This is a genomic window from Vibrio sp. QJM3NY_15, from assembly GCF_057785995.1.
Window position 1 is genome coordinate 1,441,467 of sequence record NZ_CM173518.1, and the last position, 57,671, is coordinate 1,499,137.

Annotated in this window: 54 protein-coding genes and 3 pseudogenes (2 of these 57 cut by a window edge); 30 read left to right on the forward strand and 27 right to left on the reverse strand. The window is 43.6% G+C overall.

The genetic code is table 11. The features are described 5' to 3' along the window. The 3 genes from AC3CKG_RS22645 to AC3CKG_RS22655 form a co-directional block, all read left to right on the forward strand. Window positions 1–125, forward strand: the 3' portion of a protein-coding gene (locus tag AC3CKG_RS22645) for a hypothetical protein (RefSeq protein WP_162929982.1). 25 nt of this gene lie to the left of the window's left edge; the window shows 125 of its 150 coding nt (coding positions 26–150); its start codon lies off the left edge, out of view; it ends in the stop codon at window positions 123–125. A 113-nt stretch (window positions 126–238) separates the two neighbouring features. Further along, window positions 239–703 carry an acyltransferase gene (locus tag AC3CKG_RS22650; RefSeq protein ID WP_488529420.1) on the forward strand — a complete coding sequence of 155 codons (465 nt, stop codon included), beginning with the start codon at window positions 239–241 and terminating at the stop codon, window positions 701–703. Between the two features lie 70 nt (window positions 704–773). Next, entirely contained in the window at window positions 774–1,292 is a 519-nt protein-coding gene (locus AC3CKG_RS22655; protein WP_488529421.1) for a GNAT family N-acetyltransferase, read from the forward strand. A gap of 113 nt (window positions 1,293–1,405) precedes the next feature. On the opposite strand, the gene AC3CKG_RS22660 is transcribed toward AC3CKG_RS22655, so the two are convergent. Then, the gene (locus tag AC3CKG_RS22660) at window positions 1,406–1,852 is read right to left on the reverse strand and encodes a DUF417 family protein (RefSeq protein ID WP_102361708.1); all 447 of its coding nucleotides are present in this window, start codon (window positions 1,850–1,852) and stop codon (window positions 1,406–1,408) included. A gap of 196 nt (window positions 1,853–2,048) precedes the next feature. On the opposite strand from AC3CKG_RS22660, the gene AC3CKG_RS22665 reads away from it, so the two are divergent. Both AC3CKG_RS22665 and AC3CKG_RS22670 read left to right on the forward strand, forming a co-directional pair. Continuing rightward, on the forward strand, window positions 2,049–2,813 hold the full coding sequence (locus AC3CKG_RS22665) for a PhzF family phenazine biosynthesis protein (RefSeq protein WP_488529972.1): 765 nt from the start codon (window positions 2,049–2,051) through the stop codon (window positions 2,811–2,813). A 111-nt stretch (window positions 2,814–2,924) separates the two neighbouring features. Then, window positions 2,925–3,287 (forward strand): RidA family protein, encoded by a 363-nt coding sequence (locus AC3CKG_RS22670; protein WP_488529422.1) that lies wholly within the window; start codon window positions 2,925–2,927, stop codon window positions 3,285–3,287. Between the two features lie 129 nt (window positions 3,288–3,416). On the opposite strand, the gene AC3CKG_RS22675 is transcribed toward AC3CKG_RS22670, so the two are convergent. Further along, on the reverse strand, window positions 3,417–5,003 hold the full coding sequence (locus AC3CKG_RS22675) for a BCCT family transporter (RefSeq protein ID WP_488529423.1): 1,587 nt from the start codon (window positions 5,001–5,003) through the stop codon (window positions 3,417–3,419). 450 nt (window positions 5,004–5,453) lie between these two features. Between AC3CKG_RS22675 and AC3CKG_RS22680 the strand changes: the two genes are divergently transcribed. Together AC3CKG_RS22680 and AC3CKG_RS22685 are read left to right on the forward strand one after the other, a co-directional pair. Beyond that, entirely contained in the window at window positions 5,454–8,621 is a 3,168-nt protein-coding gene (locus AC3CKG_RS22680) for a chitinase C-terminal domain-containing protein (protein ID WP_488529424.1), read from the forward strand. A 273-nt stretch (window positions 8,622–8,894) separates the two neighbouring features. Further along, on the forward strand, window positions 8,895–10,358 hold the full coding sequence (locus tag AC3CKG_RS22685; RefSeq protein WP_488529425.1) for a diguanylate cyclase domain-containing protein: 1,464 nt from the start codon (window positions 8,895–8,897) through the stop codon (window positions 10,356–10,358). Between the two features lie 144 nt (window positions 10,359–10,502). Here AC3CKG_RS22685 and AC3CKG_RS22690 read toward each other — a convergent pair whose 3' ends face one another. Continuing rightward, window positions 10,503–10,757, reverse strand: a complete 255-nt coding sequence (locus AC3CKG_RS22690) for a YgjV family protein (protein WP_017068159.1) — start codon at window positions 10,755–10,757, stop codon at window positions 10,503–10,505. Window positions 10,758–11,025: 268 nt separating this feature from the next. Between AC3CKG_RS22690 and AC3CKG_RS22695 the strand changes: the two genes are divergently transcribed. The 3 genes from AC3CKG_RS22695 to AC3CKG_RS22705 all read left to right on the forward strand — a co-directional run bounded on the left by AC3CKG_RS22695 (window position 11,026) and on the right by AC3CKG_RS22705 (window position 13,440). Further along, window positions 11,026–11,622 carry a hypothetical protein gene (locus AC3CKG_RS22695; protein WP_488529426.1) on the forward strand — a complete coding sequence of 199 codons (597 nt, stop codon included), beginning with the start codon at window positions 11,026–11,028 and terminating at the stop codon, window positions 11,620–11,622. A 172-nt stretch (window positions 11,623–11,794) separates the two neighbouring features. Continuing rightward, window positions 11,795–12,979, forward strand: a complete 1,185-nt coding sequence (locus AC3CKG_RS22700) for a D-alanyl-D-alanine carboxypeptidase family protein (protein ID WP_017108079.1) — start codon at window positions 11,795–11,797, stop codon at window positions 12,977–12,979. A gap of 167 nt (window positions 12,980–13,146) precedes the next feature. Further along, window positions 13,147–13,440 carry a YkgJ family cysteine cluster protein gene (locus AC3CKG_RS22705; RefSeq protein ID WP_017085602.1) on the forward strand — a complete coding sequence of 98 codons (294 nt, stop codon included), beginning with the start codon at window positions 13,147–13,149 and terminating at the stop codon, window positions 13,438–13,440. A 151-nt stretch (window positions 13,441–13,591) separates the two neighbouring features. Here AC3CKG_RS22705 and AC3CKG_RS22710 read toward each other — a convergent pair whose 3' ends face one another. The 6 genes and pseudogenes from AC3CKG_RS22710 to AC3CKG_RS22735 form a co-directional block, all read right to left on the reverse strand. Next, window positions 13,592–15,274, reverse strand: a complete 1,683-nt coding sequence (locus tag AC3CKG_RS22710; protein ID WP_488529427.1) for a pseudouridine synthase — start codon at window positions 15,272–15,274, stop codon at window positions 13,592–13,594. Between the two features lie 150 nt (window positions 15,275–15,424). Then, a complete protein-coding gene (locus AC3CKG_RS22715) occupies window positions 15,425–16,045 on the reverse strand; it encodes a glutathione S-transferase family protein (protein WP_488529428.1) in 621 nt (206 codons plus the stop codon). Between the two features lie 34 nt (window positions 16,046–16,079). Beyond that, on the reverse strand, window positions 16,080–17,111 hold the full coding sequence (locus tag AC3CKG_RS22720) for an NADP-dependent oxidoreductase (RefSeq protein ID WP_488529429.1): 1,032 nt from the start codon (window positions 17,109–17,111) through the stop codon (window positions 16,080–16,082). Between the two features lie 138 nt (window positions 17,112–17,249). Next, window positions 17,250–17,840, reverse strand: coding sequence for a TetR/AcrR family transcriptional regulator (locus tag AC3CKG_RS22725; protein ID WP_102558627.1), 591 nt, complete (start codon window positions 17,838–17,840; stop codon window positions 17,250–17,252). Window positions 17,841–17,987: 147 nt separating this feature from the next. Next, window positions 17,988–18,462 (reverse strand): annotated as a pseudogene (bamJ, locus tag AC3CKG_RS22730) (BamJ family beta-barrel-assembly machinery protein). A 42-nt stretch (window positions 18,463–18,504) separates the two neighbouring features. Continuing rightward, window positions 18,505–19,131 (reverse strand): thioredoxin domain-containing protein, encoded by a 627-nt coding sequence (locus AC3CKG_RS22735; protein WP_488529430.1) that lies wholly within the window; start codon window positions 19,129–19,131, stop codon window positions 18,505–18,507. Window positions 19,132–19,400: 269 nt separating this feature from the next. Between AC3CKG_RS22735 and AC3CKG_RS22740 the strand changes: the two genes are divergently transcribed. Continuing rightward, window positions 19,401–20,036: an OmpA family protein gene (locus tag AC3CKG_RS22740; protein WP_032501053.1), complete on the forward strand. Its 636-nt coding sequence runs from the start codon at window positions 19,401–19,403 to the stop codon at window positions 20,034–20,036. 131 nt (window positions 20,037–20,167) lie between these two features. Here AC3CKG_RS22740 and AC3CKG_RS22745 read toward each other — a convergent pair whose 3' ends face one another. Both AC3CKG_RS22745 and norR read right to left on the reverse strand, forming a co-directional pair. Beyond that, the gene (locus AC3CKG_RS22745) at window positions 20,168–20,527 is read right to left on the reverse strand and encodes a glutaredoxin family protein (protein WP_029223355.1); all 360 of its coding nucleotides are present in this window, start codon (window positions 20,525–20,527) and stop codon (window positions 20,168–20,170) included. 89 nt (window positions 20,528–20,616) lie between these two features. Continuing rightward, window positions 20,617–22,209, reverse strand: coding sequence for a nitric oxide reductase transcriptional regulator NorR (gene norR, locus AC3CKG_RS22750; protein ID WP_017108071.1), 1,593 nt, complete (start codon window positions 22,207–22,209; stop codon window positions 20,617–20,619). A gap of 350 nt (window positions 22,210–22,559) precedes the next feature. On the opposite strand from norR, the gene hmpA reads away from it, so the two are divergent. Next, window positions 22,560–23,756: an NO-inducible flavohemoprotein gene (hmpA, locus tag AC3CKG_RS22755; RefSeq protein ID WP_017109510.1), complete on the forward strand. Its 1,197-nt coding sequence runs from the start codon at window positions 22,560–22,562 to the stop codon at window positions 23,754–23,756. A gap of 150 nt (window positions 23,757–23,906) precedes the next feature. Here the strand turns inward: hmpA and AC3CKG_RS22760 are convergent, their stop codons facing one another. Together AC3CKG_RS22760 and clcA are read right to left on the reverse strand one after the other, a co-directional pair. Beyond that, the gene (locus AC3CKG_RS22760) at window positions 23,907–24,887 is read right to left on the reverse strand and encodes a TDT family transporter (RefSeq protein ID WP_488529431.1); all 981 of its coding nucleotides are present in this window, start codon (window positions 24,885–24,887) and stop codon (window positions 23,907–23,909) included. Between the two features lie 233 nt (window positions 24,888–25,120). Next, window positions 25,121–26,527, reverse strand: a complete 1,407-nt coding sequence (gene clcA / locus AC3CKG_RS22765) for a H(+)/Cl(-) exchange transporter ClcA (RefSeq protein ID WP_065104725.1) — start codon at window positions 26,525–26,527, stop codon at window positions 25,121–25,123. Window positions 26,528–27,066: 539 nt separating this feature from the next. On the opposite strand from clcA, the gene AC3CKG_RS22770 reads away from it, so the two are divergent. From AC3CKG_RS22770 to AC3CKG_RS22785, 4 genes and pseudogenes are all read left to right on the forward strand, one after another. Continuing rightward, window positions 27,067–28,050: a CobW family GTP-binding protein gene (locus AC3CKG_RS22770; protein ID WP_017105859.1), complete on the forward strand. Its 984-nt coding sequence runs from the start codon at window positions 27,067–27,069 to the stop codon at window positions 28,048–28,050. Between the two features lie 1,004 nt (window positions 28,051–29,054). Beyond that, window positions 29,055–29,167: pseudogene (locus tag AC3CKG_RS22775) on the forward strand (GTP-binding protein); the annotation flags it as partial. Window positions 29,168–29,349: 182 nt separating this feature from the next. Next, a complete protein-coding gene (locus tag AC3CKG_RS22780) occupies window positions 29,350–30,636 on the forward strand; it encodes a DEAD/DEAH box helicase (RefSeq protein WP_017109515.1) in 1,287 nt (428 codons plus the stop codon). 164 nt (window positions 30,637–30,800) lie between these two features. Then, window positions 30,801–31,421, forward strand: a complete 621-nt coding sequence (locus AC3CKG_RS22785) for a LysE family translocator (RefSeq protein WP_017105861.1) — start codon at window positions 30,801–30,803, stop codon at window positions 31,419–31,421. A 255-nt stretch (window positions 31,422–31,676) separates the two neighbouring features. Here AC3CKG_RS22785 and AC3CKG_RS22790 read toward each other — a convergent pair whose 3' ends face one another. Next, window positions 31,677–33,713 carry a PhoX family protein gene (locus tag AC3CKG_RS22790; RefSeq protein WP_488529432.1) on the reverse strand — a complete coding sequence of 679 codons (2,037 nt, stop codon included), beginning with the start codon at window positions 33,711–33,713 and terminating at the stop codon, window positions 31,677–31,679. 254 nt (window positions 33,714–33,967) lie between these two features. Here AC3CKG_RS22790 and AC3CKG_RS22795 point away from each other — a divergent pair, with 254 nt between their 5' ends. The 6 genes from AC3CKG_RS22795 (at window position 33,968) to AC3CKG_RS22820 (ending at window position 38,323) form a co-directional block, all read left to right on the forward strand. Continuing rightward, on the forward strand, window positions 33,968–34,309 hold the full coding sequence (locus tag AC3CKG_RS22795) for a YggL 50S ribosome-binding family protein (protein ID WP_017062629.1): 342 nt from the start codon (window positions 33,968–33,970) through the stop codon (window positions 34,307–34,309). 264 nt (window positions 34,310–34,573) lie between these two features. Then, window positions 34,574–34,714, forward strand: a complete 141-nt coding sequence (locus AC3CKG_RS22800) for a hypothetical protein (protein ID WP_162929959.1) — start codon at window positions 34,574–34,576, stop codon at window positions 34,712–34,714. Beyond that, window positions 34,707–35,390 carry a spondin domain-containing protein gene (locus tag AC3CKG_RS22805; RefSeq protein WP_017109520.1) on the forward strand — a complete coding sequence of 228 codons (684 nt, stop codon included), beginning with the start codon at window positions 34,707–34,709 and terminating at the stop codon, window positions 35,388–35,390. Before AC3CKG_RS22800 ends, AC3CKG_RS22805 begins: the two co-directional genes overlap by 8 nt. Window positions 35,391–35,399: 9 nt before the next feature. Continuing rightward, window positions 35,400–36,080 carry a spondin domain-containing protein gene (locus AC3CKG_RS22810; RefSeq protein ID WP_488529433.1) on the forward strand — a complete coding sequence of 227 codons (681 nt, stop codon included), beginning with the start codon at window positions 35,400–35,402 and terminating at the stop codon, window positions 36,078–36,080. 82 nt (window positions 36,081–36,162) lie between these two features. After that, a complete protein-coding gene (locus AC3CKG_RS22815; protein ID WP_488529434.1) occupies window positions 36,163–36,894 on the forward strand; it encodes a response regulator transcription factor in 732 nt (243 codons plus the stop codon). 55 nt (window positions 36,895–36,949) lie between these two features. Next, a complete protein-coding gene (locus AC3CKG_RS22820) occupies window positions 36,950–38,323 on the forward strand; it encodes a sensor histidine kinase (RefSeq protein WP_488529435.1) in 1,374 nt (457 codons plus the stop codon). 128 nt (window positions 38,324–38,451) lie between these two features. Here the strand turns inward: AC3CKG_RS22820 and AC3CKG_RS22825 are convergent, their stop codons facing one another. Both AC3CKG_RS22825 and AC3CKG_RS22830 read right to left on the reverse strand, forming a co-directional pair. After that, a complete protein-coding gene (locus tag AC3CKG_RS22825) occupies window positions 38,452–38,919 on the reverse strand; it encodes an exoribonuclease R (RefSeq protein ID WP_102311884.1) in 468 nt (155 codons plus the stop codon). Window positions 38,920–39,094: 175 nt separating this feature from the next. Continuing rightward, window positions 39,095–40,024: a DMT family transporter gene (locus AC3CKG_RS22830; RefSeq protein ID WP_488529436.1), complete on the reverse strand. Its 930-nt coding sequence runs from the start codon at window positions 40,022–40,024 to the stop codon at window positions 39,095–39,097. A 149-nt stretch (window positions 40,025–40,173) separates the two neighbouring features. Between AC3CKG_RS22830 and AC3CKG_RS22835 the strand changes: the two genes are divergently transcribed. Continuing rightward, window positions 40,174–40,632, forward strand: a complete 459-nt coding sequence (locus AC3CKG_RS22835) for an Lrp/AsnC family transcriptional regulator (RefSeq protein ID WP_099165573.1) — start codon at window positions 40,174–40,176, stop codon at window positions 40,630–40,632. 239 nt (window positions 40,633–40,871) lie between these two features. Here AC3CKG_RS22835 and AC3CKG_RS22840 read toward each other — a convergent pair whose 3' ends face one another. Next, window positions 40,872–41,114, reverse strand: a complete 243-nt coding sequence (locus AC3CKG_RS22840) for a hypothetical protein (RefSeq protein WP_017105871.1) — start codon at window positions 41,112–41,114, stop codon at window positions 40,872–40,874. Window positions 41,115–41,383: 269 nt separating this feature from the next. Further along, a pseudogene (locus AC3CKG_RS22845) lies at window positions 41,384–41,958 on the reverse strand (hypothetical protein). A 96-nt stretch (window positions 41,959–42,054) separates the two neighbouring features. Here AC3CKG_RS22845 and AC3CKG_RS22850 point away from each other — a divergent pair. From AC3CKG_RS22850 to phaC, 5 genes are all read left to right on the forward strand, one after another. Further along, complete coding sequence (locus tag AC3CKG_RS22850; RefSeq protein ID WP_488529973.1) at window positions 42,055–42,732, forward strand: SH3 domain-containing protein; 678 nt, start codon at window positions 42,055–42,057, stop codon at window positions 42,730–42,732. 580 nt (window positions 42,733–43,312) lie between these two features. Beyond that, a complete protein-coding gene (locus AC3CKG_RS22855) occupies window positions 43,313–44,053 on the forward strand; it encodes an SDR family oxidoreductase (RefSeq protein WP_017109528.1) in 741 nt (246 codons plus the stop codon). 26 nt (window positions 44,054–44,079) lie between these two features. Continuing rightward, window positions 44,080–45,291: an acetyl-CoA C-acetyltransferase gene (locus tag AC3CKG_RS22860; protein WP_488529437.1), complete on the forward strand. Its 1,212-nt coding sequence runs from the start codon at window positions 44,080–44,082 to the stop codon at window positions 45,289–45,291. A gap of 111 nt (window positions 45,292–45,402) precedes the next feature. Further along, on the forward strand, window positions 45,403–45,750 hold the full coding sequence (locus tag AC3CKG_RS22865; protein ID WP_488529438.1) for a phasin family protein: 348 nt from the start codon (window positions 45,403–45,405) through the stop codon (window positions 45,748–45,750). A gap of 75 nt (window positions 45,751–45,825) precedes the next feature. Then, on the forward strand, window positions 45,826–47,652 hold the full coding sequence (phaC, locus tag AC3CKG_RS22870) for a class I poly(R)-hydroxyalkanoic acid synthase (protein ID WP_488529439.1): 1,827 nt from the start codon (window positions 45,826–45,828) through the stop codon (window positions 47,650–47,652). 128 nt (window positions 47,653–47,780) lie between these two features. On the opposite strand, the gene AC3CKG_RS22875 is transcribed toward phaC, so the two are convergent. From AC3CKG_RS22875 to napF, 6 genes are all read right to left on the reverse strand, one after another. Then, on the reverse strand, window positions 47,781–47,918 hold the full coding sequence (locus AC3CKG_RS22875; protein ID WP_004731329.1) for a TIGR02808 family protein: 138 nt from the start codon (window positions 47,916–47,918) through the stop codon (window positions 47,781–47,783). An 11-nt stretch (window positions 47,919–47,929) separates the two neighbouring features. Continuing rightward, entirely contained in the window at window positions 47,930–48,511 is a 582-nt protein-coding gene (locus tag AC3CKG_RS22880) for a NapC/NirT family cytochrome c (RefSeq protein ID WP_004731326.1), read from the reverse strand. A gap of 29 nt (window positions 48,512–48,540) precedes the next feature. Further along, a complete protein-coding gene (locus tag AC3CKG_RS22885; RefSeq protein WP_004731324.1) occupies window positions 48,541–49,002 on the reverse strand; it encodes a nitrate reductase cytochrome c-type subunit in 462 nt (153 codons plus the stop codon). 125 nt (window positions 49,003–49,127) lie between these two features. Next, window positions 49,128–51,617, reverse strand: coding sequence for a periplasmic nitrate reductase subunit alpha (napA, locus tag AC3CKG_RS22890; protein WP_017109531.1), 2,490 nt, complete (start codon window positions 51,615–51,617; stop codon window positions 49,128–49,130). Then, window positions 51,614–51,919, reverse strand: a complete 306-nt coding sequence (locus tag AC3CKG_RS22895; RefSeq protein WP_017109532.1) for a chaperone NapD — start codon at window positions 51,917–51,919, stop codon at window positions 51,614–51,616. The genes napA and AC3CKG_RS22895 overlap by 4 nt, the downstream gene beginning before the upstream one ends. A 23-nt stretch (window positions 51,920–51,942) precedes the next feature. After that, window positions 51,943–52,422: a ferredoxin-type protein NapF gene (napF, locus tag AC3CKG_RS22900; RefSeq protein ID WP_017109533.1), complete on the reverse strand. Its 480-nt coding sequence runs from the start codon at window positions 52,420–52,422 to the stop codon at window positions 51,943–51,945. A gap of 253 nt (window positions 52,423–52,675) precedes the next feature. Between napF and narQ the strand changes: the two genes are divergently transcribed. Next, on the forward strand, window positions 52,676–54,406 hold the full coding sequence (gene narQ / locus AC3CKG_RS22905) for a nitrate/nitrite two-component system sensor histidine kinase NarQ (RefSeq protein ID WP_488529440.1): 1,731 nt from the start codon (window positions 52,676–52,678) through the stop codon (window positions 54,404–54,406). Continuing rightward, window positions 54,393–55,025 carry a response regulator gene (locus AC3CKG_RS22910; protein WP_017105883.1) on the forward strand — a complete coding sequence of 211 codons (633 nt, stop codon included), beginning with the start codon at window positions 54,393–54,395 and terminating at the stop codon, window positions 55,023–55,025. Before narQ ends, AC3CKG_RS22910 begins: the two co-directional genes overlap by 14 nt. A 183-nt stretch (window positions 55,026–55,208) precedes the next feature. On the opposite strand, the gene dcuC is transcribed toward AC3CKG_RS22910, so the two are convergent. The 3 genes from dcuC to AC3CKG_RS22925 form a co-directional block, all read right to left on the reverse strand. Then, window positions 55,209–56,576 (reverse strand): anaerobic C4-dicarboxylate transporter DcuC, encoded by a 1,368-nt coding sequence (gene dcuC, locus AC3CKG_RS22915; protein WP_076666537.1) that lies wholly within the window; start codon window positions 56,574–56,576, stop codon window positions 55,209–55,211. A gap of 416 nt (window positions 56,577–56,992) precedes the next feature. Continuing rightward, window positions 56,993–57,499 (reverse strand): hypothetical protein, encoded by a 507-nt coding sequence (locus AC3CKG_RS22920; RefSeq protein ID WP_076666535.1) that lies wholly within the window; start codon window positions 57,497–57,499, stop codon window positions 56,993–56,995. Then, on the reverse strand, window positions 57,492–57,671 hold the end of the coding sequence (locus AC3CKG_RS22925; RefSeq protein WP_488529441.1) for a winged helix-turn-helix domain-containing protein. Its footprint extends 528 nt past the window's final position; 180 of the gene's 708 nt are visible here — the last part of the coding sequence; its start codon lies beyond the right edge, outside the window; the stop codon is at window positions 57,492–57,494. Before AC3CKG_RS22925 ends, AC3CKG_RS22920 begins: the two co-directional genes overlap by 8 nt.

Consider the following 57,671-nt stretch of genomic DNA (forward strand, 5'->3'; position numbering starts at 1 on the left):
TTGCTGTCAAAACTTACCAAGAAGACCTTCAGAAAGAGTACGTAAAATCTAAAGCTCGCCCATTTCATGCCCCAAGTTTTATCGGAGGCATACTGTTGTCAGTCGTGTTGGTTGGCTTGTTTTAACTTATGCAGAATCTTTGATCCACTGCCAACTCTCAATACATCTATTTGATGCACTTTAATGCATAAGGCACAATCGCTTAGGTTGAATTATGACGCCAATGTCGAGAGGAAGTATGGCAAGTCCAAGAGTTTTAAAGGCGCAGATTACTGATATTGCCTGTGGTGAGAATGTCACTATCATCGAGCCAAGCAATGTTTATGGTTGTGAGCTTAAAGATGACGTGTTCGTTGGCCCCTTTGTCGAGATTCAAAAGAACTCCGTGATAGGCGAGAGAAGTAAGATCCAATCTCATACCTTTATTTGTGAGTATGTGACTATCGGAAATGACTGCTTCGTAGGCCACGGCGTGATGTTCGCAAATGACTTGTTCAAAGAGGGTAAACCAGATCCAAACCCAGACAATTGGGGACGCACGGTTATAGCAAATAACGTTACCATCGGTTCTAATGCGACAGTATTGTCTGTCAGCATTTGCGAAGGTGCAGTGATTGGAGCGGGTAGTGTGGTGACCAAAGACATCACCGAGAAAGGTATCTATGCAGGTAACCCTGCTAAGAAGTTAAGAGACTTACCTTAGACTCAGAAGACAAGCTGAGATGTATGAATCATAAGGTGCGGCTTTTTAGATAAGCATCAGAGTATTGATTATGGATATATTTTTACACTTACTTCAGCCAAGCGACGTCAGTGCTTTATTGGAGTTTGAAGTCGAAAATAGAGCGTGGTTTGAGCAATTTTTTCCAGCTCGGGAAGACCGTTTCTATTCCAATGCGGGTGTTGCCGAGCAAGTCGCGAGCTTTCTAACAGAGTATGACAATGGCGAGATGATTCCTATGTTGATAAAAGACGCTAATGGCACTATTTGTGGGCGAATCAACGTTCGTGATATCGGCCAGAACGCTGAAAGTGGAGAACTAGGTTATCGAGTGGGTCACGCATATGGTTCTAAAGGTATTGCGTCCAACGCGGTGAGGAAGTTACTTATCTACTTGGCTGAGCACTCTTCCCTTAAATATGTTGATGCCTATGCGTTAGTGGGTAATGTTGGCTCAAATAAAATTTTATCCAAGGCCGGTTTTGACTTAGTTGAGCGCGTTGAAAGTTACGCCGTGTTCAAAGGGAAGGATCAAGATGCTCATTATTATCGTAAAGCATTATCTAATTAGATGGTTATTGGTTCAAACACATTAGAAGCTGGCAGCGTCCTTCTAGCCAGCTTCGAGTCTTTTTTTTCAAGGTTTAAGGTTACTTCTAGTTACGGCCACTTATAGATTTACGGTTACTTCTGAGGTTTGTTTCGTTCGATTACGCTAATCGCGATAGCCAAAAACAGGATATCTTTCACTAGGAAGAAGTTAGTGACTAAGATGCCATCTGATACTTTCCAAGCATTTGGCGTTGTAATCAGGAAGCTGAGTGTTACAACAAAGATAGCCGCTGCTGCAATGCCTGAATAGAATGCGACTGTCGGCTTCTTAAATCCAACGATCAATCCAATAGCGACAATGATCTCCGCACCACCCACCATGTTAGACACAGCTTGTACAGAGAACAGATTGTAAAGCCAGTTCATTGCAGGATGATTTGCGATTAGCGGTTCAATGAGCATCGCTTCGGTTGGCGTAAACTTATAAATACCAATCCAAGCGAGCACCAATGCTACGCCAACCACTCCAAGGTTATATCCCACATTACTCTGTTTTAAATCATAGGTTTGAACATGCATAAAAGTACTCCATTTAATAAAATCCCTGAATATGACCGCACTAGTGCAAAATTAATTTCGCTGTGAGAGTATTAGTTTATAAAATGAATCATAAACCTTGGCACTTTTGGTATTCCTTATGCTAATGATTTATGTAAAGAAAATGAAACTAGAGCTTTGAATGAGAGCTTTAGATGACAGAATAAGGAGATAGGTTATCAAAGCGTTTATATATGATGTATTTGGTGGGGAGTCAGCGAAAGGTAACCCTTGTGGGGTCGTAGAACTTGGCCAATGGTTAGCCGACTCGGAATTACTAGAAGTAACGCATCAACTGGCATTGCCAATCACTGCTTTCATCGTGAAATCAGAAAATGATTTCGATATTCGTTGGTTCGCCTTAGATGGTGAGATAAACCTTTGTGGTCATGGTAGTTTGGCTGCAGGCACTAGTTTGATCGAAAAGTATAAGCTCAATGAGGTTACCCTAAATAGTGATTATGGACAGGTCGTGATCTCTAGAAAAGAAGGCTTATCTCAAATAGAACTGCCAAGCTGGAAGGGTAAATCTTACTCGCAGGTAAGCGATGTTCCTATTGATTTAGCGGCTTTAAATCAACCTGTTATCGAAGCTTTTTCTACGAGAGATTTAGTGCTGATTTTGGATTCAGAGGAAGCCGTAAAGAATTTTTCGCCTGACTTTGAACTGTATAAAAAAATTAAAGATCTGCATGCAGTGATGGTGACAGCCAAAAGCTCAGATGACAGTTATGTTCTGCGCTATTTTGCGCCGAAAATCGGTATTTCGGAGGATTTAGCGACAGGTTCGGCACAATGTTCACTGGCTCCATATTGGTTTGATAAGTTAGGGAAAGATAAACTTTCAGTTCGTCAGCTTTCAAGCTCTGGCGGTTGTTTTGAAGTTGAGAGAAAGACAGACTCTTCAATTGCGGTGTTGGCACGAGTTGAGCGCCGTCCATAACAGAATGGTGATCTCACTGGAGAGATAGAGCTTTCTAATTTTTGTTTTCAATATTAGGAATTTGGATTAGATTACGCTGACGTAAACCTAATTATAAGAAGAGAATCGCTCGTGAAAATCCATAGAATTAACCCGACCAAACGTTGGTCTGATGTAACTGTATTTAATGGCATCGCAAGTTTTGTTGAAGTACCAGAGACGGATACATCGGCAGGAATTAAGAGTCAGGTTCAGCAAATTTTTGATCAAGCTGAAGAAATGATGAGCTTGGTCGACAGCGATAAATCTCGCGTATTGTCGGTAACTATTTACCTAACAGATTTTGATAACTTTGATGCACTAAATGAAGTGTGGGACTCGTGGTTCCCTGAAGGTAGCGCACCAAGCCGTGCATGTGTAAAAGCTGAACTGGCAAATCCAGAACTGTTGGTTGAGATGTCGTTTATGGTTGCTGCGGGTGAAAAGTTTCAATAAGCCGAATTATCGGTAGAAATAAGCTTCGTTAATACAAGTAACGAACTGGTAAAACAAAGCCACTCAGGTGAATCACTTGAGTGGCTTTTTTTGTTTTACACGCTAACCGAAACTAAATCGGATTAGCTATTAAGCGATGCCTTGATCTCTTGCCATCTGCTTCGCAATCTTCGGAGCATGCCATAAACACGGCAACAAGATGAATGATACCGGAACAGCGGTGATCACAATGAACGACTGCAGGGCAGAGATACCACCAGAGCCCATTGAGATAAGTGCAATGGCTACCGCACCCATGATGATACCCCAGAAGGTACGTACCGCTGCGTTCGGCTCTGTTGTGCCTGTCATTACTACACTGATCGTGTAAGTCATCGAGTCACCTGTCGTCACGATGAACGTGGTTGTCAGGATAAGGAACAGAATCGCCAGCAGAGTTGGGAACGGCAGTTGCGCTGTAATTGCTAGAAGAACAGCTGGAAGGTTAAAGCCTTCGAACGCACTAGAAATCACGCCTGGGTTCTCTAATTCAAACGCTAAACCACTACCGCCAACGATGCTGAACCAGAAACAAGTTACAAGCGGTGCAATGATGCTGATAGAAACGATCATCTGGCGAATGGTACGGCCACGTGAGATACGAGCAATGAAGATTGCCATCATCGGGCCATAACCTAAGAACCAACCCCAGAAGAATACCGTCCAGCCACCTAGCCACGCTGTATCCTGGCGGTAAAGTGCCATTGGGATGAAGTTATCGACCATTTCGCCCATGCCTTGTAGGTAGCCATCAATGATGAAGCTTGTTGGGCCTACTAGCAGGATGTAGCCGATTAGGCACACAGACAAGATGATGTTGTAACGGCTAACCAGTTGGATTCCCTTGTTCACGCCACTTAGTGCAGACAGCGTGTACATTGCGATAGCAAATACGATAACAACACTTTGAGTCGCAAAGCTGTCTGAAATACCAAACAGTTCGCTCAGAGCGTAGCTGATTTGTAAACCAAGGAAACCAATAGGGCCGATAGTACCCGCGGCTACAGCGACGATGCTGCATGCGTCGACTACGTTACCAATCCAGCTATTTATTGCTTTGTCGCCAAGTACTGGGTAAAGCAGAGTACGAGGCTTAAGAGGAAGGCCTTTGTCATAATGCAGGTGCATTAACACGATAGAAGACAAACCGCCTAAGATTGCCCATGCAAGGAAACCCCAGTGCATGAAAGATTGTGATAGAGCGTTGAACGCCATCGCTTGCGGATCAGCATTGCCATAAAGTGGCGGAGCCGAAACAAAGTGAGCAATAGGTTCTGCCGCTGCCCAGAACACACCACCGCCGGCTAACAGCGTACATAGGACGATAGACATCCATTTAAAGGTGGTCATTTCAGGGAGGGCAAGCGTTCCTAAACGAACGTGGCCTGTGCGTCCTAGTGCAAGCACTAAGCCGATAATGAAGTTGAGTAGTAGTAGGACTTGCCAGAAAGCACCGAACCACTTAGTTGAGTAACTAAAGCCGATGTTAACAAGTTCGGACAACACGGAGGTGTTGGTGAAAGCGAGGATGACAAAGAGGGTTAAAAAACTGCCACTAAGCCAAAAGACTGGGTTTCCGAGTTCCAGTTTTTCACCCAAAGATTGAGCTTTGTTGAAATCGATAGAAGTAGATTCTGCGTTGATGTTTTCGTTGGCGACTTGCGTCAAGTTGGACATTATTTCTTCGCTATATTTGGCTCTTTCAAGCCTATGTATTTCTCCCACACTTGCATAGAAATGTGAGGTTCGTCAAAAAAGCCGCAGATACTAACACATTTGTTATCAAAAAGTGGGCGAATTCCCAAAAGAAACCCAAATCATCTATAAATCTCTACTTTTTGGTTAGTTTTAATGCGAATTTTTTCTCAACACTGAGTCACATTTCTGATTTTTGAGACATTATTTTTTAGCTTTCCGAAATAAATTAATATTAGTTGTTGGTGCAAAATAAGTGTCGACTCATTGCATGCTATAAACAAATTAATGCGAGTCATTTTATAAATACTGAATATTTTAGGTGTTTAATTGGCGCTGTTACCTACAGTTGTTTTGCGAAGAGATTTAAGTGGTGAGGAAAGCGCCATTTAGATTAAACATCTTGAAACAACAACTTAAGGGATAGCTAACATGCACCTAAACCAAGGAAGAGTGGCCAAGAAGGTTTTTACACTCAGTACTCTCACCGCGTCATGCTTGATGGCGTTCAACAGTTATGCGGCTGTTGATTGTTCAACGTTAGAAACGTGGGACTCTGCCACGGTATACACCGGTGGTGATCAGGTTTCACATGACGGCAGCGCGTACTCAGCAAATTACTGGAATCAAAACAATAACCCGAGCCAATTTGAAGGTGACTATGCACAGTGGAAAAAGCTAGATGTGTGTAGCGGCAATGGAGGCGGTGGTACACCCAATGAAGCACCAACGGCTTCGTTAACAGCGCCAACGGCATCAGATGTGATTGTTGAAGGCGACAACGTCGTATTAAGCGCAACAGCACTGGACACTGATGGCAGTGTTGCTTCCGTAGAATTCTTTGTTGATGGTTCTTCGGTCGCGGTTGTGACAGCGGCACCATTTGAAGCGGCTTGGGCTGCAACGTCTGGTAATCATCAGATTTCAGTTGTTGCAACGGACAATGAAGGCGCAGCAAGTGTTACAAGTGCGGTTTCTGTCTCTGTTGATTCCGTTACACCAGGAAATGAAGCACCGACAGTTTCAGTTGCGCTTTCAGCAGCAGCGGTCGATGTTGGTGGTGTGGTAACGCTTACTGCAACAGCAGCAGACAGTGATGGCACAGTTGATAAGGTTGATTTCTATGTGGCTGGTGCCCTTGTGGGTACAGCAGCGACAAGCCCATACACACTAGATTACACAACGACTCAAGCGGGTTCTTTAGCGGTTTACGCGAAAGCAACCGACAACCAAGGCGCAACGGCTGATTCAGCGCTAGCTTCTTTGACGGTTAACGGAGCTCCAACGGTGAGCACTTGTCGTCCTGATGGCCTGTATCAAACTCAAGGTGTCGATGTACCTTACTGTACGATTTACGATGATGAAGGCCGTGAGAAGATGGGTGCGGATCATCCACGTCGTGTGATTGGTTACTTCACAAGTTGGCGTGCAGGGGACGATCCACAAGCTGCTTACTTAGTAAATGATATTCCTTGGGAGCAACTTACACACATTAACTACGCTTTCGTGAGCATTGGCTCAGATGGCAAAGTAAATGTGGGTGATGTAAATGACCCTGAAAACGCAGCGGTTGGTAAAGAGTGGCCGGGCGTTGAAGTTGATCCTGCCTTAGGCTTCAAAGGTCACTTTGGTGCGTTAGCGACAGCGAAGAAAAAACACGGTGTTAAAACGCTAATCTCTATTGGTGGCTGGGCTGAAACCGGTGGTCATTTCGCGACAGACGGCAGCCGAGTGGCTGATGGTGGTTTCTACACTATGACGACCAACGCAGACGGCTCTATTAACCATCAAGGTATAGAGACATTCGCAACTTCAGCGGTTGAGATGCTGCGTAAGTACCAGTTCGATGGTCTAGATATCGATTACGAATACCCAACTTCAATGGCGGGCGCAGGTAATCCATACGATAAAGACTTTATGGAACCACGTCGTCAGTACCTATGGGCTTCGTACCAAGTGTTGATGAAAGTGTTGCGTGAGAAGCTTGATGCAGCCTCTGCACAAGATGGCAATCACTACATGTTAACTATCGCGGCACCTTCTTCTGGTTACCTACTGCGCGGTATGGAAACATTTGATGTAACCAAATATCTCGATTACGTAAACATCATGTCTTATGACCTTCACGGTGCGTGGAACGATCACGTAGGTCATAACGCTGCGTTGTTTGATACAGGTAAAGATTCAGAGTTAGCACAGTGGAACGTTTACGGCACTGCGGCTTACGGTGGTATCGGTTATCTGAACACGGATTGGGCTTACCATTACTTCCGTGGTTCTATGCCAGCAGGTCGTATTAATATCGGTGTGCCTTATTACACTCGTGGTTGGCAAGGCGTGACAGGTGGCGAAAATGGCCTTTGGGGCCGAGCTGCACTTCCAAACCAAGCTGAATGTTCAGCAGGTACGGGTGAAGGTGAGAAGAACAATTGTGGTCATGGTGCAATTGGTATCGACAACATGTGGCACGATACCGATCCGAAGGGCAACGAAATGGGCGCGGGCTCTAACCCAATGTGGCACGCTAAGAACCTAGAGAAAGGTATTTGGGGCTCTTACGCTGAGGCTTACAAGCTTGATCCTGTGAACGATCCATCTGATGTTTTAGCAGGCACTTACACGCGTAACTATGACAGCGTGGCGGTTGCGCCTTGGTTGTGGAATGCAGAGAAGGGCGTATTCCTTTCAACGGAAGATAAACAGTCTATTGATGTGAAAGCAGACTACGTTATCGACAAAGAGATCGGCGGCATCATGTTCTGGGAACTGGCAGGGGATTATAACTGTTATGTACTCGATGCGAACGGTAACCGAACATCTATCGATACGACCGAACAAGCGTGTAATAGCGGTAACGGTGAGTTCCACATGGGTAATACAATGACGAAAGCTATCTACGATAAGTTTAAGTCTGCGACTCCATATGGAAACAAAGTGGCGACTGGCGCTATCCCGACAGAAGCGTTGGATATTACGGTTTCAGTTGGTGGCTTCAAAGTAGGTGACCAAAACTATCCAATCAATCCTAAGATCACGTTTACAAACAACACTGGTCAAGCACTTCCGGGTGGTACCGAGTTCCAGTTCGATATCCCAGTGTCAGCACCTGATAACGCAAAAGATCAATCGGGCGGTGGTTTAACTGTGATTGCTTCGGGTCATACTCGTGCGGATAACATTGGTGGATTAGATGGAACCATGCACCGAGTGGCGTTTACTTTGCCTACATGGGAAGAGCTTCCAGCTGGTGGTGTGTATGAGTTAGATATGGTGTATTACTTGCCAATCTCAGGCCCTGCTAACTATGCAGTAAGCGTGAATGGTGTCGATTATGCCTTTAGCTTTGAGCAACCAGACCTACCATTAGGTGATATCAGTTCAGGTGGCGGTAACCCTGGCGATGGTGGCACAAACCCAGGTACATGTGATACAGCTGGTTTAGCGGTTTACCCAGACTTACCTCAGAAAGATTGGGCGGGTAACCCAAGCCATGCAAACACAGGTGACCAAGTGGTTCACAACGGCAGTATTTACCAAGCAAACTGGTGGACAAGTTCTGAACCGGGCAGTGATGGTAGCTGGACTCAGGTTTGTTCTTAATCTAACGATAGATTATGTATTTATAGATAACGAATGCGAATGATTTTAAGTTTATTTATCAGTATCTTAGTTTGATTTAAATACATAGCTGAAGCGTAAAATCAAAACGTCGAACTGAATCCAGTTCGGCGTTTTTGCTATAAGTCACAGATTGCGTATAGAAACCTCTCAGAATATCGACACTCGTTCAGTAAAAAAGATAAGTATGATATAAAACAGTCTGCCTATAACAAAAAATAGCGTTACCTAAAATTAGAAAGCTATGGGGTAATCTTGAAAGTCAGACGTAAATACATTCTTAGTTTTTCAATTGTGCTGGCCGTAGTTTCTCTGATCCTCTCTGCTGTTCAATTCAACCGAACGAAAGAATCACTATTAGAATCCAACCAATTCTTCTTTCGTACTATTGTGAACGCGAGTTACGACATCGTAGACACCACAGTCAACGAAGCGATCAAAACCTATCTCAAAGGTGTGACGGATACCGTCGCCTCTCACGCACTGCGTGTCACTCCAGAACAAGAAGTTGAAGAAGTCATTCGAATTGCCAACGAATTGGTGATTGGAGAGTCTGGTTACATCTACCTGATGTCACCACAAGGTATTCATCTATATCACCCGTTTTTACAAGGGAAAAATCGCGCGCATTTAACCCATATTCAACAACAACTGAGCTTACATTCTGGAATGACCCAGTATTCTCATGCCAATCCGCATGAAGTCGGTAAGCGTGCGAAGGTCGCATATTCAGTGAGGCTACCGAGTGGCAATACATTGGTGGCGACCACTTATAAAGATGAACTGATGTATCTGGTTGATCTCGAAGCACTTAAAGACAAACTGAGAAAGTATTCGTATGGCGATAGTGGCTATGTATATATCGTTGATTTACAGGGCACGTTAGTCCTTCAACCTAACTTTGAACACGAGCACTTAAAAGTCTTGATTGATGACTCTTCAGAGTTGCTTATCGATAAAGTCGTCGATGAACCTGAAGGTCACTTTAGTTACTCTATCTCTACGGCAGATGGCACGACGAGTAAAAACATCTTCTACAAGTTTTATCCGTATCTGAATTGGGTTATTTCTGCTGGTGTCTTAGAACAAGAGCTCAACAAAAACCACAGCTTGTTGTTGGCAAGTTTGATGACGTTGGTTGTTAGTCTACTGAGCATCATTGTTGTTCTGGTGCTTTACCTGCGGCATCGTCACTTAAAGATCTTAGATGTGGCTAGCCTAGATTACCTTACAGGGCTGCAGAGCAGGCGCAGTTTCATCGAACAGATAAAGTTGAGAATATCAGATAACTCACCTTATCCATTGCAAGGCGTGGGTGTAATTTTGCTGGATATTGATCATTTCAAGTCGGTGAACGACCTACACGGACATGCACAGGGTGACAGTGTGATTTGTGCGGTCTCAAAAACCTTGAAGCAGTTTACAAATAATCATCGCTTGATTGCTCGTTATGGTGGAGAAGAGTTTATTCTGGTGACCTTTGATTGTGATGAGCTTCGGTTGTTTGAATTATCAGAAGCGTTAAGACACAGAGTTGAGCAGATAGAAGGGTTAGTTTCGCCAGTGACTGTGAGTGCAGGTTGTTGCTACGCTCAGGTGCTGTTTCAGATCGAAGGTACAATAGAAAAAGCCGATAAAGCGCTTTACCGAGCTAAAGAGAATGGTCGTAATAACACTCAGATGTATCGAGAGAATGAATATCGCATTGCGTATACCTGATGCACTTGGCGTCTTTTAAAACGATAGATAAAACGACAGATAAACGATAAATAGAAAAAAGCCCAAACTGTGCTTCTGTTCTTTATTAGAACGAGAGGAACCGTTTGGGCTTTTTCAGAATTATTTGAAACGCGAGTCGCTAATTTAAGCTTTCGCTGCTTTCATCGCTTCCGTTTTTTTTTCCTTTTGCATTTTTGCAAGGAAGTAGATATTTACACAAGCGATAAAGCCGTTGGTGGCTGCAACTGGCCACGCATCAATCATGATGCCGTATGCTGTGAAGAGAGCACAGCCAATAAAGTTAAGGACACGCAGACGAACGATGTCTTTCATTGTTAATGAAATTGCGACCATAATAGACGCAGCGTAACCTAAAATTTCAACCATATTGAATTCCATTGTGTGACCCTCTTAAATTTGCCGATACTTTGTCGGTACCAATTCTTCTCTTCATGAGATGATTGAGGAAGCTCCGTGCCTCGAATGGTCTGGTTATGTTTTACGGGGTAGACTATACCAACTCTGTTTTTGTGATTAAACCCCCAAAACGGGCAGAAGTGAAGGTTAGCGATTACGCAAACGTTTAATGACCTTTCTATTAACATAATTACTAATTATGTTGGAGGTTTAATTGATAGTTATTCTTATATAAGTAGGGACGCTACGAATGATAAAACGCTCCATTTGTGCAACAAAAAGCAAAAAAAAAGCCGCTCTATTGGCGTTAATGATGGTTGGGCTGACCGCTTGTACGACACAAGAACAACCAGCAGTACATGACTATGGCGTGGTGACCAGTGGTGACTTCGAATTCATGAAAAATGGTGTGACGACATACTCGTGGCACCCGCGATCAGAACAGGTATACCTTTCGCAAAAATACGATGAAACTGTAGTGACCGATATGGTGCGTGTAGCGATTGAAGATCAGCTGTCTGCGAAAGGATACAGCTTAGAGCAGGGCGGCGGTATTGGCGATGTGGTGGTTGGTTTCGGCTTAGCGGAAGAATCAGAGCTCAATGACAATTCGATTTTTGATGCGGTTCAGCTTTCTACTGGTGTTCCATTCTATGATGGCAAAGGTAAATTGGCCGAAAAAGGCTCACTGTACATTGTGTTTTCGGTACCTAATTCTGAAGTGATTCAGTGGCGGGCACTAGCTCAATCTGGTATTCAACCGAAACTGGGAGCAGGTGAAAGCAAACAACGTATTTCGGGCTTTGTTGAGATGCTATTCAGACACATGCCACAACGTTCAAACTAAACGTTAAATACATTCATTGAGTCAATATTACTTGTTTAAAAAATGGACAGATCGCAGATTATACTTTTTTATTTGTAACTAAAGGTACATTTGCGTAAAGCAACGTAAAGTTCGCGCTCCTTTTGCTAGCATTTGTCTATACTGGTCAAAACGTTAACTTAGGTTTGATTCAATGAAACTGTTCTCCAAATACTCTCTCCCTCTATTAAGTATATTCATTGTAAGTAACGCAGCGATGGTTAGTAATGCAGCTATCGCAGCACCTTCTATAGTACCGACTCCACCTAGCTTAGGTGCGAAAGGGTATGTGTTAATCGACTTTAATTCCGGTGATGTGCTAGTCGAAAAAAACGCACACACTAAATTAAACCCAGCAAGCTTAACCAAACTAATGACTAGCTATGTAGCTGGACAGGAGATGAAGCGAGGCAACATCTCTGCGGATGATCAAGTAAGAATCAGTGAGAATGCATGGGCGAAAAAATTCCCAGACTCATCGAAGATGTTCATTGAAGTGAACACCGATGTGGCGATGATGGATCTTTACCGTGGTTTGATTATCCAATCGGGTAACGATGCCAGTGTTGCGATTGCAGAACACGTAGCTGGTTCACAAGACGCCTTCGTTGATTTGATGAACTCTTGGGCAACCTCTTTAAAACTAGAAAATACCCACTTTGCTAACGCACATGGTCTAGACGCCGAAGACTTATATTCGACACCTTATGACATTGCATTGTTAGGACGTGCAATTATTCGTGACCTACCAGATGTATATGGCTTATACAGCGAGCGCTCGTTTAGCTACAACGGAATTACACAGCACAATCGCAATGGTTTACTTCGTGATAGAAGCTTAACCGTTGACGGAATGAAAACCGGTTACACATCTGGTGCAGGCTACAGCTTAGCGAGCTCGGCAACACAAGGTGAAATGAGACTTATCGCGGTGGTTATGGGCGCATCGAGCGTTAAGAGCCGTGAATCAGACAGCAAACAGCTATTAAGCTACGGCTTCCGCTTCTTCGACACACTGAACCCACATCAAGGCGGTGACCAAGTGGCTGAAGAGAAGGTATGGTTTGGTGAGCAAGACACGTTGAAGCTGGGTGTTGCAGAAGATACCTTCATTACTTTGCCTAAGTCAGACAGTAAAAAGTTAACGGCATCGATTGAACTTGATTCTGAACTAAAAGCGCCGATTGCTGAAGGCCAAACTTTAGGTGTGGTTCACTACACAGTCGATGGTGAAGATGTTCAAACTCAACCATTGATTGCGCTAGAGGCTGTTGAGCAAGGTGGCATATTCAAACGTCTGATGGACTACATTAAATTGTTCTTCGCGAGCTTATTCTAAATAGAGTCGTTATTCCGCTAAAACGAGAAAATTTAGTGGGCGTTGTGAGTAAATCACAACGCCCATTGTTATTTTTACCCGCCTGAAAACGGTGCCTTTCGCTTTCTTTATTAGCCGTAGCGAGCGGTTTCGATTACTATACGCAAAATTTAGCAGTGTAGTCACTTATGACCATAGAGATAAAGAACGTAACCGAACCCGAAGTAACATGTGCTAATTGTCAGGCATGCTGTTGTCGTTTAGAGGTTATGATCATCACAGATACCGGCGTTCCTGAAGAGCATATTGCGTATGACGAATGGGGCGGCGAGACCATGCTGAGATTAGATGACGGATGGTGTTCGGCAGTTGATAGAGAAACACTGATGTGTACGATCTATGAAAACCGACCTTGGATCTGTCGTGAGTTCGAAATGGGCTCTTTCGAATGCGTCGAGCAACGTACAGATGTGATGGGCTAAGCGCTGGCTGTATCAAAAAAAATAACTAAAAGTACGCTATCGATCTGTGATAAATACACCATCAGATTAAATTTCAGGGTTCTATATCTTAAGCAGATGTAGAACCCTGAATTGTTTTAGCGAAACAAAACTATGGATCGATTAGGGTAACCTAAAACTCTGACGGCACTTCAAACTCGATCCACTCACCAGTTGTTGGGTGAATCAGTTTTAGGTAGCCCGCATGAAGGTGTAAGCGCTCACGTTTGTAACCATAGAGATCATCACCTCGGATTGGTACACCAAGGCCCGACGGGTGAGCGCAATGCACACGTAGCTGATGGGTGCGTCCTGTCTTTGGATACAAGTGAACCTTGGTTTGGCCATTGTTGGTGCTAACCGCTTCCCAATGAGTTTCAGCGTTACGTCCATGTTCATGGCAAACCAATTGTCTTGGTCTGTCTGTTATGTCGCCGCGCAAGGGCAAGCTGATATCGCCAGATTTGCCGTCGATTTCACCATCTAACAGAGCTGTATATCGTTTCTCTACGGTTCTATCTATGAATTGCTTCTGGATGTGTTTGTTAGATTCTGCGGTCAGTGCCAAAATCAATAATCCAGACGTCGACATATCTAACCTATGGATAATCAAAGGGCCTGTTGCGTCGGGGTAGCGCGCTTTAATGCGTGAATAAACAGAGTCTTCGATAAACTTACCAGGAACCGACAAGAACTCCTCGGGTTTATTCACCACCACGATCTCGTCATCTTCGTAGACAATATCAAACGACTTACCAACCGCAGGGTTCACGATAAGCGGGTTATCTTCTAATTCTATGCCGTTTAGCTGGTGGGCGAGGCTCTCGAAGCTTTTGCTTTGGCAAACAGGGTATAGGTTTGCGTGCTGGCGAATGACAGCCGTTGGAGGCAATCCCCACCAAAACTCAGACAAAGCTAATGGTTTAAATCCGTGTTCAAAAGCAAAATTAAGCAGCTTAGGTAGGCAACAGTCGCCAGAGCCTTCAAGAGCGTCTTTGCCATCTAACAATTCAAGCAGGTTCTTTGATTCGAGTGCTTGGTTGATAAAGCGATAATGAGACAAGCGTTGCGCTTCTAATTCGGCTGAGATCGCTTGGTACTCTTGCTTGCGGCTTTTGAGTTCACTTTCGATGGCATCAACTTGCGACTGGCGTTCTGCGATCTTTTGTTTCCACTCGATACGGAGCGCTTTTAGGTCGCGCTTCTCTTGGCTGCTTTGATTGCCTAATTGTTTAAGCAGGTCAGCGGCTGAATCAAGATTCCCCAACGCTTTCTCTTGATTGGCTTTTTCTCTTAGAACTGTCCGCTCAGCCTTGTTGGAAGCCATTGCGATCTGAAATGCTTCAACTGCTTTACTCGCATCGTTTTTGAGTTCATTTAGGCTTGACGTCAAATCATCTAGGTTATGAGTTTGTTCTAGATTCGTAATGTCATCGACCAAGGTTGCTTGCTTGACTAAGCCTTGCGTGTTTTGGACTTGAAACTGTTGCCCATCAAAAGCAGAAGGAACAAAGGCGATACTTGTTAGCTGAGAGGCGAGTGAAGAATCTAACTGCAAACCTGAAAATGCAGAAAGGTAGCCTAGCTCTTGAGTTGTTGGATCCTGAACAAGAAGAACTGCATAGAGGTTGCCTTGCGATGTTTCATTCACACCGCAGTCGAGCAATGACTGCTGAAGTTGCTGCATGGCAAACTCACACGTTGGATGCGGTGTGTAGTAGTACGGAAACGTAAAGCGAGTCGGTAGCGGTAAGTCTACATTCGTATTGTCGTTTTTTAGGTGCAGTGGTGTGTATTGAGCAAGGTTTGCTGACATGAAGATCAAACTCTATGGCTGTTCAGTTAGAGTTCGGTATTGTTGTCGAAATGAAGGCAAATGAGAAGCCAAAGCGAAAGATAAATCGGCTTTGGCTTCATTTAGTTGCTTGTGCTTATCCTAAGCGCGCAGAGCTTGATTGAAACTCGATCAGTTCGAGTGTTCTAGCTCTAGTTGCTCGGCTTTTTGGTAAGCAGGGTGGCTCGTTAAAAGATAACCGTATTTAGCAATGTTAGGGTAGAGCGCAGTGGCACCGAAGTTACCCACGATTTCTACGATGAACGACATCATGAAATCGGCACCCGTCAGAGTATCAGCTACAAGGTAAGTTTTACCGTCAAGCGCTTCGTTGACAAAGGTTAGGACCTTTTGGTTTTCATCATCAGCGTAGCCGCCAAGGAAATTTGTCTCGCAACCGTCTTTCATCACAAAGATTTTAAGTAGCATTGGCAGGATACCAGAGCTTTCAGCGAAGTGAAGCCACTGTGAGTATTCCACGTAGTCAGCGGTGCCGCGCACTGGTGCGAACTTACCTTGACCGTATTTATCGATTAGGTACTCAGTGATAGCACCAGATTCGCTGATCACAACACCATCGTCTTCAATAACCGGAGATTTACCTAGAGGGTGAACGGACTTCAATTCTGGTGGCGCTAGAAACGTTACACTGTCTCGTTGGTATGGTTTGATTTGATAATCAACACCAAGCTCTTCCAGTAGCCAGATGATTCGTTTTGAGCGAGATTTGTTTAGGTGATGCAAAGTAATCATGGTTTTACCTAGTTAACTGGTTCAGTTTTTAAATTTATTTAGCTTCGTTTGTTTTGATAACAAGCTTACCGAAGTTTTGGCCTTCCAATAGACCCATGAATGCTTGTGGCGCTTCGTCTAGGCCTTCAACTAGGTGCTCACGGTAATGCATCTTGCCTTGAGACAACCATTCTGTCATTTGAACAGCAAACTCATTGTAACGGTGTGCGTAGTCATCAAAGATAATGAAACCTTGCATCTTAATACGCTTGACCAAAAGAGTGCCCATAAGGCTAGACATACGATCTGGGCCTTCAGGAAGTGATGTTGCATTGTACTGAGAGATAAGGCCACACACAGGAATACGAGCACCTGTGTTAAGCAAAGGCATTACGGCGTCGAATACTTTGCCGCCAACGTTTTCAAAGTAAACATCGATACCGTTGTCGCACGTTTTAGCCAGTTGTTCTGCGAAATCGTCAGCTTTATGGTCGATACATTCATCAAAGCCCAATACCTCTTTTGCGTACTGACACTTCTCTTGGCCACCAGCAACGCCAATGACGCGACAGCCTTTTAGCTTGCCGATTTGGCCAACTGTTGCGCCTACTGCACCTGTTGCAGCCGCAACGACTAGAGTGTCGCCTTCTTTAGGTTGGCCGATATCAAGTAACCCCATGTACGCAGTAAAGCCAGGCATACCCATGATGCCTAGTGCGTAAGAAGGGTGTGTTGGCTCTTTACCTAGTTTGATTAGGCCCTCACCATTAGACACACCAAGATCTTGCCAACCAGTGTAAGCCAGTACCCATTCGCCAACTTCAAAATCGCTGTTGTTTGACTCTTCAACCTGACACACGGTTGCACCGACCATCACTTCGTCGATTGCAACTGGATCAGCGTAAGATTTTGCATCGCTCATTCGGCCACGCATGTATGGGTCTAGAGAAAGGTAGACTGAGCGAAGTAACATCTCACCGTCTTTAATTGTTGGTGCAGCTACTGCCTCTAAACGGAAGTTATCTTGAGTCGGTGCGCCAACTGGGCGAGAAGCCAATACGATGCGGCGATTGTCTTGTTGAGTCATTGGATATCCTTAATTTTATATTATGTTCATTTAGAATTAGACCAGTCGTCTAGTCTTATTGTCTAAAAATCCCGCCTTCATCAAATTGATAAGAGGGCGGGTTATCTGTCGTTAGTAAAAACTAAACACAGTACGTGGTTAGTTTTTACCTTTCAAAATCTGTTGGGTTAGGTTTAAAGCTGATTCTAAGGTGCTTGAGCTCTGGCTTAGTTTGCTCAACAAACTTGCGCCCAACCACATAGAATATAGATTTTGAGCGGTTTCTTGGCTGTCTTCAACCTTAATGGAGCCATCTTCAATACCACCAGCAACACAGTGTTGTATCGTAGAGGTCACTTTTTCAGCCCCTTTTAGTAAGGCTTGACGCATAGGATCAGAAAGATCAGAGACTTCAGCGCTGAGCTTAACGACTAAGCATTTATGAGCGTTACAGGTACCGTTTTCAATCTGTGACCATCGAGTGAAATAACTGATAATTCTCTGGTAATGGTTGCCTTCACCATGAACCAAAATAGTTTCAACTCTGCTGATGTAGGTCTCAAAATAGTGTTGGATCAGAGCCTCGCCAAATTGCTCTTTCGATTTAAAGTAGTGGTAAAATGACCCTTTCGGCACGTCCGCTTCTTTAAGCAATTGCGATAAGCCAACGCCGTTAAAGCCGTTGTTCACTATTAATTGGTAGCCAACATCTAAAACATGCAGGCGTGTGTCATTTGTTTTTTCGTTCATGGGCAGTACTATAATTCAAATTAGACCAGTCGTCTAGTGATTGGTTTTTGAGGGTATATTCCGTCGTGGCTAAAGTGACTCAAAATGTTCAGATATAAAAAAGCCCCAACATAGCGCGTATGTTGGGGCTTAAAACAAGCGCTTGGATTATTTGATAGAGATTAACTCAACATCAAAAATCAGTGTTGCTGAAGGTGGGATTGGGCCTGAACCACCTTTACCGTAAGCCAATTGGCTCGGGATAAACAGGCGAACTTTTTGACCTTCAACCATGTAAGTCAAACCTTCTTGCCAGCCCTTGATTACTTGCTTAAGAGCAAATGAAATCGGCTCACCACGATCAACAGAGCTGTCGAAAACAGTGTCGTCGATAAGTGTACCGTGGTAATGAACCGTTACTTTGCTGTTCTTAGTTGGGTGCTCTGTACCAGTACCTTCTTCAAGAATCTAGGTATTGAAGACCACTTTCAGTCGTAACAACCCCTTCTTTAGCGCCGTTTTCGATAAGGAACTGTTGGCCTTGCTCGAAGTTTTCGTCACCAGACTTATGATTCATCCAAGTACGATAGATCATGAAACCAGCCAAGATGAAGACAATGACCGGGATGATAAATTTAGACATAGTAAAACCTATTTATTGTTGATTCTTTATAGAGAAAAGCCGTTACGGCTGAGTCAAAAGGTAGTTGATTGTTTTTGCGATACCTTGAACATCTTGGTGGCCTGCAGTTAGGACTTGGTACTTACCATTGATGATAAAAGTCGGTACTGAGTTGATTTGGCCTTTTACAGAGATCTCCTCTGCTTTCTTGATAAAGTCAAAAAGCGCAACTTGCTGTTCTTTGTTCAGTTGGTATGGGCTAACCAGACCGCGAGAAGTGAACGCAGTCTCTAGAGCTTGTTGACGTTGTTCAGGAGTCGCATCTGCACCCATTTGAACCGCACCGAATAGATCATCCATGAAAGCGTGGTCAGGCGTTGCGTCAAGCTGCATTACCGCTGTGTAGTAGATCATCGCGCTAATTTGAGCACTTTCGTTGAAAGTCACATGAACTTTGCCAATCTTTTGGTCTGTCAGTGATTCAAGCTCTGGAATTGCACTTTCCATTTGACGGCAGTGACCACAATTAAGAGAGAAGATTTCAGTGATCGGAGATAAGTTAAATTCAGTCAGAGCCGCTGGAAGTGCTTCGTATTGAACACCTTGTTGTGGCTCATCTGTTTCACTACAGCCCGCGATAATAAGCAGGGCAGCGAGTGCTGTAATGAATTTAGTAAATGGTTTAAACATAATGTTTGCTCTAGCGTTGAGAAGTCGTGAGATTCTAACTATTTAGTAAGAATTGGAAAACAATTATAAGGTAAATAAATGCAAACAGTTCGAACTAGCGGGTGATGACAGGCTAGTTGACGGTTAACTGTGATCAAAAGCACTTTTTTTGGATGTGTTTTTTTCGTCTAAAGTTTTTGTCTAAAGTTTTTCTCTCGGTGCCGATATAGACATTAGTGAATGGTTTATCTGCATGAGTGGTTGGTGAAGTAATGAGATATTTAGCAATAATGTTAAGCATAGCTTTGGCTGGGTGTGAAGCTACGTCACCAACTGATTTACTTGGTGGTGACATGCTAGAGACTGCACCACAAACTGATTACGACCTTATGCACCCTGAATGGGGCGTGGTTCAAACGACACGCGTAGCAAGCAATCGTGGCTATTCAATGCAGAGCAATACTCATCAACAAACAACCATTACCACCAACTACGGGCGTGGCGTTTCAACCAACGATCCGCTAGAAGTTTTCCTGAGACAAAACCGTATCGATTTCGAAGTTCTGCCTGGCAACCATGTAATGGTAAAGCTTGAGCAACATGTGAACTTTAAGACAGGCTCTGCTTTCCCTGAACCCGCTTACAACCATTGGTTAGATACGTTGGGTAGTTATCTTTCTCAGCGTCAAGATATCGATGTTGTGATTGAAGGTCATACCGACAATACGGGTTCTGATCAAATCAATGATCCTCTATCAGAGCAGCGTGCAAAAGAAGTGAAAGCTCGATTAGAGAGTAACTATGTATCTAGCCGCTCTATCTATACTCGAGGCTTCGGTGAATACGTGCCGGCTTGCAACAATGCTTCAGCCCAAGGTAAAGCATGTAACCGCCGTGTAGAATTGATGCTGATTGTCGCTAAATAACAGTTAGTGTCTCTGTTCTTGTTCAAAAGAAAGTAAAAGCAGATAGATCAAACAGGTATAGATAACAGACATAAAAAATCCCTCACATAAGAGGGATTTTTTGTATCTGACTTTCGCTTAGCGTTGTCAGCTTATGCGAATTGCTTTTCTAAGTAAGTGACGATGTCTGAAGACTCGTACATCCACTCAGTTTTGCCGTCTTTTTCGATACGTAGGCAAGGCACTTTAACGCGACCGCCGCCAGCTTCAAGCTCTGCACGGTGTTGTTCATTGTTTTTTGCATCACGAAGTTCAAACTGAACCGATTGACGTTTCATCGCGCGGCGCACTTTTACACAAAATGGGCACGCTTCGAATTGGTATAACGTGTGCGTTTTTGCTTGCTCATTCACTTGGCTTTGTTCTTCTTGAGAACGTTTCACACCGCGAGGGCTGAAAACAAAATTCAATAGCAAAATGACGCGACCTAAGAACCAACGGATAAACTTCATAACTCTCTCTACATATTTAAAATTAGCGTTACAATTTGCAGCATTATATACACAAGTTTTGTCAGATGCTCGCAACAAACGGCTAATATCTATTTTGTCCGTTCGATCGTGTGAGACTTAGCCACATTTAACCCCAAACGTTTTGATAGTCGGGTTAGGTTTGCGCGGTCTGTTTTTAGAACTCGTCCTGCTTGTGCCCAGTTAAAATTCGCATCTTCTAACACTTCTGTGATTATCGTACGCTGGAAATCATCCGTTGCACCACGTAACCCTGCAGTCAGGTCAATAGTGGGAGTTGATAACGGCGTGGTTTTCACTTGTGTCGTTGCGATAGGTTGATCTTGATCGAGAGGGCCACAATCTTCTTTAGTTATCGTCACGAGGTTTTTGTTGGTGCTACGAGCCAGTGCTTTCAATGCAGAACGGCTGATCACGTGTTCAAGCTCACGTACGTTACCTGGCCAACCGTAACGGTTCAGGAACACAAGTACATCAGAACGGAACTTAACTTGGTTGATACCAAGCTTACGACGTGCCTGCTCAAGGAAGAAGCCCGCTAGCAAGCTAATATCGTCGCCACGGTCTTTCAGTGCAGGCACTGCAATAGGGTAAACGCTGAGTCGGTGATACAAGTCGGCTCTGAATCGGCCATCTTCGACTTCTTGTTTCAAATCTCGGTTGGTCGCAGCCAATACACGAACATCAATGGTTTGAATGTTGTCTTGACCTACTGGTTGGATTTCGTTGTTTTGCAGTGCACGTAGCAACTTACTTTGAGCAGCTAAAGGCAGTTCGCCAATTTCATCAAGGAACAGAGTGCCACCATCCGCCAAGGCAAACTTACCAAGGCGATTTTTATCGGCACCAGTAAACGCACCACGAACGTGACCAAACAGTTCACTCTCTACTAGGTTTTCAGGAATCGCAGCACAGTTTACATACACAAGCGGGTTACGCTTACGTTGTGATTGATGATGCAGAGTACGAGCCACTAACTCTTTACCTACACCGGTATCACCGTGAATCAGGATATTGAATTCTGAAGGCGCGACAATCGCAATGTCATTCTTAAGCGCAACCATGGTATCGCTTTTGCCAATCAGTTCGCCGCCATCGCGTTCCCACGCCTCAACGTTTAACTCTTCTAACAGCTGTTTTGATTGTTTTGCTTGATGTTCTAATTGCGAGAACGTTAGTGCCATTTGCATGGTTGACGCTGCAATAGCTGCCAGTACTTCGAGATTGCGAGCGGGAATATTCGCAAAGACATCAGGCTTTAGGCTATCTAACGTCAGGATCCCCAGTAGCTTCTCACCAAATAACAGTGGAAGACCCATACAAGCGTGCATCGGTAGATCGCCGTCGTGATCGATCAGCAAACCATCGAAAGGATCGGGTAGGGAGCTGTCAGCATCAAAACGAACAGGAGAGCGAGACGCGCAAATTTCTTCAAAGCGAGGGTGCTCTGAAATGATAAAGCGACGACCGAATGTATCTCGACTGAGCCCTTGCATTGCGATGGGTACTAGCGTGTCACCTTGAAGGCTTAAAAGCGCGACACAATCACACGTGATGGTTTTCCGAATAGCATCGATTAGGCGATTGAAACGGTCTTGATCGTTCACACCGCTAGCGAGACCGATGGTCATTTCCATAAGAGTGGATGCTGAGATATCTTGCATAAAGGGCTCATACTGTTTGTATTTTTATACATGGTAGAGTCTTTATGACACAAAAAAAAGGTCTTTTTGACTAAAGTTTGAAGTGAATTTTCGAAAGGATGCCAGATACAGCAAGCTTTCGCATGTTGGCACCCTTTGTGCAATGTGTCCATTACGTGTTGTCTATATGACTGAATATCTGACCTATTGTTGATTTGAATCAATTAATGCGAATTTATCAGTCCACGTGATTCTCATAAAAAAATGCAGCCATAGAGCTCATTGAGAAAGAATTGGTATAAAGTCATCTTTAAATAAAATTAGTCAAATTGACATCAACGGTCAAAAGACTAAGTGTTCGGAGTAAATCAATGCTAAACAATCTACATATCAACATCATCAAATCGACGATTCCTCTTTTAGAAAGCGCAGGCCCTGCTTTAACTCAACACTTCTATCAACGTATGTTTACTCATAACCCTGAGTTGAAAGATATCTTCAATATGACTCACCAAAGAACAGGTCGCCAAGGTGTGGCACTGTTTGAAGCTATCGCGGCTTATGCAAAGAACATCGAAAATCTAGCGGCGTTAACCTCAGCGGTTGAGCGTATTGCACAGAAACACACAAGCTTTAACATTCAGCCAGAGCATTACCAAATCGTTGGCCTTCACCTAATTGAAACACTGCGTGAGTTAGCTGCTGATGCATTCACACCAGAAGTAGAAGAAGCGTGGACTGCGGCTTACCTATTCTTAGCGCAAGTATTCATCGACCGTGAAGCTGAACTTTACCTACAGCGCAAGCAAGCTGTTGGTGGTTGGGAAGCTGCACGTGCATTCGTAATTGCAGACAAAATTGAAGAATCAGCATTAGTCACAAGCTTCATCCTGCAACCAAAAGATGGTGGTGACGTTCTGGATTACACACCAGGACAATACATTGGTATCGAAGTGAAACCTGAAGGCGCTCAGTACAGCGAGATCCGTCAATACTCACTATCAGACAAGCCAAACGGCAAGCAGTACCGAATTTCTGTGAAACGTGAAGGCCAAGGTCAAGAGACTCAAGGCGTGGTATCGAATCACATGCACGATACTGTTGCTATCGGTGATGAAGTTAGCCTATACGCACCAGCGGGTGACTTCATGTATCAAGAGCGCAGCAAGCCAGTAACGCTTATCTCTGCGGGTGTTGGTGTAACGCCAATGCAGTCTATGCTTGAGTTCTTAAACAACGAGCAGAAAAACGAACCTGTACTGTACCTTCACGCTTGTGAAAATGTAGGTCAGCACTCTTTCACGACTCGCGTTAAAGATATTGTTGCCGACAAAGGTTGGGCAGCGAAAACGTGGTACATGAACAAAGATGAGTCTGCATGTGAGAACACACATGAAGGTCAAATGGATCTAGCGTCTATCTCTGACACTAACGGGTTTGAGGAGAGCGATTTCTACATCTGTGGACCTGTTGGCTTCATGAAGAACATCGTAGAGCAGCTAGATGCACTTAAAGTGGATCGTTCACGCGTACATTACGAAGTATTTGGCCCTCACGCTAACTTCTAATAACTCTCGATAGACTAGCCTGAACTATTAACACCCTTGCCTATTCAAAGGCCCCGCAGTGCGGGGCCTTTTTTGGTTTGGTTTATCCAGCGAGCGATAATTGGATATTGGAATAGGGAGTGATCAAGGTAAGATTTTCTGGCGTTCGATTTAAGAACGCTTAACCTTTTTGGACATGTAATCAGAATCAAAAAACTCGGGCCAGTACATTTTTACGTAACCGCCAGCGACCCAAATCACTAATATGGTCGCGATGGTTAGCTCAAAAAATCCAAACCTGTGTAACCAGTACCATTGAGGGAACTCGGCCCCGAAAAACGTGGTTAAACGATGCATAGCAATAGCACTGATGACCGATGGGAAAGTAACAGCAGCGATAGAAGGCTGGAATTTCAGACGCATTAATCGGATATAACACAAGTAGATAAGCAGCGTCATGGTGATTGCGATACCCGCCAAAGCGCCCGTTAGAATAGGATCTGGGTTGTCGAAGTTAACTAAGTAGGCCGCCAAAGATAAGTTTACTGGTGCGGCCATGATTGCAAGAGTAGGTCGAGCTCTACGAGGTAAATTCCCTTCAAAAACCAAGCGGTAAAGCACTACGGGCAGCATGAAGAAGTAGATGCCAATACACGTTGCTGCGAGTTTTTCTGAAAATACCGTGTGTCCAAATTGCGTGCCTGCCAATGAACTGCTGATCAGCCCTACAGGATAAAGAAACCAACTTGGAACAATGTTCGACATTTTGAAATTGATGATCTGAAAACCGAAGAACAACACCATCATGGTAAAATGCAGTAATAACGCGCAGAACCAAATTGGGTAGGCGATTATTGGAGATATCTCGGCTAGATAGTCACACAGAATCAATAACGCCATGCTCATCGGCGCCATTAAGCTTCCACTTAGCGGATGGCGAATATCATTAATGAAGGTATTAAAGCTGGTGAGATAACGGAGTAAAACAGGCAGTAATAACAGCGCACCGAAAGCAGCAAGGTAAGGGCGAATGATCTCACCAACCCCAGGTAGGTATAATGCCCAAGCTTGCCCTAGTCCAATTACACCAAGTGCTAAAGACGCCTGAGAGGGCGGTACATTTTTTACTTGGGTTAATCTTCTCCAGTTCAACGACTTGCTCCAGCTTAGTTATTTATAGCATGTGGGTGCTTATAGAATATCAGTGAGTAATAGAATTTTTGCTCTAGTTAGAGCGTGTAGCTGTGCCATCAATAGATGTTGAGGGCATTCAACTAATTTTGAGTGGATGATAGCAAGTTTAACGTTTGCTTTTTTGATTTTGATGCGGAATCGGGACATTAAGCACGTTGAATGTGTGCTTTTGTTTCATGAGTCATTTGTAATTAACGTACTTCCTCTTGTTGAGGCAGGTCTTGTTGTCTTAACTTCTCGTTTTTAAGTGTACGGTTCAATAGTTGGCTGTAAATTGGCTGACCGCCAAGCATTTGCGCAATGATCACTGCGCCCAAGCAAGTAATGATCAATGGCAGGATAAGGTAGTAGTTATTGGTCATTTCGATAACCAGTAATATACCTGTAATCGGCGCTCGAACGGTGGCAGCAAACAAGGCGCCCATACCTGCAATCGCAAACATACCCGGTTCAATATTCAATTCAGGAAAGAATGCCGCAGCAATAAGTCCAAATGCGTAACCAAAGAGCGTGCCGAGTGCGAGCATCGGTGCAAAGATACCGCCGGGAGCACCAGAACCAAAACAAAGCAGCGTAGTCAGTACTCGTCCTAGAAAGATCAATAACAATACGTTGGTGCTGTAACTGCCATTAGTGATGTTGGGGATAATACCAATACCACCACCAGTCAATTCGGGAATATAAAGAAGCAACAGGCCAAAGCAGCCACCGAGCAAGGTGCCGGTCATCAAGTAGCGTTTGCGGTCATTTTTGTGGATGGCCACAAACAGGTCTTGAGAAAGCGTAATCAGCTTATTGAAAATCACACCAAACAGGCCGAACAACACACCTAACAATAAGAATAACCACAGAGCATCCAATTCAGGAGGCTGGTATTGAGGCATTGTGATAACGGCGGATTGGCCGTTAATAGAACGAAACACAATATTGGCTGATACAGCGGAGATGATGACGGCTTTGATCGAAATGAGTGAGTAACGAAACTGTGGTCTCATTTCCTCGACCACAAACATGATCCCAGCGAGCGGCGCATTGAATGCAGCCGCTAAGCCACCAGCAGCGCCTGAAGCAAGCAATGAGTGTCGAGTATCATCATCTTTTACTCTGAAGATGTCAGTCACCATACGACCAATACTGCCACCCATTTGCACAGTTGGTCCTTCACGACCTAAAACCATACCGGAACCTAGCGCGCCCATACCGCCAAAGAATTTTACTGGCAATACTCTCCACCATCGAACAGGACGCATACCGTCCATCGCACCTTCAATTTCAGGGATACCGGATCCGGCCGCTTCTGGAGCAAAGCGGTGAACGAGGAAATAACCAATAAAGGCAAATGCAGCACTGATCAAGAAAGCGGCAAGCCAAAGGGGTAAGTGGCTACCAATTTCATCTTTTAGCCAATCGGTACGAGTTTCGGTGATGAAATGAACCGCGACTTCGAAATAAGTGCCAACAACGCCAGCAAGTACACCAACGATGCAAGAAAGAAAGAGAACTGAAGCTGGGGTTTTATCTCTTGAGAGAAATTGATTAATAGCATCCCTTGGCATTTTGGCGAGTAGGGACTGCTTAATTTTCTCTCTTCTGGTCATTGAGATAAGGCTCCTGAATGGGTTGAGGCGGGACTGCAATAAATTATACGCTTCCTCTGCATATCCTATAGCAGCAAAGATGCAAAGTTGAATTTCATTTATGGAATATACGTGTTTCATAAATGGAATCTATGGGCAATAGTGGAATCACCGTCACAATTTTGATTGATTCTCAGGTGGCACCTTGAATATCCCCAAAAATGAACCATAGTTAAATCGTAAAGCAACATAACAAACCGCAAGGAGACGTGAGGTTTTACACACAATTTGGATGGATTCAGATACAAAGTTTTAGTTTCTCGTTAATTGTTCAGGTCGATATTTAAGGCTTCCTGATTCGCGAACTCACGATTGAGTAACGAGAGTGAGGCGTACTTCAAGTACGCCTTTAGTTTGTCTGGAGCATCCATTTTTCATCGTTCCCCCCTTTCTAGTGACACTCATACAACTTCTGGCTTAAATCATTCTCCGTATAAACAAGCGATTGGGGTCAATTTCTCCGTGATTGTGTATATACTCCTAAAAAAAGGAGAACTGATATGACCAAAAAAGTTCCTACAAACATAATTACGGGTTTCTTGGGTGTTGGCAAAACGACAGCTATTTTGAACCTGCTCAAAAACAAACCTGAGAATGAAAACTGGGCTGTCCTAGTTAATGAGTTCGGCGAAATCGGCATTGATGGCGCATTAATGACAGACCAAGGTGCTTTGATTAAAGAAGTACCGGGTGGCTGCATGTGTTGTACCGCTGGTGTGCCTATGTCAGTGGGCATTAATGCCTTACTGCGTCAGAAGCCGGATCGCTTATTGATTGAGCCAACAGGGCTTGGTCATCCAAAGCAGGTTATTGCGACGCTAACTTCAGAGCAATACACACCTTACGTTGACTTAAAAGCGACGCTAGGTTTGGTTGATCCAAGAAATCTGTCGATTGAGAAATATACGTCTAATCAAAACTTCAATGATCAATTAGACAGTGCTGACGTGATTATCGGAACCAAAGTAGATTTGGTTCACTCTGAAGATATCGACGCATTCAATGATTGGGTGACGGATCAAACACCCGCAAAAGTGTTCCATAAGCTGATTCACGATGGTGAAGTGCCATTGGAAGTGTTGGACATTGAAAGGGTACATGGCAGTGCTTCATCTCATATTGAATCACATCATCATGATCACGCTGAACAAGAGCCTCAATTCCAACTTCCTCCCGGTGAAGCTTTCATCCGTAAAGAGAATAAAGGGCAGGGCTACTTTAGTTGTGGCTGGTTGTTTGGCGCTGAACATAAGTTCGACTTCGATGCGCTATTCTCTATGTTATCGGATCTAACGGCTGAGCGTGTAAAAGCGGTGGTGAATACTGACCAAGGTTGCTACGCGTTCAACGTGGCGAATCAAGTCGTGTCAGTGAATGAAATTTCCCTTGATGGCTTTGAGTCTCGCCTCGAAGTGATCGACTCTCAGTTAATGCCTTGGAGCGATTTAGAGCAGATTCTACTCAAGCTGTGTGGTATTAAATAGTTGTACTAATATCCAAGTGAAATAACTTCGAAACGTCATATTTATACACAAAGTATAAATATGACGTCAGAATGAAGCCATGCACTTAAATTTAATCATTGGTACAGACAACCTTTGTATCTAGTTTGGGCAGCATCTATTTACCAATCTTCATTTCTAATTCCCTCCTCACTACTCCCTCAAATGCTTAAAAATTGCCACTTGCGCATAAAAAGTCCGATTAGATTAATTTTCCGGCCTCATTGACCTTGAATGAACCTCAATGATGGCGTCTGTCTGTTTCCATTCATAGTTTGGGTTGGAATACTGTATCCAAAGTAAGTCAGATTGGAATGCGGGGGTTATTAATTCAAATGAATGTATTTTGAACAAGAAAGAACAATATTCTTGTTGTTTGAATGCGTTCAATGACCACGTATGACTAATCTAATTAGTATTTAAGATCAGATGGTTAGACGAAATGAATGGCCTTGAAATTAGACTGTGTATTTTATTGTTTATTGGATTGGCATTAATAATTAGCTAGATAACATAACTATTAAATAATGGGGAAGTTTGTGGGGATAGTTTCATTGATAATCCTTTTCTTACTCGTTGGTTTGGTTCTGACTAAGTGTTTTGGGCAAAAAAGAGTTCAAGTGAACGTCAAACACTTTGTATATTTTGGAGATGGGTCTTACTCAGAGTATCAAACTAGAAAAGAGGCAATGGATAAGGTAACTGAAGTACATAAAGAGGCAGGGAAGATTAAATCAAATCTGCTAGATAAAAATATGCGTGAATCACGGATAAGGTTTGAGTACCACAAGGCCGATTTGATGCAGCACACACATTACTCAAACGAGCCTCCGCTCTAGCAAGCCAAAACATTTTGACATTAGGTAGTACTTTCAAGGTGTACTAAGCTTCTCTACAGTTCTCAACTTAGTTAAAAATTAAGAAGTCGAAGCTTAGCAAACATAGTAAATGTATCGAAGGTCGCTAAAATGCCTATTCTTTTAGTATTGAATGAAATCACACTCGATGGTTTGAATCTCGACTTGAAGTGATCGACTCTTAATGAATGCTATGGGGCGATCTCGAGCAGATTCTACTCAAGCTGTGTGGTATCAAATAACCTTGTTTTGGTTGTTTGAAACCATGATCTTGGTGTTTACCTCGTAGAAGGCGTGATAAACACCAGAATAAATGAGAAAGTTTGCGTTATATCACGATAAATGTGAGATAAATCACTCTAATTACTTTATAGTGCTCGGCTGAAATAAGAATGTAGGCTGTCTGCTTAAGGAACCCGTAACAATGTCATTTTCCTCTCAAGGTTTTGCTCCTGAATTAGTCAAAGCGTTGACTGAGTGTGGTTATGAGAAACTCACACCAATTCAACAAAAAGCGATTCCAATGGCTCGTAAAGGCCATGATATTTTTGCTACTGCTCAAACCGGTACGGGTAAAACAGCGGCATTCTCATTACCTGTTATCCAACACCTTTTGAACAGCGGTAAAAAAGCGTCTAGAGGAACGGCTCGCGGCCTTATTCTTGCTCCGACTCGTGAGCTTGCTGCGCAGATCGCTCAAAACATCAAAGACTACGTTAAATACACTGAACTGAGCGTTTCAGCGGTTTACGGTGGTAACAAGATGTCTTCACAAGTTCGTCAACTAGAACTGGGTGTTGATATTTTGGTTGCGACTCCAGGCCGTTTAGAAGAGCACTTAGAAGCGGGTAACGTGTCTATTGCTAACCTAGAATTCCTAGTATTCGATGAAGCTGACCGTATCCTTGATATGGGCTTCATCAATGCCGTTCGCAAGATCATGTTGGATGTGGAAACCTCTCCACAAATCATGATGTTCTCCGCGACGACTTCAACTCAGTTAAACCAGCTGTCTGTTGATATTCTGCGTAAACCAAAACGTATCAGTGTTGAGCGTGAAAACTCAACAGCTGCAACTGTTGGTCACGTGGTGTACCCAGTTGATCAAGAGCGTAAAACCGAGCTACTTTCTGAGCTGATCGGTCGTAAAAACTGGCGTCAGGTTCTTGTGTTCGTGAACTACAAAGAAACAGCAAACGATGTAGTTAAAGAGCTTAAGCTAGACGGCATTAAAGCGGTACTTTGTCACGGTGATAAAGCGCAAAGCGCTCGTCGTCGCGCATTGGATGACTTTAAAGAAGGCAGAGCTCGTGTGATGGTTGCAACCGATGTTGCAGCTCGTGGTCTTGATATCGAAGACTTGCCACACGTAATTAACTACGACATGCCTTTCCTAGCAGAAGATTATGTTCACCGTATTGGCCGTACAGGTCGTGCTGGTAAACAAGGTCACGCAATTTCTTTCGTTAACCGCGAAGAAGAACTGACAGTTGTTCAAGTTGAAAAACTGATTCAACAGCGTATTCGTCGTGTTGAGCAACCGGGTTACGAGCCGAAGAAACGTGATGCTTACATCGAGAAGCTAAACACTAAATCGGCTTACAAAAACCGTCAGGGTCGTAAGAACAACGCAAACGAAGAAAAACCCGATCAAGCAAGCGCTGAACGTCGTTTAACTATGATGAAGCGAATTCAAAACCGTCGTAAGTAATTCCGATTGGTGATCGAAAAGAGCCACTGTTATGTGGCTCTTTTTGTTTGTATTGTTCGCAATATTGTTTATTGTCATCATTACTTCGTTTCAATATCGCTTCATTTCAAGTCCGATCAAGAAGCACAAGCCACTAAATAAAAATAAGCCAGTAAGGTAATAATATGGATAGCGCACTACTTTGGGCTTTTATTCCCACGTTTTTCTTTGTCTCAATCACGCCCGGTATGTGTATGACCTTAGCTTTGACACTTGGAATGAGTGTTGGATACAAGCGTACATTATGGATGATGATCGGTGAACTGGCCGGTGTCGCTGTGGTTTCTATTGCCGCGGTATTGGGTATTGCATCTATCATGTTGAACTACCCGTGGCTATTTACGGGCTTCAAATTTGTTGGTGCAGCTTATTTGTTCTATTTAGGCGTCCAGATGTGGCGATCAAGAGGCAAGTTGGCGATCAGTACTGACAACCAAACAACAAAAGTCAGTAATGATTGGGATTTGGTGGTGCAAGGCTTCGTAACGGCAATCGCGAATCCTAAAGGCTGGGCATTTATGATTTCGTTACTGCCTCCTTTTATTAACAGCAAAATAGATTTAGCACCGCAGTTGTTCATCCTAGTGTCTATCATTTTGGTTTCTGAATTTGTCTGCATGACCTTGTACGCGACAGGCGGCAAGAGCTTAAAGCATATGCTGGGCAAGGCAGACAACGTTAAGTTGATGAATCGTATTGCTGGCACGCTAATGATGGGTGTTGGTGTGTGGTTGTTCGTGAGTTAACTGTGATTAACGGTATTGCGATCAGAGATAACGGTTAGAGATCCCCGACTCAGTCGTTCCTCCTTCTCGAGGATGACGAGTACTTGGGAGATGAGGAGTTTTGAAAGCTCGGATTCTTACTTAAACCGAGAATGAATAGAATATAAAAAGAGCGATAGGGCATTTAGCCTTATCGCTCTTTTTCGTTCTAACGTATTTAGAGTGGGTCGCTTTTAATCACTATAGATATCAAAGAGACCAGCTTTAATTACCTGATTAAACGGCAATTTCACCACCGTCTTCACGGCGGATCACAACAGTTGCCGCACGAGGGCGAACGGACATGCCTGATGGAGTCTGTTCTGCTGCGTTGTCGCTGTATGGCCAATTACCAGGGTGCTGAATGTTTACGAACAGTGACTTGTAATCAGGGCTAATCGTAAAGCCAGTCACCTCACATCCGTTTGGACCAACAAAGAAGCGTTTAAGTTGCGCTTGGTTGCCTTCACCAATCACAGCACTGTTACCGTTGTCGTCTGTTAGCTTAGATGGGACCACTGCTAACATTTGGTCGTTGGTGTAACTCGTTACTTCATCTGCACCGTTATCCGTCTGAATCCATAATATGCCACGAGCATCAAACGCTAATCCGTCTGGGCTAGCAAACTGGTTCATATCCGTAAGGCCAGAACGGTTGGTGTCTGCATCGCCGTTGGCAGGTGAACCGAATACGAAAATATCCCAAGTGAAGTCTGTTGCACTTTCACCTTCATCCCAACGGATAACATGGCCAAACTTGTTGTTCAAACGTGGGTTTGCTGCGTTCGTTTCACTGGTACGCGCGGTGTTATTGGTAAGTGTTAAGTATACAGAACCTGTGTATGGATCTACTGAACACCACTCTGGACGATCCATTGGTGTTGCACCCACAAGGTCGGCTGCTCCAGCTGTATTTAAGATGATTTCAGCCAAAGAGTTGAAATTGTCTGCCAGAACCCCACCCGATAACGTTACGCTATCCAGTGTCAATGGTAGCCACGTGCCAGAGCTGTCTTCGTTGAAGCGCGCCACGTAAAGTGTGCCTTCATCCATGTATTTATCACCTGTTGCTAGTCGGTTTGATGGGTTACCATCTGCTGGATCCCAAGCGACAGCTGATTCGAATTTGTACAGGTACTCGAAACGAGAGTCGTGGCCTGAGTAGAAGACAACTGGCTGACCTTCTTCTAGCTTGCCAAAAGTGCAGCCTTCGTGACGGAAACGACCAAGCGCAGTGCGTTTTTTCGCTCGAGCGTTCTCTGTGTAAGGGTCTATTTCAACAATATAGCCGTGGCCGTTTGCTTCGTTACGGTAATCATCTATTGAGCTTGCACCTGTAGGCTCTATGTTAAAGCGAGTGAATTCATCTAAGTGCTCTTCTGCATTGCCAGCCAATGTATCCCACAAGTAACGTGTGCTGGTATCGTCGATACCAATGCGGTCTTGTTCTTCAGTTCGAACGCCTGCATTAACAAAATAGCCGGGCCAGTTCTCTTCACATGTTAGATAAGTGCCCCAAGGGGTGAAACCATTACCACAGTTGTTTAATGTACCACGCGCTTGGCTGCCATCAGGGGAGAAGCGAGTTACAGTAAGAGCGGTATGTGCGACTGGGCCAGATAAGTCCATTACAGTCGCACCAGTGTAACGGCGGTTGAGTGGGTCGGTATCGACCAATTTCCACATGTTGTTTTCCAGTTGAATTCGGACAACTGACACGCCATGGGCATTAATTTCTTTACGTACTTCTTCAACAATAGTACGGACGCCACCTTGTATGGTTTGGCCGCTAGGGTGCAAAGCATTCGTATCAATATATTCATGGTTAATACACAACAAGCCGTCTACGTTGCTGTCATTTAACGGGAAAAAGTGCATCCCGTCGTGGTGCATACCCAAGGCATTCAATTGCTCTTCGCTTGTGTTACTGCCGTCATCCTTCCATGCACTACCTTGTGCGTTAAGCGGTGTGCCCCATGGGACTAAAACTTGTGCCATGTAACCTTGAGGAACCGAAACAGCATCGGTTAGTGAGCCCGGAATCGAATCAAAGTTCAGGACTGCACTAGAGACACCTGAACCATTTCCTACTGATGAGTCTGGACTAGAAGAGTTACACCCAGAAAGCCCAAATGCACCAAATGCGGTCATTGCACTGATGCCGAGACCACCTTTCAAAACGTTTCTTCTTGAAAGGTTCGCGTCGAGTACTTCTTCGAATGGTTTGTTTTTACTCTTATTGAATCGAGTGCTATTAAATGTTTCCTTGCTCATCTGTACTGCTTCCTATTGGCTGTAATTATTATGGGTTATTCACGACTTGCTCGGCTATTAATCGAATGGTTAATAACTTGGATCAATGTGTGAGTCATCCTGAGGCAGTTAAGTGACGGATTTTTATGAATTAGATTAAGTTTTTGTTTCTGTAGCACGATTTTTGCGATTAAGCGTGATGAACAATACAAAACTCTTGGGAAATGAAGAGGAACTGTGTATAAGTGCTTTATTAAACGTAGAGAGAGACAGTTATGAAATTAGATAAAATCGAAAACAAAAATCGCCGCCTTCGCAAGAAATTATACCTAGGTGAATTCGCGATTCTGGGTTTTGAAGTAAGCTGCAAGACATCGATTACTGATTTTGACCAATACGATGTGTTCATTGATGAGTTCATCGACTTCATCGATAGCATCGGTCTGTGTTTTGGTGGCGGTGGCCTTGAGTTGTTTGAAGGTTTCCTATGCTCTATTGAGCGTTACCGCTCAGTAACAGAAGCAGAGCAACTGCAAGTTGCACAATGGCTTGAAGCTCGCGCTGAAGTAAGCAAAGTTGAAGTTAGCGAACTTATTGACGCAAACTACGCATTCTAAATTGATGTTGTGCTGTTAGCTTAACTTGAAGGTCGATTACGGCTTTTAGAATGAGCAACAACACCTTAGAACAAAGGCCGAATCGTTATATCGATTCGGCCTTTTTGCGTTTGTTACGTTCCATTTTATTGCTCACTCTTGTTCTTTTATAGCTTAACAAGCCGTTAATAGGACTTTTTTTTCGAATAAATATCAGCGCTTTACTGTTACTTCTCTTGGCTGTAATAAGTTTGAATAAACTTGTGAGAGTTTTATGAGAATTCAATGAAGTTGCTGATAGATTTGATCGCCATTCTTAGAGTCAACAACACCACAATTCGTTCTGGCAAAGGTAACGGTATATCGCTGTTATTCGTTTTGTTGGCAACGATAGGACTCGATAAAGGATGGAATCAAAATGAATAAACGAACTCAAATCAGCTTAGTGGTTAGCTCTGCTATGTTGGCCTTTGGAACAGCACAGGTTCAAGCAGCACAGCTAGAGGTGACGGTGACCAATGCAACGAAAGGAATCTATTTTACCCCTATTTTGGCAGCGGCTCATGATTCTAACTTGTTTATGTTTAGGACGGGTGAAACCGCTTCAGCAGAGTTGGAGTCGATGGCCGAAGGTGGTGACATTTCTGGCCTTTCAAGTCTGATAGCTAACGCGGGTGGCGTGGTGGTTGAAAACCCAGCAATCGGGATATTGAATCCAGGTGTAGCGACCACGTTTGATATTGATACTGGTGATTTGGCTTACTTGTCACTAGGCGCAATGCTACTTCCTACCAACGATGGGTTTGTTGGTTTAGACAGTTGGAAGATCCCAACTCAAGCGGGCACTTACAAAGCAACGCTCAATGGTTATGACGCAGGCACTGAAGCGAATGATGAGTTGGCTGGCAGCATGCCAAACCCTCCATTTATTACTTTTGGCGCTGGTGGTACGGGAGTTGAAACAGCCGTGTCTAACGCTAAGGTTCATATTCATCCGGGTAACATTGGTGATAGTAACGCGGCTGGCGGAATCAGTGACCTCGATAGCAGCAGTCATCGTTGGTTAAACCCTGTGGCAACTATCACTATTGTTGTGAAGTAAGGGGGATGTATGAAAGCTAGAATTCTATTTATCGCGGCCTCTGTCGCTATTTTGGCGGGTTGTCCGGATGATGACGATGATTATTATCGTTACGATGTCAGTGTTACTAACCTAACACCCAATCAACCTATGTCGCCCCTCGCGGTATTGACTCACAATAATAGCTTCAATCTGTTTGAAGTCGGTCAAAGTGCCTCAGTTGACCTTGAATACTTAGCGGAAGGTGGCAGTAATACACAGTTGCTTGCACTCAGTGACAGTGACGCGAATGTTTACCAAGGTATCTCAGGAAACGGGCTGATCTTGTCGGGAGAGAAGGACACATTGTCTATCCGAGTCGATCCTGCTTTAGAAGGTTACCTTTCGGTTGCTTCGATGCTCGTGAATACCAATGATGCGTTTGTCGGTGAATCTGGCTTATCGCTGAAATCATTAGCGGTGGGCGACACGTTTGTTATGAACATGAACGTGTGGGATTCAGGAACGGAGCTGAACGATGAGCTTGCAGCAACCATCCCAGGGCCCGCTGGCGGTGGTGAGGGCTTTAATAGCGTAAGAAATGATAATGATGTGGTGAGCTTCCACTCAGGCGTCATCAGTCAAGATGATGGCTTAACGACCTCTGCTCTAAGTGCTAATCATCGCTTTCTTAATCCAGGTGCGAGAATCACCATTACCCGAACTGAATGATTGGGTTAAGCGTGAAATGAAAGAATTCCTGCTCTGTTCCGGTCAATTGAAAGGTGGGTAGACTCCGAATAGAGCAGGGATCATGAATAGTGCTGCGGCAAATTTGATGGCAAACATATTACTGGTTGAAGACGACGATGATTTAGCGGAACTGGTGCAAATGCATCTCAAGTTTCAAGGTCATCACGTCGAAAGAGCCAATACAATTGAAAAAGCGCAGGGCCTATATCTGGATGGTCAGTTTGATTTGGTCGTGCTCGATCGAGGCTTACCTGATGGTGATGGGCTCGACTTTTGTCGCATGATCCGTCAGCAGGAAGATTGGACTCCCGTGTTGATGCTCACAGCAAGAGACGCTGAACTGGATAAAGTCTCGGGCTTAGAAGCCGGTGTCGATGATTACATCACCAAGCCATTCAGTGTGCTCGAGTTTCAAGCTCGTGTTCGTAATGTTTTACGTCGGGTTAATCATGCAGAAGCCACGATCAAAGAGGTTCCAACAACGGAATCTGTGATGAGTTTTGGCGGCCTTACCATTCAACCGGAGCGTCATCAGGTTTCGTTAAACAACCAAGATGTTCTATTGACCGCGACAGAGTTTACTTTACTCCATTTCTTAGCCACCCGTCCGGGTCGAGTGTATAGCAAAGATGAATTGCTCGATCATGTATGGCACACCAATCATTCAGGCTACCACCACACCGTTTGTAGTACCGTTAACCGTTTGCGAACCAAGCTTGCTATGCCTAACAGCGATGATAATTTTATTAAGACCGTTTGGGGTGTTGGGTATAAGTTTGAATCGAAGACTTAGTTCTGGTTATCGCTTTTAAGTTCATAAGAGAAACAGAAGTCATGAAGGAGATAGCATGAGTTTTAAATCACGTTTAGTGTTGTTTACCAGCTTGTGGTTTCTATTGGTGAGTGTGGTCATCGCCTATACCTACCATTGGCAGAAAGAGACTATTGAGCAACGAACGAAACAGAGTTTACACAAAGAACTCGCGCTCCACATGCGCGATGATAACCCTCTTATGATTGGGACGGACTACAACCCAAAAGCCCTTAAATCCATCTTTCATACCTTGATGTTAATAGGGCCAGACTTTGACATCTATTTCCTCGATAGTCAGGGCAATATCACCACGCATGCAGCGCCTGAAGGAACAGTGTTAGCGAACCAGATAGACCTAGCACCGATTAAGCAGTATCTAAACGATGAACCTTATCCGATTTTGGGAGATGACCCGATCAACCCAGATTCTCGCAAGGTGTTTTCTGTCGCAGCGATTGAAGAGCTAGGGTCTACGGTTGGGTATCTTTATGTACTCATTGGCAGTAACCGCCATACTGTGATTGCTAACTCACAGGTCGACACGCCTTATATCGCACTCGCAGGCCTTATGTTGGTCTCTATTTTGGGTTTTGCCATAGGAGCTTATCTATTGGTTAAACGCAGCTTGTTGAACCCGATAGAAGCTGTAACCAATAAGTTGCAACAACAAGCCGAACAAGATTTCCGCTTAGAACCTAATTTCACACATCAAGTACCAGAACTGGTGCCGATCGCGCATTCTTATCAGTTGATGGCAAAGCACATTCAACAACAGTTTTTGCAACTGGAGTATCAATCATCGCATCGTAGGCAGAGCCTATTGCAGCTGAGTCATGATCTGAAAACACCGTTATCGAGTGTGTTGGGTTACCTAGAGACGTGGAAGATTCAAAACCCACAATCGGATCCCTTAATCGATGTTGCCTACCGTAATGGCAATAAATTATCTGATCAGCTCCATTCGCTGCTAGAAAACGCTAAACATGATAATCCTGTTCCCACGTATCAATACGCTGCGATTGACTTAAATGTGTTGATGAGTGAGTGCTTGGAAACGATCCGAAGCAAGTATCTTCATAAACAGGTCGAGATTAACGTCAACATGCCTAGTGGGATAAAGGCGGTAGGGGATTGCGATTTACTTGAGCGGTTGGTTTTAAACTTGTTAGATAATGCGCTGAGGCATAGCCCAAGTGGAACCATGGTGTCGCTGGATATCGGTTTGGAAGCGGATTCCAAGCGAGTGAAGGTGGTAATTCATAATGAGGTTGAGCTGGAAGCGCCAAACGGTTCGTTGGGTATTGGTACTAAAATCGCTCAGTCGATATTAATGCTGCATCACAGCGTATTAGAAACAACAAAGGCAGAGAACTCGTTTAAACAAAGTTTCTATTTGCCGTCGATATAGCATTATTTTCCGTCGATATAATGTTATTTGCGTTCGATTTAGTTCTACTAGGATTAGCTTAGGGCATAGGCGAGTTGTTCACTGAGTAGCGAACAACTCGTTGAAAAGCTTTTAAATTGAAGAGGCATTTAAGCGTCTTCATTTCCTTCTTCGTTGCCTTCATTCACTTTCGCGTAAAAATGAAGCAGTTCTGTCAGCTCTTTTACCCAACCGAATGCTTCTGTCGGTGCTTTTTCCAAAATCTTTTCTACTTTCTCGCAATGAGTTTCAAGGTCGATGGCTTGCTCAAGGTTGAACGACATTGCGTAGAAGTGCCAAAGCAATAGACGTGTCATACGCTCAATGTTTTGTTGTGAGTTATCTGACTCACTAAATGCAAGGTTCACTTCACTCAGCGCGATTGCGGTCATTCGTAGCATCGCATCGAACTTCGCTGACTGCATGCGCTCTTCACTGGCGACTTCTTCCTGCTCAAACGTAAACAATTCCGTCATCGCGTCTTCAGGGACAAGACGATGGATCATTCTTAAACTGAATTCTTCTAGTTCCTCACGAGGCATGGTGTTTAAGCTAGTTAAAGTGTAATCGCGTTGCATAGCGTTCTCTTGGATGAGCAAAAAGGTCGGACAGTTTAATGGAGAACTGAGCTTAGAAAAAGCATATTTTGGATAAGCCTACGTCTGCAGGCTTATCCAAGTATCAAACGCCTTAGACTCAGCGCTTAAAGGTTATTTATAGCGACTTAAACATTGTATAGCGACTCAAACGTTATCAGCTTTTGCTGAAGCTTGGTGGTTGATACTGCATAGACTGATCGTTTCTCATGAAAATGTTGCTCGCGACCAAGCTGCCGATGCAAATCGAACAAAGAGCAACCCAAGTCATCGCATCTGGAATCTCGTTAAACAGTGGAACCGCCAACAGGGTTGCGACGGCGGGGGTAGCACTACCAAAAGCGGCCGATCGCTCTGCGCCTAATGTGTTAACAGCATAAAGGTAAGTGAAAGCTGCTATTAACCCAGCACCGACGCCTTGTACTGCAGAATGTACAGCAAGCTCTGTAAATGGCCATTGGGCGATTGGTGTATCCATTAGATGGCTGGGTAAGCTGCCAGTCAGGATAAGGAACAGCAATAGCAAAGTAGAACAGAATGAAATGAACCCCGCACTCACTAATGCATCAAGGTTGGCGACACGTGCTGAGATGGTAAAAGTGGCCCACATTAAGCTTCCACACAAAAACAACAAATGGCCTTTGGTGTATTCAAAGTTGAAGCTGCTTAAGCTACTGCCTAAAAACAGCAATATACCGAGCAAAACCAGAGCTAAACCGGCGATACGGTGTCGGCTAAGGGGTTGCTTAAAAAGGAGTACCGCAATGCCAGTGACGAAGAGTGGCAGCGTTCCCGGAACTAAAGCACTCCCGTGTGATACCGGAACAAATTGCATAGCTGTTCCTGCGACGAGCAAATAAGGCAATCCGCACCCCACAAACATGCCTGCTAGGTAGCGTTTAGGGACTGAAGAGATAGATGTGCGCGCTTTCCATACCAAAGGCAGTAGCACTAATGCAGGGATGAGAAATCGCGTTAGTGCGATGTCTGCAGGTGTTAAATCTGAATTCGCGCCGTCTTTAAGCGAAAGAAAAAAACTCGCCCAGATAAGCAGAGTAACAACGATTGATAGATAGCCAAGCTTCATAGTAAATAAGGAAAGTGGATTATGCTTAATTATGAATTAAGAGCTATGCCATAGGTTGGCAAATTTAGTTCTAACTTGAGTTATCATTGAGGATTCCTGCTAATATTTATCAAATTATTAACGAATTTAACCAATGATCGGCATTTACTATGGATAGAATTGATAGGCATCTTCTAGAGTTGCTACAAAAAGATGGCAGGTTAACCACGGCTGAGTTAGCAGATGAAGTCGGTTTATCACCTTCACCGTGCGCAAGACGCATCAAAAGGCTTGAGGAAAAGGGAATTATTGACGGCTATCGTGTGAGTTTGTCGCGAGAGCAAGTTGGCATTGCTATGAGTGTCTTTGTTGAGGTGAGTCTAAACAATCATCAAGAAGTGTCGATCGATAAGTTTGAAGGCGCCATTGTCGAGATGGAGGAGGTGATCAGCTGCCACGTAGTATCTGGCGCTTATGATTATCTGTTAGAAGTGGTTAGTCCGAATCTGATGTCCTATGAGGCGTTTACAAGAAAGCTGCAACGGCTCTCAAACGTCAAGGACATACATACGCATCTCGCGATTAGACAAGTGAAAGGTAATGCGCCGCTGCCTGTCTATGTTGATTAAGATTGATTGTGTTGACTAAGACTGACTGCTCTAAATCAGCTCGATTAAGCCAAGTAAGAGCGATTAAGCTGAAAGGGTAACTTATATGCATTGAGGTTGGTTGGTGAGCTGAAAAAGCAATGTTCTAATGCTGATAGAAATGTCAGGTTGAAAACTAAACTAGGCTCGACAACTTAACATAGCGGCCATAAAAAACGGAGCACCTTGTGAAAGGTACTCCGTATGTATAGGTGCAAAAATCAGTGATATTTAAAGTTAGAGATTGAACAATCTCCGGTTTTTACATTAATTCTGAATGAAAATGCATGTGAATGGTAATCCACACCGTCATTCCAAATTGTCTCTCCAAATATCCTACATAGCTCTAGCTCACTTACTGAACCGAACTCTTCCATGTGTTTAGCGACAGATAAAAGTTTACCTCTTATCTCTGCAGTCCCTTCCGTGTTACTCAAGCAGTTGAAAGCCATAGTCTTTTGCATATTACCTAGCCAAAATGTTTCTTGTTATTAAGTTATATGAAGAATCATGATAACAATTTTCTGGCGTTTGTAAATCTATTTTGTGATGAATATCTCACATATTTACTTGCATTGGTCGGAAAATGAACTTTATTGTTGATAGTTAGCACATTAGATTTACAAGCTATTGATAAAGCTTTGATTAACTATTTTTCTGGATATTCTGGCAGCGAGATAGTCCGTTATGAGAATAAATCCAGTCGATGAACAGAGGGCGGTGAGTGTGAGCTTCAGTTTGATGCATCATTTATTGGTGCTTTGCATGGCGTGCGTCATCTATCATTTTGGCTTCCTTACGATACTTTGATGACAGCTGACGGAATTTTTCGCTGAGTGTGTGGAGATCTTTGGCGAGCGATTGCGAGCTCGTTACGTGCAACTGTGCGCTTTCGGTTTGTCGCGGAAGTTTTGCTTTAGCACAGTGTTGAGCAACGGCTTGCCATGAGTGAATAAGAGATTGAGCTCCGTCTAATTCGGTAGAGACGACGTATGCCTGTTTTAACAAAACCTCAGAGACATCATAAGCGGTATTCATATGACTATTGAGCTGCACATTAAACCTTTCTTCATATTTTGCCCAAAGCTCAATGATCTGTGTTTCGTTGAAGTGTTTAGATAGCAGAGTTTGTGACTCATAGGTTGAGAGAACTTGGTTGAACTCTTTGGTGTATTGGTTGTAGCGATCTTCATATACGAGTTGGCGATCCAACAATGTTTGCCAGTTTTCACGATCGCAATGGCTTGCGACCGCGGCATTGGCAATCAAAGGTACGCTCATAATGATAACCTTTACCCAAAAACGCATGACTTTCCTCTACTTACCGTGCTCTCTACAGACAGTATAGATGAGTGGTGGCGTGAGTTGATGTACACTTCATGTAACCCTAAAACGGAAGAGCTGGTGGATTTGATGAAAAAAGCGCTGATCGCTTTACTTGTGTTGTTAATATTGGGCGGAGGAGGAGCAGCGTACTACTTCTTTGTTATGAAGAAAGACTCACCACCAGCAGACAAAACCGAAGAGTCCGTTGAAGAAGTTGCTCAGCCTGAAGCTGATTTAAAACCGATCATGGAACTTAAACCTGAGCCAGAACAGACAGAGTTTTACGTTCTGGATAGAAAGCTTGAAGTGGTAGAACAACCAGAAGTTGATGGATTGATAACAGATTACCTCTACAAAGGCGAAAAAGTCGAAGTACTCGAAAAGCAGGGTGAATGGGCACGTATCTCAGACTATATCGTTCTAAAAGAAGACGGCCCACAGACGGCCGAATGGGTTTCGATGTCTGGCCTATCCAATGATGAAGTGATTATTTCTGAGAAAGAAAGCATAGAGATATTGGATTCATATTTGGTTAAATCCGACGATCTTAAGATCCATAAAGAGAAGTTCCGCAATACGGTTGCCGAGCTGATCTCTGATGGCGAATGTGACCCAAGTGACTTCGAAGAATTGGGTGGTTGGGTGAAATCGGTAAAGTACAGTGACCGAGATGTCTATTTTATCTATTGCGGCGGACTGTCTCTTGAAAATAAAATTTATTTAGATGTAAATACAAACGAAACATTTACTAAGTAAGATCCGATCCGATATTAATAATTAGATGTATTAATAGCCATTAAATTTTCCATTTATTTAGACTGAAAGCCCACTCTCTTGAGAGTGGGCTTTTTGTTGTCTACTCAATTTTAATTATCGAAACAGAGTTTTAGCCATTGTGATTTCAACATTTATTTATATTGGATTTTATATAGAACAGCCTCGATAGATTTATTAATAGGCAATAGTAATCTCACTATTATTCCCTCGATCAATTGTTTCGTTTCTCAATATTGCATTCTCATTGAAACTAGTTAGGGAGTGTCATTTTGTTTCTAATAAACAAAGGCTTATCGGCTTGGTGATATAATTAATGTTAAATAAAGTCTATTTATATCAGTGGCTTGGTGGGTTTTACATAAGCGTAACATTTCATGGTTTTTGGGATGTAAGTCAGATTTCTTGCCATAACATGAAAATATTTTTTATTTGTAATAATACTTTTTGATTTTGAGATGTAGGGTTTAATTAAAGCAAAACGTAAAGTTTAATTATCGACTAAGACATTATCTTATTAACATCATTGTTATTTAATTGCTTGTAAGGGATGGAACCATTAATGAAAAAGCTTGCTTTAATTACAGGATCAAAAGGCGGTATCGGCTCAGCAATTTCTTCTAAATTAGTCGCGGATGGCTATCGTGTTATCGCGACCTATTTTACTGGGAATTATCAGTGCGCACTGGATTGGTTTAATGAAAAGCAATTTACTGAAGATCAAGTGCGATTGTTTGAATTAGATGTCACCAACACCGCTGAATGTGCACAGAGCTTAAGCAAGTTGTTAGAAGAAGAAGGCACGGTGGATGTTTTGGTCAACAACGCAGGTATTACTCGTGACAGCGTCTTCAAAAAGATGGATGCCGAAGCTTGGAAAGATGTGATTGAGACTAACCTCAACAGCCTTTTCAATGTGACACAGCCTCTGTTTGCACCGATGTGCGAAAAGGGCAATTGCCGAGTCATTAATATTTCTTCAGTCAATGGCCTAAAAGGTCAGTTTGGACAAACTAACTACTCGGCGGCTAAAGCTGGAATGATTGGTTTTTCAAAAGCCTTGGCAGCAGAGGGGGCTAGAAGCGGAGTGACGGTAAACGTGGTTGCCCCTGGCTATACAGGCACACCTATGGTTGAGCAAATGAAGCCTGAAGTCCTTGATTCAATTAAAAACCAAATCCCAATGAAACGTTTAGCGACGCCTGTAGAAATTGCAGACGCAGTGGGCTTTTTAGCAAGTGAATCTGGCGCGTACATTACAGGCGAAACACTGTCTGTGAATGGCGGCTTGTACATGCACTAATTGGCGAAACTGAAGGGAATGGAATAATGGAAAAAGTATTTATTGTTGGGGCTAAACGTACTCCTATTGGTGCCTTCACCGGGTCGCTAAAAAACGTATCTGCGGGCGAGTTGGCTGGCGTTGCGATCAAAGGCGCACTTGAGTCTGTCGATCTTTCGTTGGATGCGATTGATGAAGTGATCGTCGGTAATGTGATTTCGGCAGGTCAAGGCATGGGGGTTGCTCGTCAGGCTTCCATCTATGCAGGGTTACCTGAGGAAACACCTGCATACGGTGTGAACATGATCTGCGGCAGCGGTATGAAATCGGTGATGGATGCGGCGGCTCACATCAAAGCACAAGATGCTGAAGTCGTTATTGCGGCGGGTGTTGAGGTGATGTCTCAGATTCCTTTTATTGTGCCACCGAGTATTCGCAACGGACACAAGATGGGCGACATCTCAATGAAAGACTTGCTGGTGGGTGATGGGTTAACCGATGCGTTCAATCACTACCACATGGGCATGACGGCTGAAAACATCGCCAACACTTTGAATATTTCGCGTCTCGCACAAGATAACTACGCGTTAGAAAGCCAACAGAAAGCAGTTGCTGCGATTGAAGCGGGTAAGTTCAACGAGCAAATCGTACCTGTAGAAGTTAAGCAACGCAGACACACCGTCACTTTTGATACCGATGAGTATCCGAAGTCAGACGCGACATTCGAAGCTCTACAAAAGCTTCGTCCAGCCTTTGACCGTGAAGGTACGGTTACCGCAGGTAACGCTTCGGGCATCAATGATGGCGCAAGTGCCATTATCTTAGCGTCTGAATCTGCGGTCTTGAAATACGGCCTGACACCACTCGTAGAGCTAAGCAGCTACGCGCAATCGGGTTTAGACCCAAAAATTATGGGGTTAGGTCCAGTAGAAGCGGTATCTAAAGCGTTAGATAAAGCGGATTTAACTTTAGAAGAAGTTGAGCTGTTTGAGTTGAATGAAGCCTTCGCTGCACAGGCGTTAGGCGTAATGTACCAGTTGTCTGAACAACATGATCTGCCGCTTGAAGCGTTCAAATCTAAGGTTAATGTCAACGGTGGCGCTATCGCACTTGGTCACCCTCTAGGGGCATCAGGTAACCGAATTATTGTTTCGCTCATCCACGAAATGATCGAGCAACATACCAATTATGGTGTTGCTTCGCTTTGTGTGGGCGGGGGAATGGGAACCGCTGTTTTGCTTAAAGCTATCGAGGGTTAGAACTCGACATACCGTAGGCGAGCTAAATTGGTTTTTTAAGCTATTAATTTTTTTAACTATTTCTTTATTACGCTATTTCTTCACTAACTATGTATTCACCAGGAGTTACTTATGTACACGGATATTTTCAAAACAATCACAGACCAAACTGAAAAGCAGTTCGAACCGTACTTGAAATTCAATAAGTTGGTTGCAAAGAACGTTCAAACAATGACTGAACTTCAAATGAATGCGTTGCAGACTTATACCGATATGGGTCTTGCACAAATGAAAGCAGTCAATGAAATCAAAGATGTAAATAGTCTTACAGCTTTTAACGGTCAGCAACTAACGGCACTTACTCAATTGTCTCAACAGATGATGAGTGATAGCTCAAAAATGCAAGCTGCTGCAAAAGAGTTCAAAGAAGATGTTGAAACACTAACAACTGAAAACTTGAAAACAGTTACACCTGCATAAAACTAGTCGCCATCGAGTTAGTACAGGTTGGCCTGTGCGGCTTGGTGGCGATTTTCCGATTATTGGAGTCATGTTATGTTTCAACACTTCTTTTCGGACTACCTTGTTAAGTTTCAACAAACGAACCAGCAATGGTGGGAAAATTTTGAACAAAACAAGGAAGCCGCGCAATCTCCCCTAAATAAAGCGATGCAAGAATTGAATTTTGATGATGCATCGAAAATTTTTGAACAAGCCGCAAACCAACCAGCCGTTCTACTTCAGCTGCAATCCCAATGGTGGGAACAGCAACTGCAAATCTGGCAAAACGCAGCACTGATGGGTAACACTGAAAGCGTTATCACTGAAGATCGTGGTGACAAGCGTTTTATCGATGATGCATGGAAGAACGACCCTTTCTATAGCTTCATCAAGCAATCTTACTTGCTGTTTAGTAAAAGCTATATCGATACCATCAACTCTATTGAAGGCATTGACGAGAAAACCAAAGAGCGTGTAGCGTTCTTCTCACGTCAGGCTATCAATGCCATGTCTCCAAGCAATTTTATCGCGACTAACCCAGAGTTGATGAAGCTGACTCTGGAGAGAAATGGCGAGAACCTTCTTGATGGGTTAGAGCAGTTGCAAGCGGACGTGGAAGCGAGCGCCGACATCCTTAAGATCCGCATGACCAATAACAACGCATTCCGGTTGGGGGTGGATGTCGCGAATACAGAAGGTGATGTCGTCTTTCAAAATGACTTGTTTGAACTGATTCAGTACCACCCAAAGACACCACAAGTTAATGCGACACCATTGTTGATCGTTCCGCCGTTTATCAATAAGTACTATATTCTCGACCTTCGTGAGAAGAATTCGATGGTACGTTGGTTGCTTGAGCAAGGGCATAGCGTATTCATGATGTCTTGGCGCAATCCGGGCGAGGCGCAGAAAGACCAAGAGTTCGGTGACTATGTCACGGAAGGTGTCGTTAAGGCGGTCACCGCTATTGAAGAGATTACCGGCAAAGAACAAATCAATGCCGCAGGTTATTGTATTGGCGGTACAGTACTCGCATCTACGGTGGCTTACTATGCGGCTAAGCGCATGAAGAAGCGTATAAAAACGGCGACCTTCTTTACCACATTATTAGATTTCTCTCAGCCGGGTGAGGTTGGGGCGTACATCAATGAAACGATAATCGACGCGATTGAGAAACAGAACGACGCGAAAGGCTACATGGATGGTCGCTCGTTGAGCGTGACGTTCAGTTTGCTTCGAGAGAACAGCCTGTACTGGAATTACTACATTGATAACTACCTTAAAGGCAGTAGCCCGATAGAGTTCGATCTGTTGTACTGGAACAGTGATAGCACTAACGTGGCGGCTAAATGCCATAACTTCTTGCTGCGAGAGCTCTACCTTGAAAATAAATTGGTTCAAGACAAAGGCGTGAAAGTAGGTGGTGTTTGGATTGATTTGAATAAGATCAAAATACCAAGCTACTTTATCTCAGCTAAAGAAGACCATATTGCTTTGTGGCAGGGGACTTACCGTGGTGCATTAAACACTGGTGGCAACAAAACGTTTGTTTTAGGCGAGTCTGGCCACATTGCCGGCATTGTTAACCATCCAGAGAAAAAGAAATACGGCTACTGGTTGAACGACAACCTAGACGATTCTGCTGACGAATGGCTAAATAACGCAAGCCATAATGAAGGCTCATGGTGGACACACTGGGATCAATGGTTACAAGGCTTTGAAGCTGACGAGAAAATCGAACCTTTCAATCAAGGTTCCGAGCTTCACCCTGTGATTGGCAAGGCGCCGGGCAACTATGTTAAACAGGTGCTGCCGATTGTTGATAAAGAGGCCGCTGAGCAAGACGTCGCCGAGACAAAAGCTCCGGAAAGCGAAGCTTAGAATTGATTATCACAACTTAACAGTTGAAATACGAAGCGCCAGATAATAAAAAAGCCACTGAATTCAGTGGCTTTTTAGTATCAACTCATCCCTAAAATAATTGGCATAAGTTGAAGCAATTTCGATTTCTAATCGATTTCTTTGTCTTTAGTCATAGATAAAAGCCAAAGAGATACGGCTGCAACACCTGCAAAGCCACCAAGAATGATAACTGGCATAGCGCTGTAACCTAGGATGTGCCAAATTACGCTTTCTAAAGTACTCATTCAATCGCTCCTTATTGCCAGCCTTCAACGCCGTGCATGTCTGGTAGTTTATGTGCGATACCTTTGTGGCAATCTACACACGTTTTTTCACCAGAAGCTAGCGCAGTTGAGTGTTGTTTCGCACTACGAGGGCTCTGCTCTGAAAAGTCCATGTAATCAAACTGGTGACAGTTACGACACTCAAGTGAGTCATTGCCTTTCATACGTTTCCACTCACGTTCAGCAAGGTGGGCACGACGTGCTTTGAATTTCTCTTCAGTGTTGATGGTTTTTGCAATAAAGTGCGCGTACAACTCTTTAGATGCCTGAACCTTACGTACAATTTTATCTGTCCACTCGTGAGGTACGTGACAATCTGAACAGATAGCACGAACGCCTGAGCGGTTAGAGTAGTGAATTGTTTCTTGGATTTCAGCAACAATAGGAGCATGACAACCAGAACAGAACTCTTCCGTGTTGGTTGCTTGCATACCTGTGTTAAATGCACCCCAGAATAAAAGACCGCCAGCGAAGCCCAAGAAAAGTACAACGCCTACCGCTGCTTTACTTGGTGTCGCGAGTCTTTTCCAAAACGCTTTAAGTAATTTTATCATATATAGCCTCTCTTACCGTCTGGCTACGATTAACGCAGTGAATCTACAGGTTTGAACTCGTTCTCAACTAGTGGTTTAGCATTAGCTTGAGGTACGTGACACTGTAGACAGAAGTAACGACGAGGTGATACGTCTGCAAGTACCGCATCTTCACGGTTCATGTAGTGAGTTACACTCACTTTAGTAGCACCCATTTCTTTTGCGTTTTTCCAGCTGTGGCAAGAAAGACACTTGTTAGCGTTAAGAGAAACTTCATAGCTACGAATAGTATGAGGCACTAGAGGTGGTTGGTATACGTAGTCACTCTCAAGTACTTGGTCACGAGGGAACTTTTTGAAGTCATCCGCTGCGCGAGTAGCTTCAAGTTCACTTGCACCACGTAGAGATTCTACGCCACCAATGCCGCCTGGGTTATCCAGTTCAGCTTGAGCTTGAACTGCACCAGCTAGCAAAAGACCAGCTGATAGTAGGGCAGTAATCAGTTTTTTCATGGTTAATTTCTCCGCCTAAAGGCTAATTCTTTGAGTGGACTACTTCTTTCAAAAAGTAACGAAAAAAGTAGTCGCAATATTAAATACGTTAGATCTTGTATCTAGGTTCTAAAAGCAATTGGCGCTTAAGAAACCTTAGTGATCTTAACTGGACACTTCTTGTAATCCGTCTGCTTAGACAGAGGATCCGTTGCATCCAAGATCAACTTGTTGATCAGAATTCTTGCATCAAAGAATGGTACGAATACCAAGCCTTGTGGTGGACGGTTACGACCACGAGTTTCAACACGAACGCGTACTTCACCACGTTTGTTTTCGATAAGAACTTCATCACCACGGCGAAGGCCACGAGCTTTAGCGTCAGCAGGGTGGATGTAACAAAGTGCATCCGGTACTGCTTTGTAAAGTTCTGGTACACGACGAGTCATAGTACCTGTGTGCCAGTGCTCAAGAACACGACCTGTACATAGCCACATATCGTATTCATCGTTTGGTACTTCTGGTGGCGCTTCGTATGGAGCGTTGATGATCAGTGCTTTACCATCTGGCTTGCCGTAGAAGTCCCAGTCAGAACCTTTCTTAGCGTATGGATCTGAACCTTCTTTAAAGCGCCAAAGTGTTTCTTTACCGTCAACAACAGGCCAACGTAGGCCACGAACTTGGTGGTAGCGATCGTATGGTGCTAAATCATGACCGTGGCCGCGACCAAAGGCTGCGTATTCTTCGAATAGACCTTTTTGAACGTAGAAACCTTGAGCTTGTGCATCGTCGTTAAGCTCTTGAGCTTCAGACAGTGGGAATGCATCAACGTTGCCGTTTTTGTAAAGCACGTCGTACATGGTTTTGCCACGGTACTCAGGCATTTTCGCAACCAGTTCTTCGCCCCAAACTTCTTCAATAGTGAAGCGCTTAGAGAACTCCATAATTTGCCATAGGTCAGACTTAGCTTCGCCTACCGTTTTCACTTGTTGGTACCATGCTTGTGTACGACGCTCTGCGTTACCGTAAGCACCTTCTTTTTCGATCCACATTGCTGTTGGAAGGATAAGGTCAGCCGCTTGAGCTGTTGCTGTTGGGTATGGGTCAGAACATACAATGAAGTTATCCGGGTTACGGTAACCTGGCAGACGTTCAGTGTTGATGTTTGGACCAGCTTGCATGTTGTTGTTACACATTACCCAGTAAGCGTTGATCTTACCGTCTTTAAGCATACGGTCTTGAACAACAGCGTGAGCACCTGGTTTAGCAGGGATAGTGCCTTCTGGAAGTTTCCAGATGTCTTCTGCGATTTTACGGTGTTTAGGGTTAGCAACAACCATATCTGCCGGAAGACGGTGAGAGAACGTACCAACTTCACGAGCTGTACCACACGCAGATGGTTGGCCAGTAAGTGAGAATGGGCTGTTACCTGGAGTAGAAATCTTACCTGTTAGAAGGTGGATGTTGTACACAAGGCTGTTCATCCATACACCACGAGTATGTTGGTTCATACCCATAGTCCAAAGTGACATTACTTTGATGTTTGGATCGGCGTATTGCTTAGCCAGCTTGATCAGGTCATCTTGAGATACACCTGACATTTCAGATGCTTTCTCAACGGTGTATTCAGCAACAGAAGCTTTGTAGTTCTCGAAGCTAATATCAGTCATTTTGCCTGAGTTAGGGTTCGCAGCTGCCTGTTGTAGAGGATCATCATCACGAAGGCCGTAACCGATGTCTGTTGTTGCTTGCTTGAAGTTCGTGTGCTTGTTCACGAAATCCCAGTTAACGGCATCGTTTTGAATGATGTAGTTAGCAATGAAGTTAGCAATCGCTAGATCTGATTGAGGTTCGAAGATGTAACCCGTGTCTGCAAGCTCAAAAGAACGATGGTAGTAAGTAGACAGTACGTTTACTTTAACGTGTGGGTGGCTTAGACGACGGTCTGTAATTCGAGTCCATAAAACTGGGTGCATTTCTGCCATGTTTGAACCCCACAGAACGAATGCGTCTGCGTGTTCGAAATCATCGTAACAACCCATTGGCTCATCGATACCGAAGGTACGCATGAATGCACCTACCGCAGAAGCCATACAGTGACGAGCGTTTGGATCGATGTTGTTTGAACGGAAGCCCGCTTTCATCAGCTTAACTGCTGCGTAACCTTCCATTACAGTCCACTGGCCTGAACCGAACATACCAACGCCTGTTGGACCGTTCTTTTTCAGAGCTGCTTTCCACTTCTCAGCCATTACGTCGAATGCTTTGTCCCAAGATACTGGTGCAAAATCACCATCTTTGTGGAACTCGCCATCTTTCATACGAAGAAGAGGCTGTTCAAGACGGTCTTTACCGTACATGATTTTTGAAAGGAAGTAGCCTTTAATACAGTTAAGGCCTTTGTTTACAGGTGCTTCTGGGTCGCCTTGAGTCGCAACCACTTTGCCGTTTTGAGTACCTACTAGTACTGAACAGCCCGTACCACAAAAACGACAAGGCGCTTTATCCCACGTGATTTTTGTTTGATCTGAGCTAGCAATCAGGTTGGTTGCTGTTGCCGGTAGAGATACACCTGCAACGGCTGCCGCTGATGCAGCTGCGTTTGCTTTCACAAACGCACGTCTTGTCATTTTCATACTTCACCCTCAAGTTGAGAATTGTTGCTTCCAGTTTCTAAATCCGTTTCGTCTAGATCAGTCTCGATTTGGTGGTAAACCAAAGCTGTCCCTAAAACGTTCTTAATGTTATTTATTGCTTCGATGGTGTCCGTTACAAAACCTTGGTTTTCGGTTTCTAGGACCACGATGATTTTGCCTTCAGGGCTATCTCCGTAGATCTCTGCATTATCAAACTTTTCGATTTCTGCTTTAATCTCGACCAGATGCTCTGGGCTCACATGCACGACTAAACTTGATATATGCACTTCATTTAGTGCCATAAATTGCTCTCGTTATTTTTGTTTTATGCATTACTCACAAGAATAGCTGAAGTAGGGCAAACTGCTACGCAGGCTCCACAACCGTTACACTCATTTAACTCGATTTTTGGTAGAGCAACACTGCCTGCTCTAAGTTGAAATTGAATGGCCATAGGTTCACACATGTCACCACAGCTTCGGCATTCAACATTTTGTTGCGCTAAACACTTATCAGAAATACGTGCTTTTGCTTGCCAAGGCTCTCCTTGCTTTGGCTTAAAAATGGGTTCGGGACAAACATCTGCACATTGATAGCAGAACGTACATTCATCAATAGAGAAATCGACAGTGGGGAACCCACCATCGCCTACAATGATTATCTTAGTCTCACAACTCTCGATGCATTTTCCACAGCGAGTACAGTCATCTACAAAGCTTTCTAGGTTGTTAATCCAAGGCAAACGAATTTGGCTTGCATCCACTTTTTTTCTCGAAAACATACGGCGTTTTGATAAATCTACCACAAGTAACCTATAGATGTTGCTAAGATGTTGTAATTGTAGGCCATTATTTCATTAATATCTTGTAATTAGTCCTCACAAGTAGTGTAGTTTTAGAAACAATTGTATAAATACCCCCTAAGGGCTAATTAGGGGCATATATTGTCTTAGATCAATAAATTACAAAGCGAGTGATCACATATTGAATGGAGCTATGATTTTTGATGTGTGACAATACGATCTTGCTGGCTATTCATCTCTCACTAGGAAGGCTTTTTTGCTTATAAAACCGGTTTCATCTGTCACTAGCACAATAGCAAAATCGTTGCTTTCTATACTGTTGCTGTCGGTTGCTACTACTGGCTTTGCTATCTTCACTTTGGCTTCGAGCTTGAATGATGCAGAAGCCATAAATGTGGCAGGTTCAATGCGTATGCAGAGCTATCGTTTGGCGCATGATATTCAAATAGAATCAGCTGATTACAATTCTCATATCCAAGAATTTGAAAAGTCACTCTATTCGTCTTCAATGGCTGAGTTGGTCAGTTGGGAAGTGCCAACCGATATCACAGAAGATTACTATCTAATCATTGGTCGCTGGCATGAATTGAAGCGGGTATTGAATAGCGATGATCGTCAACATTATCTGGTGTTGGTGGAAAACTTTGTAAATGAGATAGACCACTTCGTTTTCAAGCTTCAGGAGTTTTCAGAGAATAAGCTGATTAAATTAGCGTGGGCTGGTGGTATTGGCTTAGGTGGCATTCTCGTCATATCTCTTTTTGTTGTTCACTTTGTGCGTAAACAAGTTGTTAAACCTCTCCATGCGCTAGTCGGCGCGAGTCAGAGGATAAAAAATAGCGACTTCAAGGTGGAATTGCAGGTTACCAGCAACAACGAATTGGGTATTTTGACGAAAACGTTCAACTCAATGGCCAAAGATTTGGGTGTGCTTTATCGAAACCTCGAAGATGTCGTTGATGCCAAAACGATTGAACTGCAAAACGCGAACCAATCATTACAAGCGCTTTATTATTCGTCTCAAGAACTCACGGTAACGCGGATTGCACCTGAAAACTTTCGGGCCATCTTGCAGCACCTAGTCAGCTTAGAAGGGATTGAGTCGTTAAGATTAGAGATTGTAGATAACTCAGGTCGTTCATTGATAATGGATGAGGGCTACGACGCGAATCGTGAGTATGAAAAATTTGAGATGAAGCTGGATGATAACGAGCTCATTTTGGGTTACCTGTATTGCTCATATCATCATGGGCACTCAACAAAGACGTTAATAGAGAGCTTTATTCAACTGTTATCTCGTGCAATCTATTATAATCGCGCGCAAAAGAAAGCCGAGCAGCTTATTATAATGGAAGAGCGTGCGACAATAGCACGTGAGCTGCATGATTCACTTGCTCAGTCACTTTCATACCTGAAGATCCAAGTGACTTTATTGAAGCGTGTGATTGGTAAATTACCTGAGCAAAAACACCGCGAGCAATCAGAGCAAATTGCTTCAGAGATAGGTAATGGCTTAGCCGATGCTTATACTCAGTTAAGAGAGTTGCTCACGACATTTAGGTTGTCCATTAAAGAGGGCAACTTCGGAGATGCTTTGAGCACCATGCTCGAGCAACTCAGTGATAGAACAGATGCCAAGATTAACTTAACCAATAATCTGTCATCGATTGAGCTTGATGCGCACAGTCAGGTTCACTTGCTTCAATTGATTCGAGAAGCAACAATAAACGCAATAAAACACGCCAATGCCGACTTGATAGATGTATGCTGTATCGATGAAGATGGTGAAGTATTAGTCGTGATCAAAGATAATGGAGATGGCTTTGACCTAGGTAGTTCGAGAATGAACCACTATGGAATGAGCATTATGCAGGAGCGTGCGGCAAGACTGAATGGCGACTTAACGATTGAAGCAGCTCAAGGTGAAGGCTGTACAGTCATATTGAAATATAAAAGTTTGAAGGAAGTTAAAGTTGACGATTTGTAAAGTAATGCTGGTTGATGATCATCCATTGATGCGCCGAGGTATAAGCCAATTACTAAGCTTTGAAGACGAATTTGAAGTGATTGCAGAAGCGAGCAATGGCACCGAAGCCGTTGCACTTGCTCACGAAGAAGAACCTGATTTGATCCTTTTGGATCTGAATATGAAAGGGATGTCTGGATTAGATACCCTAAAAGCACTTCGTACCGATGGTTCAAGCGCTAACATTGTCATCTTAACCGTATCGGATAGCCCTGCAGATATAGAAGCTATCGTAAAAGCGGGCGCTGATGGTTACTTGTTGAAAGACACTGAACCCGATGAACTCATTGAGCTGCTTAAGCAAGCACACAGCGGCGACAAAGCCTATAGCAGTGTCGTTTCTCGTTACCTAAATGATGCTGACAGTCGTAATGATATCTTCGACCAACTGACTGAGCGTGAAACTCAGATCCTTCAAGAAGTTGCGAAAGGTTACCGTAACAAGCAAATTGCTGATCATCTGTTCATTTCTGAATCGACAGTTAAGGTACACATGAAGAGCTTGCTGAAGAAGCTGCAGGTACCTTCACGTACGGCTGCAACGGTTCTTTATCTAGAACGTTACGGTGAAATGAAGTAGGGCTTGTTCCTTTGAAATAAACTATTTCAAGCCATACTATTAGTTACAAGTGTCCGGATCAAATAGCGTTAGCTTCTAACGACATTGAACATGTTACATTAAAAAAGGCGCTGAACTATTAAGTTCAGCGCCTTTTTGTTTCAGCATTTTATATCTAAATTAGCATGTCTCTTTTAATGAGAATTAAGCTGCCATTGGTACTAGAACAAGCGTACCGAAGATAACTGTGATAAGACCACAGATTACTGGGACAGATGTACGTTTTACGACTTCAAATGGGCTGATTTTACCCATACCAGAAGTCGCTACAATTACACCAGATACTGGCGAGATGGTACGACCTAGGTTCGATGCTTGAAGCATTGGGATGATTAGGAACGCTGGGTTCAAGCCCATTTTCGCTGCCAGTGATGGAGCAAGCTCTACGAATGCATAGAATGGCGCGTTACCAGAACCTGTCGCGATAGCAGCCGCAACCGTTAGACCCGTCAGGATTAGCATCAGTGCGATACCGCCTGCGCCTGCCGATTCAGCAAGACCGATTAGGTTATCAATCGCACCGATAGACATTAGACCTTGAGCAAATACGCCCGCCGCAACCAACAGCATTACCACGCCTTTGAATGCTTCTGCCATGCCTTGGTAGCAAGAATCTAGATCTTCTAGCGTTTTTTCGCCGTCGAACTTCTTCACAACATAATCGATGATTGCGCCCACGAAGATAGAGCCCACTACGATAGTGTAGATATCAAGTGACAGGCCCGGAATTGTACGGCCGTTAAATAGGAATACACCGATGATAGGCAGGAATGGCAACGCAGCGTAGAAAGCGGGTGCTGTCGTTTCAATGTCAGAAACGTCTACTTTTTCCATTGGTGTGTTTTCTTTCTTATCCAGATACTTGTTCCAGAAGAAAGCGGCTGCAGCCATTACGATGATTGCACAAATAGAAACAGGAAGTACCGTTTGAACGGCAAACACATCAAGAGACATTCCTGATTTTTCAGCTGCAATAACCACATCACCAGACGTTGGTGAAAGGATAATTGCCGCAGGCGAAGCACAAACCGCGACAGCAGCAGGGCGAGAAATACCCATTGCTGTCATCATTGGGAATAGGGTCGCCATCAATAGAACACCAAGGCCTGTTGCAGAACTTACTGCTAGCGACATTAGACACGCTACGATGTAAGCCGCAACAAGAAGTACATAGGGAGACTTGATAGCTGCAAGTGGTTTAGAAAATTGCTTTACTACCACGTTGTTCGCGCCGATATGAGTCATGTATGAAGCGAAACCACACAGAAGCATGATTTGCATGCCTAGGCCGCCCCCGCGGTATTGAAGCATGTACTTAACGAATTCTAGTGCGTCGGTAACCATGTTACCTGTTGAAGCTACCTTAGCTGGTAAAACTGTGTGACCAATAAGGCCAGTAATAAGAAGTAGGGCAAGGCCAGCAGTTAATAATACACCCGCTGCTTTATAGCCTTTCACAATAAAGTAACCAACAGCGATGGTAATCACTAATCCGATCAAGAGCTCTAGCATAGAAATCTCCACAAAGTTTAAAAAATATAAGAAAGTGTTTCAGAATATGACAATGAATGTACAGAAAACTGCACTGTGGCACGAGGCATAGTTGAGGTTGATATGATCTAAGACAAACATTTTTTTCGATGTTAATTATGGTTATAAATCATGATTAACTACTGTTGTTTAGATGTTAATAAACAAATTATGTGGCCTGCTAGAATATAACTTGGATCACTTTTGATTGGTTTAGTTGCATATGAGTGGTTAGTTTATAAAATTATCGTGTTTTGTTTATTTGTCGAGGTAACTGACAGGAAAGGGGGCTTTATGACAAGAAAGTGGATTGTTTTATGATTTGGCGCCTACTGAATTAGGTTGATAAACGCCAAATCATTGGAGGATGAAAAGTACTTATTATTGCAATGTACTCATCAATTTATATTTAACTCAGGTTCGGTGTTTGAATAAGTTGGTAAATCAGGACATGCCATCTTTTTACAAAAGTGGATCATGCCATTTTGAGTGACGAGTAACAGCTCATCATCGTTCAGAGGTATGTAAGGCATTGCGTCTGACGACAATACAGAACCTTCACTGATCATGACTTTCTCATAGAACTCTAACTCTCTATTCGGCAAAATTTGCTCATGTGCACTTTCATCTAATGAAATATTGTGTTGAGTGGCCGTATAAGATCCAGATGAAGTAAAGCCAGCTTGTTTGGTAGACACATACAATAAATCGTAGCTATTGTTTTTCTTAAACTCGATATTGATTGACGACTGATTATAGATAACTTTATTAGTTGGGGTGATCACAGACGCAGCGTTAGCTAAATAATGGCCTTGCAAATGAACTTTAGGAAAAATAGTCGTCAGCCAACCGACTAAAACACCAATTAGTGTCACTCCAATTAATGTACGTATTTCTTTATTCACAAGTTACTCCTGTAAAATCACTAGGGAAGCTTAAAGATTTTCCTGAATTATCGATGATGATTTTTCGTCCTTTATGCTCATAAAGAGTAACGTTATTAAGCTCATTAAAAGTAAACTCGTCTGAGGCTATTTTACAAGAAAGAAAATGCTGACCAGTGAGTTCTTCACCTAA

Bases quoted from the DNA above. Each gene is read 5' to 3' on its own strand.
- AC3CKG_RS22785 (WP_017105861.1), top strand. From the start codon at position 30,801: ATGGATAGCGCACTACTTTGGGCTTTTATTCCCACGTTTTTCTTTGTC.
- AC3CKG_RS22740 (WP_032501053.1), top strand. From the start codon at position 19,401: ATGTTAAGCATAGCTTTGGCTGGGTGTGAAGCTACGTCACCAACTGAT.
- AC3CKG_RS22880 (WP_004731326.1), bottom strand. From the start codon at position 48,511: ATGATAAAATTACTTAAAGCGTTTTGGAAAAGACTCGCGACACCAAGT.
- napA (WP_017109531.1), bottom strand. From the start codon at position 51,617: ATGAAAATGACAAGACGTGCGTTTGTGAAAGCAAACGCAGCTGCATCA.
- AC3CKG_RS22825 (WP_102311884.1), bottom strand. From the start codon at position 38,919: ATGCAACGCGATTACACTTTAACTAGCTTAAACACCATGCCTCGTGAG.
- AC3CKG_RS22780 (WP_017109515.1), top strand. From the start codon at position 29,350: ATGTCATTTTCCTCTCAAGGTTTTGCTCCTGAATTAGTCAAAGCGTTG.
- clcA (WP_065104725.1), bottom strand. From the start codon at position 26,527: ATGACCAGAAGAGAGAAAATTAAGCAGTCCCTACTCGCCAAAATGCCA.
- AC3CKG_RS22655 (WP_488529421.1), top strand. From the start codon at position 774: ATGGATATATTTTTACACTTACTTCAGCCAAGCGACGTCAGTGCTTTA.
- AC3CKG_RS22815 (WP_488529434.1), top strand. From the start codon at position 36,163: ATGAATAGTGCTGCGGCAAATTTGATGGCAAACATATTACTGGTTGAA.
- hmpA (WP_017109510.1), top strand. From the start codon at position 22,560: ATGCTAAACAATCTACATATCAACATCATCAAATCGACGATTCCTCTT.
- AC3CKG_RS22840 (WP_017105871.1), bottom strand. From the start codon at position 41,114: ATGCAAAAGACTATGGCTTTCAACTGCTTGAGTAACACGGAAGGGACT.
- AC3CKG_RS22690 (WP_017068159.1), bottom strand. From the start codon at position 10,757: ATGGAATTCAATATGGTTGAAATTTTAGGTTACGCTGCGTCTATTATG.
- AC3CKG_RS22700 (WP_017108079.1), top strand. From the start codon at position 11,795: ATGAAACTGTTCTCCAAATACTCTCTCCCTCTATTAAGTATATTCATT.
- AC3CKG_RS22725 (WP_102558627.1), bottom strand. From the start codon at position 17,840: ATGAACGAAAAAACAAATGACACACGCCTGCATGTTTTAGATGTTGGC.
- AC3CKG_RS22715 (WP_488529428.1), bottom strand. From the start codon at position 16,045: ATGATTACTTTGCATCACCTAAACAAATCTCGCTCAAAACGAATCATC.
- AC3CKG_RS22830 (WP_488529436.1), bottom strand. From the start codon at position 40,024: ATGAAGCTTGGCTATCTATCAATCGTTGTTACTCTGCTTATCTGGGCG.
- AC3CKG_RS22705 (WP_017085602.1), top strand. From the start codon at position 13,147: ATGACCATAGAGATAAAGAACGTAACCGAACCCGAAGTAACATGTGCT.
- AC3CKG_RS22650 (WP_488529420.1), top strand. From the start codon at position 239: ATGGCAAGTCCAAGAGTTTTAAAGGCGCAGATTACTGATATTGCCTGT.
- norR (WP_017108071.1), bottom strand. From the start codon at position 22,209: ATGCAAGATATCTCAGCATCCACTCTTATGGAAATGACCATCGGTCTC.
- AC3CKG_RS22695 (WP_488529426.1), top strand. From the start codon at position 11,026: ATGATAAAACGCTCCATTTGTGCAACAAAAAGCAAAAAAAAAGCCGCT.
- AC3CKG_RS22790 (WP_488529432.1), bottom strand. From the start codon at position 33,713: ATGAGCAAGGAAACATTTAATAGCACTCGATTCAATAAGAGTAAAAAC.
- AC3CKG_RS22720 (WP_488529429.1), bottom strand. From the start codon at position 17,111: ATGACTCAACAAGACAATCGCCGCATCGTATTGGCTTCTCGCCCAGTT.
- AC3CKG_RS22745 (WP_029223355.1), bottom strand. From the start codon at position 20,527: ATGAAGTTTATCCGTTGGTTCTTAGGTCGCGTCATTTTGCTATTGAAT.
- AC3CKG_RS22875 (WP_004731329.1), bottom strand. From the start codon at position 47,918: ATGAGTACTTTAGAAAGCGTAATTTGGCACATCCTAGGTTACAGCGCT.
- dcuC (WP_076666537.1), bottom strand. From the start codon at position 56,576: ATGCTAGAGCTCTTGATCGGATTAGTGATTACCATCGCTGTTGGTTAC.
- AC3CKG_RS22795 (WP_017062629.1), top strand. From the start codon at position 33,968: ATGAAATTAGATAAAATCGAAAACAAAAATCGCCGCCTTCGCAAGAAA.
- AC3CKG_RS22865 (WP_488529438.1), top strand. From the start codon at position 45,403: ATGTACACGGATATTTTCAAAACAATCACAGACCAAACTGAAAAGCAG.
- AC3CKG_RS22810 (WP_488529433.1), top strand. From the start codon at position 35,400: ATGAAAGCTAGAATTCTATTTATCGCGGCCTCTGTCGCTATTTTGGCG.
- AC3CKG_RS22805 (WP_017109520.1), top strand. From the start codon at position 34,707: ATGAATAAACGAACTCAAATCAGCTTAGTGGTTAGCTCTGCTATGTTG.
- AC3CKG_RS22770 (WP_017105859.1), top strand. From the start codon at position 27,067: ATGACCAAAAAAGTTCCTACAAACATAATTACGGGTTTCTTGGGTGTT.
- phaC (WP_488529439.1), top strand. From the start codon at position 45,826: ATGTTTCAACACTTCTTTTCGGACTACCTTGTTAAGTTTCAACAAACG.
- AC3CKG_RS22710 (WP_488529427.1), bottom strand. From the start codon at position 15,274: ATGTCAGCAAACCTTGCTCAATACACACCACTGCACCTAAAAAACGAC.
- AC3CKG_RS22820 (WP_488529435.1), top strand. From the start codon at position 36,950: ATGAGTTTTAAATCACGTTTAGTGTTGTTTACCAGCTTGTGGTTTCTA.
- AC3CKG_RS22860 (WP_488529437.1), top strand. From the start codon at position 44,080: ATGGAAAAAGTATTTATTGTTGGGGCTAAACGTACTCCTATTGGTGCC.
- AC3CKG_RS22855 (WP_017109528.1), top strand. From the start codon at position 43,313: ATGAAAAAGCTTGCTTTAATTACAGGATCAAAAGGCGGTATCGGCTCA.
- AC3CKG_RS22800 (WP_162929959.1), top strand. From the start codon at position 34,574: ATGAAGTTGCTGATAGATTTGATCGCCATTCTTAGAGTCAACAACACC.
- AC3CKG_RS22895 (WP_017109532.1), bottom strand. From the start codon at position 51,919: ATGGCACTAAATGAAGTGCATATATCAAGTTTAGTCGTGCATGTGAGC.
- AC3CKG_RS22735 (WP_488529430.1), bottom strand. From the start codon at position 19,131: ATGTTTAAACCATTTACTAAATTCATTACAGCACTCGCTGCCCTGCTT.
- AC3CKG_RS22835 (WP_099165573.1), top strand. From the start codon at position 40,174: ATGGATAGAATTGATAGGCATCTTCTAGAGTTGCTACAAAAAGATGGC.
- AC3CKG_RS22675 (WP_488529423.1), bottom strand. From the start codon at position 5,003: ATGTCCAACTTGACGCAAGTCGCCAACGAAAACATCAACGCAGAATCT.
- AC3CKG_RS22885 (WP_004731324.1), bottom strand. From the start codon at position 49,002: ATGAAAAAACTGATTACTGCCCTACTATCAGCTGGTCTTTTGCTAGCT.
- AC3CKG_RS22660 (WP_102361708.1), bottom strand. From the start codon at position 1,852: ATGCATGTTCAAACCTATGATTTAAAACAGAGTAATGTGGGATATAAC.
- AC3CKG_RS22680 (WP_488529424.1), top strand. From the start codon at position 5,454: ATGCACCTAAACCAAGGAAGAGTGGCCAAGAAGGTTTTTACACTCAGT.